We start from the raw sequence: 57,671 nt of genomic DNA on the forward strand, positions 1-57,671 counted from the left end.
GGACAACGGGTTGATATTCCCGTACCCGTGTGAACGCGCCCATGGTGAATCAGTGATACTAACCATCCTGAAGCCACGAGAAGACCTTCGGGTCTCGAGTTGGTGGATGCATGGGACCTGATCTGGTAGTAGCCAAGCGATGGGGTGACGCAGGAAGGTAGCTGAGCCAGTCAGTGGTAATACTGGTGTAAGCGTGTAGGGCGTGACCTAGGCAAATCCGGGTCGCACATAGCCTGAGACGTGATGCGTAGCCGATTGAGGCGAATTCAGTGATCCTATGCTGCCGAGAAAAGCCTCTAGCGAGCTTTCACACGGCCCGTACCCCAAACCGACACAGGTGGTCAGGTAGAGAATACTAAGGCGATCGAGATAACTATGGTTAAGGAACTCGGCAAAATGCCCCCGTAACTTCGGGAGAAGGGGGGCCCTGTCTGGTGACGACATTTACTGTCTGAGCTGGGTGGGGCCGCAGAGACCAGTGAGAAGCGACTGTTTACTAAAAACACAGGTCCGTGCGAAGTCGTAAGACGATGTATACGGACTGACGCCTGCCCGGTGCTGGAAGGTTAAGAGGACCGGTTAGTTCTTCGGAGCGAAGCTGAGAATTTAAGCCCCAGTAAACGGCGGTGGTAACTATAACCATCCTAAGGTAGCGAAATTCCTTGTCGGGTAAGTTCCGACCTGCACGAATGGCGTAACGACTTCTCAGCTGTCTCAACCGTAGACTCGGCGAAATTGCATTACGAGTAAAGATGCTCGTTACGCGCGGCAGGACGAAAAGACCCCGGGACCTTCACTACAGCTTGGTATTGGTGTTCGGTTCGGTTTGTGTAGGATAGGTGGGAGACTGTGAAACGGTGACGCCAGTTATCGTGGAGTCGTTGTTGAAATACCACTCTGATCGAATTGGACCTCTAACCTCGGACCATGATCTGGTTCAGGGACAGTGCCTGGTGGGTAGTTTAACTGGGGCGGTTGCCTCCCAAAATGTAACGGAGGCGCCCAAAGGTTCCCTCAGCCTGGTTGGCAATCAGGTGTCGAGTGCAAGTGCACAAGGGAGCTTGACTGTGAGACTGACAGGTCGAGCAGGGACGAAAGTCGGGACTAGTGATCCGGCACCGGCAAGTGGAAGCGGTGTCGCTCAACGGATAAAAGGTACCCCGGGGATAACAGGCTGATCTTCCCCAAGAGTCCATATCGACGGGATGGTTTGGCACCTCGATGTCGGCTCGTCGCATCCTGGGGCTGGAGTAGGTCCCAAGGGTTGGGCTGTTCGCCCATTAAAGCGGCACGCGAGCTGGGTTTAGAACGTCGTGAGACAGTTCGGTCTCTATCCGCCGCGCGCGTTAGAAACTTGAGGAAGGCTGTCCCTAGTACGAGAGGACCGGGACGGACGAACCTCTGGTGTGCCAGTTGTTCCGCCAGGAGCACCGCTGGTTAGCTACGTTCGGAAGGGATAACCGCTGAAAGCATCTAAGCGGGAAGCCTGTTCCAAGATGAGGTTTCTCACCCCCTCGAGGGGGTAAGGCCCCCGGCAGACCACCGGGTTGATAGGCCAGAACTGGAAGTGCAGTAATGCATGCAGGTGACTGGTACTAATAGGCCGAGGACTTACCACAAAGAAGCTACGCGTCCACTGTGCGGTATCTGAAACAACACACAGATACTGATGAGAAACCCTGTTTTCTCCATCCCCCAACACCAGAAACTGGTGTTGACGGGTGGTGAAACCAGGTGATCAGAAGAAGGTTACTGTGACAGTTTCATAGAGTTACGGCGGTCATAGCGAAGGGGAAACGCCCGGTCCCATTCCGAACCCGGAAGCTAAGCCCTTCAGCGCCGATGGTACTGCACTCGACAGGGTGTGGGAGAGTAGGACACCGCCGAACACACATTAGAGAAGCCCCCCAACCAGTACTGGTTGGGGGGCTTTCTCGTACCCAAAACACCCCCGACTTCGAGCGAACGGTACGTTCGTCGCCTCAGATCGACCGAACGTACCGTTCGCACCATCAGGGGCGGGAGCACAGCCGACTCACCACCCCGTCCGGGATCGAGTGAACGACACGCTCACCCTCTTAGGCGAGGGGAACGGTACGTTCACTCCATCAGGGCAGGGCAGGGCAGGGCAGGGCAGGTGAGCGGATGGGCAGATCCGACAGGCGTTATCGCAGAGCTGCCTGTAGCACCTCGCAGAGCACGTCCAGCGTCCTCGAGTACTGCGACTGCGTCGGCGTGCTGTAGCCGACGACGATGCCGTCACCGCCGACTGACGACACGTCGGGATGTCGGAAGACCGAAAGCCCTTCGAGCCCGAGATCGCGCGCCCGGGCCGCTGCAAGAACAGATTGTTCGGTGCCGGAGGGCAGACGGATCACAGCGTGAAGTCCCGCGGAGATCCCCTCGACCCTGACCTGGGGTACTTGCTGCGCAAGTGTCGCAACCAGTTGATCGCGTCGTCGTCGGTACGAGGTGCGCATCTTTCGAATATGGCTGTCGAATCTTCCGGATTCGATGAAGTCCGCCAAGGTCAATTGATCCGTTGAACTTACCCAGCGTTCGTAGGGTCCCTTTGTTGCGAGGACAGGTTCGATCAGCCTGTCCGGCAACACCATCCATCCGATGCGAATTGCCGGCGACAGTGTCTTGCTGACAGTGCCCAGGTACGCAACGTGCTGCGGTGCGATTCCTTGGAGTGCACCGACAGGTTTTCTGTCGTAACGGAATTCGCCGTCGTAGTCGTCCTCGATGATGACGCCGCCCGTAGTCGTGGCCCATTCGAGAGCGGTCGCGCGCCTCGCCGGTGTGAGGGGACCGCCGAGAGGGAACTGATGGGTCGGCGTCAGCAGAACACTTTCAGCAGATGTAGAGGCCAATTCGTCTGTGCAAGTGCCTGATTCGTCAACCGATATGGGAACTGTCAGCAGCCCTTCGTCGGCGAGCAACTGCCGGTGCAGGTGAAGGCAGAAAGCGTCGACCGCAATCGTTCCTCCGAGTGCGCGGGCAAGGAGGGAGATCCCGTGACCCGAGCTGGCACTGATCACAATGCAGTTCGGATCGACGCGAACGCCTCTGGTGCGGCTCAGGTATGTGGTGAGGGCGTTTCGGAGTTCGACTCGGCCTCTGGGATCAGTAGTCGCGAACGCGTCGGTCGGCGCGGTGGTCAAAGCACGTCTGGCGGACGAAATCCATGCAGCGCGGGGAAACGCCGACGCGTCGGGCGATCCAGGGAGAAGGCTGTAGGTCCAGCGTCGTCGAGTCGGTGATGGCTCGACCTCGCGGGTGTGTGTGCTGGCGAGCGTGGCGACCAGGGTCCCGGAACCAGGCCGTGTGACAAGCCACCCAGCTGCGGCGAGTTCGGCATAGCAGTCCGCAACGGTGTTTCGGGCAACTCCGAGGTCGAGCGCGAGGGTGCGGGAAGGTGGGAGTCTGGTGCCGGGCTTCAGCAGTCCACTGTCGATCGCGTCGCGAAGGGTCTGAAGCAGTGCAGCGCGAACCCCGATTCCCTGTGGCAGCTCGATATGTAGATCGAACCCAAGATTGGCCCACGAATTCACCACCGGATTGAACCATGTTTCCGGGTCTTTCCGGGATTACCGTTTGAGTTATGACTACAGCAACAGGACAAAGACTGGATATCGCAAAGCTGGCGCCCGAGGTCTACAAGGCGATGATTGCGTTGGATGCCGCTGCACGCAAGGGGCTGGAGCCGACGCTCGTCGAGCTGGTCCTCACGCGTGCGTCGCAGCTGAATCATTGCGCATGGTGCCTGGACATGCACACTCGCGACGCCCGAAAGGTCGGCGTCACGGAGCAGAAGCTCTACCTACTGAACGCGTGGGAAGAAGCGCGAGGGATGTACTCCGATCGTGAACGAGCCGCGCTCGCCTTGACCGAGGCCGTGACAGTCCTCACCGACGGTTTCGTTCCGGACGAGGTGTACAGCGAGGCTGCCGGCGAATTCTCGGACGTGGAACTGGCTCAGCTCATCAGCGTCATTTTGACGATCAATGCGTGGAATCGCATTGCGGTTACCACGAGGAAGGCGCCTCCGGTCCGAGACTGATCCGAGGCTCGTGCTCCGCTCTCCGGCAGGGCAGGGCAGGGTTCCGCCGTCGGAGATCTGGATAATCGACGCAAAGAGGACCAAAAGATTGGTTCAAGGTGTGAACAAAACCAACAGATTCTTTGAATGTGAGGCAAATCACATAATGTGAGTGGAGATTGTTCTGGGGCATCTACAAGTTGCCCGAATCCCGACAAAGCAGTCTCGGTCGGAAGTTTCCGGCGAAGGGGTCCGCATAGCGGGCCCCTTCTTTTGCGCGCGAGCTGAAAACGCCCCTTCCTGTGAGTTTCCCCAGAATGTCCAAGTTACCGACTGGCTAGCGTTGGCGAAATGTCGGGAACGTCGCGGTTGGATGAGCAGATTTGGGGGGGATCGCGATTGTTGTGCGGTTGGACAAAGGTTCAGTCATCTTCATGGCTAACTCGTCATCCGAATGTCCAAGCTGCGCCCTGGGTGCTCGACGATTGGGTGATCTTTCTTGAAACATGCACTACATTGCCATTCAGTAACTGGCTGATTGCCAAAAGTGATCGGCTGATCCTCTCGGAAGTGAGCGCTGGGTGGCGTGGTATTGGGAATCCAGGCAACCGTCCCGCTACCGAAATGTCTTGAAAGGGAAGCTTTGATGACTGTGTCTGGTTCACGGCGTAGGCCGCTTGTTCTCCGGCTCTCGCTAACTGCAGCTATTGCCGTAACGGTCGCCGGTAGTAGCGTTGCTTTTGCTTCGCCAGCTGTGTCCGCGCCGATGCCGGTGCGAACCGCGGCCGCTCCGGCGTTCACCGCCGGGTTGTGTGAGGGCACCGAGTACACGCCCTCGGAGCAGATGCTCGACATCTCCGGCATTCGGCTGGATCACTACAACGACGGCAACATCGTGCCGATGTACGGCACCACCGATCGGGGTACCTCGGCCGCGGTGGATGCTCCGGTCTGCGGTGTCCGCGACGTCGACGGAATTGCGAAGTCGGAATGGATGTACTGCACGGACTTCGATCTCGATCCGTGTGCCGGTGTCGACGAGAACGGTTTGCCGGTTGACAAGCACAACGACGAGATGGGTGCGACGGTGCCGTCTTCGGGCAATCCCGATCTGTCAGCCGACGATCTCGCTGTCATCAGTTGGTTGCTGCAGAATCCCGCCAAACTCGACGGTGTCGTTTCGGGAAATGGCAGCGAGGATGCACGTTCGGCGCGGCAGACGCTTGTGTGGTGTGTCTCGGACTACGACAATCCGCTGATGGCCGATTTCAAAAGCCTGTGCGACAGGAACATCGGAGACGACGAGCGAGCTCGCATCGTCGAGATCATGAACGTCACGCAGACGCTCGACCTCGTTCGCAAGACACCCGCGACGGGGACTCTGAAGGCCGGCGAGACTGCCGTTTTCACCCTGAATACGAATATGTACCGGAAGCCGATCACTGTTCAGTCCTCGGCGGGCACCGAACTGACCGTCTGTGGTGACAACGCCAAGGCGACGTTGACTGCAAACCAACTGACGGTCGACGGCCGCGGCGACGCACCGACTGCTGTTGATCTTTGCCTCACCGCTGCGGCCGGCGGGGACTACTCGGTGACTGCAAGCGTCATTCCGGATTCGGTCGAGAACCTGCACTGGAACACGGCAGGCGCACAGTGCCAGATCTTCGCGTCGTTCGACACCGTTCGGCCGGCTTCGATGAATGCATCTGCCAGCGTCGGATATGCAGCAGCACCCACGACGACACCGGCAACGAGCACGCCGGCAACAACGACACCGGCAACGACCACACCGGCCACCACGACGCCTGCAACCCCGGTCGTTCCGATCGTGCCGATTGTTCCGATCGTGCCCATCGTGCCCATCGTGCCGATTGTGCCTGTAGTTCCGGGTGCACCTGTTCCGTCGCAGCCGGTTGCAACTCCCGCAACTCCGGCGCCGTCGGCTCCGAAGCCGGCCACTGGCCCCCGCCCGGTTGCCATCGACGGTGGTGCTGCTGAACAGAATTCAGGCCGCAACGTCGCCGTCGCAGTGACGGGCCTCGGGCTTGTCGGAATGGCTGCTGCCGGAGCAGTTGCTCTCCGCCGCAAGCGATCCTGACACCAGGCACGTGTAGTAGACGTCGGCACCGATCACGCTTCGTGTGATCGGTGCCGACATTGATCAGACGCAGGGGGCGTCAATTCGCACGAGGTGCCGGGGGCGCCTCATCCCGCAGGAGACAGTTCGATGACCATGTACGAGTCGGATCCCAATCCATCCAATCCATACGACGATCCCAACCACGTTCAGCCCGCGAGTCCAGGCAAAGGGCGTCGTGTCGCGTTCATTCTGGCTCTCATCGCGGTGTTGGCCGCCGGTGCTTCCATGGCCTTCGTCGGCCTGCGATCCTCCGATGGCGATGCTGCGATCCCGCCGAGTCCGGGAGTTGTCATGTCGCACTCCGCGAATCCGGCAACGCCTACGGATGCGTTGATGACTCCCAACACCCTTTCGCTCGACCCGGTCGGTGTTCAGGCGCCGATCGTGGACGCCACCGTGCCGGAAGGAGTTCTCACTCCGCCGGAGAACGTCAAGAACGTCGGAATCTGGCTCGACGGTGCATCTCTCGATTCCGCCACCGGCACGACCTTAATTGCCGGACACGTCAATCTGACCGGCCAGGGTAACGGCGCGCTGTTCGACCTGGGCACGATCGAGCCGGGTGAAGTGATCCGTACATCCGACGCGACGGGTAAGAGCACGTCGTGGAAGGTGACTGCGGTGACGACGCGCCCGAAGGCCGATGGTGTGGAGGAAAGCGTGCTGGCCGGCCCGGAAGGCCCTCGTAAGTTGGCAGTCGTAACCTGCGGCGGCGAACTGCAATTCGAGGACGGTGTGGGCAACTACGCCGACAACGTCTACCTGTACGCGGATCTGATGGTCTGAGACACAGGAATGATTCCGACGGTCCCCGATCCCTCTTCGTAGAGATCGGGGACCGCCTGTTGGATAGTGTCGCAGGTATGGATCTTCACTTGTCTGGAAAGCGTGCGATCGTTGCCGGTGGTAGCAAGGGGATCGGTCTGGCAATCGCCAGAGGTCTGGCCGCTGAAGGGGTCGACATCGCGATACTCGCGCGCACTGAGCGAACCGTCGTAAGCGTTGCACGAGATTTGGTTTCGGAGTTCGGAATTCGTGCGATCGGAGTCGTGACGGATACGCGAGACGACGACGCGGTTCAGGCGTCGGTGCGGCAAGTGGTAATGGAGTTCGGCGGTGTCGACATTCTGGTCAATTCGGCAGCGACGCCGTTCAGCGCCGGAAAGCCGACGGATTTCGAGGCGACCACCGACGACGTCGTGCGAGACGAAGTCGAAGTGAAAGTGCTGGGGTACCTGCGAACTGCGCGCGCTGTGGCGCCGTATCTGATTGATCAGGGTTGGGGTCGGATCATCAACATCAGCGGTTTGGGTGCCAGACAGGCCACTTCGATCGCCCACACGATCCGCAACGTCAGTGTGTCTGCACTGACCAAGAATCTTGCGGACGAGCTGGGCTCCAAGGGAATCAACGTCACCGTCGTCCATCCGGGCGTGACGAGGACCGAGAGGTTGACCGCACGGATTACGCGCGAGTCGGAAGAATCCGGCCGCTCGCAGGCAGAGGTGGAGCGTGGTATCGCGACGAACTCGATACATCGGATCATCGATGCCGAAGAAGTAGCCGACGTCGTGACCTTCCTGGCATCGCCGCGAAGCATCGCGATCACCGGTGACGCAGTGGCAGCGGGTGGAGGAGTGCCAGGGCCGGTCTACTACTGAAATTGTGCGTACTGCTACCTGCCGGCGGTGGTGACGATCGTGTGAACGCGTCCGCCGCCGAGTCTCTTGCTTTCGTACATCGCCGAATCGGCGACTTTCTGCATGTCCGTGAACGCTGCTGCGCGGTCTTCTCCGGCGACGAATTTGTGGGTACGCACGGCGATTCCGATGCTCGAAGTCGACGGTATCTCGTCGGAATTCGAGTGCATTGCCGGTCCGATCGAGTTGAGCATCGGTCCGATGGCTGGCACGGAAAGTCTTTGAACGAGGATGAATTCGTCGCCGCCGACCCGCGCGACGACAGCATCAGCGTGTGCCCAGGCGGATAACCGCTGCGATACCCGGAGAATGATGCGATCGCCGACGTCGTGGCCGTGCACGTCGTTGATCGTCTTGAACCGGTCGATGTCGATCGCGATCACGAGTAGTGCCGCAGATTCTTGACGCTGGAACCCCTCGAGTACCTTCTCGACGTGGCGGTCGAGGCCACGACGGTTCAAGAGGCCGGTGAGAGGATCGAGGTCGGAACTGGAAGCATCCATGCTGAGCATCGTCAGCACGATCTGCGAGATGAATGCGCAGACCACCAACGCGGTGATGACGACCAGTACTTTCGAAACACCAAGGGCTGGATCGCGATCCGGCCCGAACAGAATTGGCTGCGCAGCCACCGCGATCACAAGAAGCGAGAAAGCTATGTGCGCGATCTGCAACTTCGGGTTGTGGAAGTAGGCGATGTAGATGCCGACCAGAGCAAAAATGACACAGGTGAGCAATCGTGCGAGCTGGGAGGAATCTCCAACGACGGAGATCGTGACCGCGATGTCGCAGAAGACCACGAAACCGAACGAGCGACGCTTTGTGGGGCCGAAGACCCACCATGAGACTCCGACTACGAAGCACGAGATCACGACAGCAGTATTGAAGAACAGCGCAATCGTGCTTGTCGGACCGGCAGGGCTGAATCTGTTCAGTAGTGCGCACACTCCCAGTCCGATGACAATGATGCCAAGTAATAGCCGGGTGGCGGTCGTGAGGCCGTTGTCGCGGAGATAGCGAGTGAAGCGGTCGTATTGATCGGGAAGAATCAACCACTCGCGGGTCAGCGTCCTCATCGACTTCATCTGCGATGTCATGAGTGCATCAGTCCTCGAAGGCTGGAGCGTGCGCCATTCATCGCGAACTGATTCCTCTTCTGTCTGGCACCTTGCAATGCTAACTGGATCGATGCCGCATCGGACCGAGATGTTCGGATCGGCGACCCGGATGTCTGCGTTGCGCCAGCGTGGAGTATAAATACATCTTGTGTCTATGTTGTATTCCGCTTCCGAAACCGTCTTCCGCGAAGTCAAGGAGCTGATCCTTTCCGGCGAGCTCGCCGGCGGGGAGCTGATCAGTGAGGGTGACATCGCTGCACGGACCAATGTGAGCCGAACGCCGGTGCGTGAGGCGTTTCTGCGTCTCGAGTCGGAAGGTTGGATGCGCCTCTATCCGAAGAAGGGGGCGCTGATCGTCCCGGTCGCGGATGGGGAAGCGGAACACGTAGTCAGTGCCAGACAGCTCGTCGAGACTCAGAGCGTTCGAGTGGTGTCGGTCCGACCGCACGCACGGGAAGCGCTTGTCGCAGCGTTGCGCGCGAATCTGATCGAGCAACGTGAGATTGCTGATCGCGGGGACGTGGCCGCGTTCAGCGCAATCGATGCCGACTTCCACAAGATGATCGTTGCCGCCGGTGGGAACCCTTTGCTCGACTCGTTCTACGCGAGTCTGCGCGACAGGCAACGACGGATGACAGCCCGGTCGATCTCACGCGACCCCGGCCAACTCTCGCGCATCCTTGCCGATCACACCGCGCTTACCGACCTCGTCGACACAGGCGATGCCGACGGATACAACACTGCCGTCCTCACACACATGCGCCAGGTCCACGGCCTCGGCTTCGAAGGAACTCTGTGATGAGCACCCAAACGATCGGCGCTGGGACCGCGGCCGAAACTCGTCTCGAGGGTGAACGCATCTCCGGCGGAAAGTGGCTGTGGCTGACCGTTGCCGCCAGTATGTTCGCCGCTGCCTGGGGCGGAAACGAATTCACCCCACTGCTGGTGATGTACCGACTCGACCACGGCTATTCGCCGGTGATGGTCGATTTCTTCCTCTTCGCCTACGTCGTCGGAATTGTGCCGGCCCTGCTGCTCGGCGGCCCGCTGTCCGATCGATTGGGTCGACGCCCGATCATGCTCCCCTCGCCGATCATCGCGATCGCCGGTTCGACGCTGCTCGCTTTCGGGGCGGACTCCGCCGCTGCTCTCATCCTGGGAAGAATCCTCTGTGGCATCGCCTTGGGGATCGGTATGGCCGTCGGCGGCTCCTGGGTCAAGGAGTTGTCCACGCAACCTTGGGATCCGACGGCGTCGGAAGGCGCAGGTGCTCGGCGAGCAGCGATGAGTCTGACCGCGGGCTTCGCCTTGGGAGCGGGTGCTGCGGGAATCTTGGCGCAGTGGGCGCCCATGCCGAGTGTGTTGGCGTACGTGCTGCACATCGCGATCACCGTCCTCGCCGCCATGGCGCTGTGGCGTGCGCCCGAAACACGACCGGCACAGGCGAAATCCGACCGTCGCAGGTTGATCGACGACCTCAAGATCCCCTCGGCAGGTCACCGCAGATTCCTCTACGTCGTTGTTCCGTTGGCGCCGTGGGTGTTCGGTGCCGCCAGTGTCGCGTATGCAGTTATTCCGGCGCTCATGACCGGGCACAGTGGCGATGCGCCCGTGGCCTTTTCGGCTCTGCTGTGCATGGTCGCGCTGACATGCGGATTCGCGATTCAGTCGTTGGGGCGCAAAATCGACACCGACCGCAGTGCTCGTGGCGCCGTTGTGGCTCTGGTGTTTCTGGTGGTCGGTATGGCCGGTGCTGCTCTGGTTGCGTCGACGCTGACCGTGGCGATCGCGATCGTGGCTGCAGCGATCCTCGGTTGCGGGTACGGCATGGCACTGGTGTCCGGGTTGCTGGAGATCCAGCGAATCGCGGGGCCGGACGATCTGGCAGGATTGACCGCGGTGTTCTACTCGATCACCTACATCGGGTTCGCGGTGCCTGCGTTGCTGGCGATGCTGTCGGAAAGCATTCCGGCACTGAGCTACACGGTGACTCTGCTGTTCGGATCAGCCGCCGCCGCTGCCTGCTTGATTCTGATTCTCTTCAAGTCGCGTTCACACCTGCCGAGCGCGTGAAGCCGGTCCGCCGACCCCTGCGAGAGTCGGCGGACCGGGGCGAAATCACGCGTCTACAGTTGCGGAACCGTTTTCCGAACTGTGGACCGAATTGTGTACCGAACCGGCCGGAACCGATGCGGTCTTGTTCAGGCCGTTGAGCAAACCGGTGATATCGACGCCTGAGCTTTCGAGAGTTTCGATGACACCGGCAATCACCTGGGGACTGATGCCCAGGATCGAGCCGATCGAACCCTGCGCCCCGTCGCTGCCGCCGACGATGGAGATCCGATCGATGTCGCCGACCGGCTTCGCTGCTGCTGCGGTGGCGTCGACCAGTGCTGCCAGAACGTCAGGCAGAGTGAGCAACTGCGCGGCCTGCGGGGTGTAGGAATTGAGCGCCTCGGCGATCTGACGCTTACCGGCAGCCTCGGCTTCGAGCTTGGCGCGCAAACCATCCGCTTCGGCCTGCTGTTCGGCGCGAACGGCGTCGGCCGCTACCTTGCGGCCGTCAGCTTCGGCTTCCAGACGTGCTCGAAGGCCGTCGGCATCAGCCTGCTGCTCGGAGCGAACAGCGTCGGCGACGAGCTTTCGTGCATCGGCCTGAGCCCCGCCGGCCTGCCTTGCTGACTCGGCCTGTGCCTGGGCGCGGAGGATCGCGGCCTGTCGCTCACCCTCTGCGCGTGCGATGGAGGCTTGGCGTTCGGCCTCGGCCGGTGCAATGACATCTGCCTGCAATGCCGCTTCCGATTGCTGGGCGCGACGACGCTCGACCTCGGTGCGAGCTTCGACGCGGGCCGCCTCGGCCTGCTCACGTGCGATGCCGACGGCCTTCTCGGCCGTTGCCTGCGCGAGTGGTCCGGCCTGGTCGGCTTCGGCGTTCTCGGCTTCGGTCTGTGCTCGAAGGCGAGCGAGTTCGACGTCGCGCTTCTGATTTGCACTCGCGATCGCAGTGTCGGCCTCGGCCTGTGCGACGGAGCCTGCCTGTCGCGCCTTTGCCGACTGGATCTGCGAATCACGCTCTGCTTCAGCAGTTCCGATCGCGGCATCACGTTTGACCTCGGCGATGCGGCGCTGACCGAGCGATTCGAGGTAGCCGTTGAAGTCGGAGATTCCCGCGATCTTGATGACATCGACTTCCATGCCGATGCGTGCGAGGTCGCCGCCTGCCTCCTCGACCACGCTGCGTGCGAGCGAATCGCGGTTGGAGTTCAGATCCTCGACCGTCATGGTTGCGGTGATTCCGCGCAGGCTGCCGGCGAGGATTTCGTTGATCTGCTGCTGGAGTTCGTCCAGGTCGGAGGTCAGGAATCGTTGCACCGCTGTCTGAACCGCTTCGTCGGCGGAACCGATTCGTACCAGGCCGACTGCCTCGACGTTGACCGGAACACCGTCGTTGGAGAGCGCATTCTTGAGATTGATGCTGACGTTGAACGGCTCGAGCGACATGATGTCGACGCGTTCGATTCCCGGAATCTTGAACCGGGCTCCGCCGCGGACGACTTTCGGCTTGCCTCGTCCGGTGAAGACCGCCACTTCGTTCGGCGGGACCTTGACGTAGTTCTTCACGTAGATCGCGGGGAGAACGATGAAGATGATTACTGCGACTACAACCGCAATGATGATGATTGGCAGCATGTATCGAGTCCTTAGATCGCGTCGTCAACCGTGACGACGTGAAGGTATTGATCGTCTACATCGGCGATGTAGACGGTGGTGCCGGTGGTGAGCGCCATCGGCTGTGCACTGACGGCCTTGGCCTGCACGCGATTGCCTTCGGCGTCGACGAACGAGACTTCTCCCCAACCTTCGGCTGCAATGGTGAGGGTGACCGTGCCCAACAGCCCGGAGTACGAAGCTCGTCCGATGTGCGAATTATCTTGTTGCTTAATGAGATAGGGGAGAAGTAGGCCGCGCGTGACGACAACGAGAACGGCGGCGAGTGCGAGTGCTGCAATCGCCGCTACCAATGTCGGAGCGTCCGCGAGAGTGGCAGCTACGCCGCCGGCGCCGAAGCCGAAAAGTGCTGTGGCCAAGGTTGTCAGGCTCAGAAATGGCAGCCCGTCTGCGTGGCCGCCGCCCAGATCTGCAACCTCGCCGACGGCAAAGGCTCCGATCAGGGCGACGACCCCGATTACGAAACATATTGTGAATACAACGAACATCGATCCCCCGATCTACCTGTCGAGGAAGCGTGCCCTGAGAATTGTGTTGTCGGGGTCGTCCCTCGGCCCACCTCTATAGTAAAGGTAAGACAAAGCTAATCGGCGCATTCGGAATGTTTCGGCGTGGTGATATCGCGGTGAGAGAGCGTCAGAGACGAGGCAGAGAGCGCTGATTCAGCCATGCATCCCACAGTGGGCGCAATGGAGTGTCGGTGAAACGTGAAGCGAGATCGGTGAATTGCTCGGTACTGACCGTGCTGTGCCGATGCTTCGTGGTCCACTGACGGATCAGTTCGAAGAACTTCTCGTCTCCGAGAACGCCGCGCAGGGCGTGCAGAGTCAATGCGCCCCGCTTGTAGATTCGATCGTCGAACATCAGGGCAGGACCGGGATTGGCGACGATCAAGTCCTGAGATTTACGCCCGAGCCCTTGATAGGCGTTTGTCGCGAGTTGGTTCGAGGACGGACCACCGGAATTCTCGGACCAGATCCACTCCGCGTAACAGGCAAAGCCTTCGTGCAGCCAGATGTCGCACCACTGCCCGAGAGTGAGGCTGTTGCCGAACCATTGATGGGCAAGCTCGTGTGCGACAAGACGTTCGGAACCGCGCCTGCCTGTGCAATGGTTGGCTCCGAAGATCGAGAGTCCCTGCGCTTCGATGGGGATTTCGAGTTCGTCGTCGGTGACCACAGCGGTGTAGTCGGCAAAGGGATACGGGCCGAACAGCTTTCCGAAGACCTCCAGCATCTGGGGTTGGCGCCCGAAGTCGACGTCGAACGCTGCGCGCAGCCGAGGTGGGTGAACGGCGAAGACCGGTACCGGCCCGGCGCTCACTTGTCGGTGCTCGTACTGACCGATCTGAATGGTTGCCAGGTAGGTTGCCATCGGTTCGGTCTGCTCGTAGACCCACGTCGTCTGACTCGCACGGGTCTGCTTGCGGATCAGCTTGCCGTTGGCGAGGGCATAGAACGGGGAATCGGTGGTGATCGAGATTCGGTACGACGCTTTGGAAATCGGATGGTCGTCGCACGGGAACCAGGACGCCGCGCCGTTGGGCTGACTTGCGACCAAAGTTCCTTCGTCGAGTTCCTCCCAGCCGACTTCGCCCCACAGGCTCTTGATCGGCTCGGGGTTGCCGCTGTACGCGATGGTGACCGACAGGGCACCGCCCGCGGGGATCTTGGTAGACGGCGTGAGGATCAGCTTGTTGTTCAAGTGCGCGTACTTGGTGCCGCGGGCACCGTTGACGGACACCTTGGACACCTGCAGGTTCTGTGCGAGGTCGAAGCTGAACTTGGATCGGCTCTCGGTGGTGACAGCGGTGATGACAGCTTTGCCGGCGAGACGGTTGCTGAAGACCTTGTACGTCAGTTCCAGTTCGTACCGGGACACGCGGTACCCGCGGTTGCCGTTGAGCGGCAGGTACGGATCGATCGGCTCCTCGAGCATTCGGTTCGGCTTCACGACGCCACCCACGGTGCAATCGGGTTGCCCTGCCAGCGGGTGGAGGGCGGAACGGTGTCACCTCGCATCACCAGAGATGCAGGCCCTACCGTCGCTCCCGCGCCGATGCCGGCTGCGGGTAGCGCGACACAGTGCGGTCCCAGCGTTGCTCCTGCTCCCAAAGTGACGGTGTCCATGGACATGATCCGATCATGGAAGAGATGAGTTTGCACGACGCACCCCCGTTCCACTGTCGCTCCGTCGCCCAAAGTCACAAGATCTGCCTCGGGTAGCCAGTACGACTCACACCAAACGCCCTTACCGATCTTGGCCCCGAGTCCACGCAAGAAGATGTTCAGTACGGCCGTACCAGTCGCCGCGCGAGCGAACCACGGCGCCGCGACGGTCTCGACGAAGGCGTCGGCTACCTCGTTTCGCCAGACGAACGAACTCCACAGCGGATGCTCGACCTTGGCGATGCGTCCGACGACGATCCACTTGGCGGCGATGGTGATCGCGCCCGCCACTGCTCCGGCGACGAGCAGAATTACGCCGCTCAGCAGAGCCGCGAACCAGAATCCGACTGCGCCGACCAGTGCTTCGAGTGCAAACAGAACACCGAGACCAATGCCGAACGTGACCATGACGGGGATCAGTCGGCAGGTTTCGACCACTCCGCGGGCGATCTTGAGGCGCATGGGCGGATTGAACGTGCGGGCGGCGTCGGTGTCTCCGGCAGCCCTTCTCAGACGTACCGGTGGACTACCCAGCCACGATGATCCGGACTTGGCCTTGGACGGGGTAGCCGACAGAACCGCCACCAGACCGTTCTTGGGGACGCGTCGACCGGGGGCGGTCATACCGGAGTTGCCGAGGAACGCGCGCTTGCCGATCTTCGCCTGTTCGATGTGCATCCAGCCGCCGCCGAGGCCGTAGCTCGCAACCATGGTGTCGTCAGCGAGGAATGCGCCGTCGGCGACCGTCGTGAACTTGGGAAGGAGGAGCACGGTGGAGGCTTCGACGTTCTTGCCGATCTTGGCGCCGAGAAGGCGGAGCCATCCCGGTGTCAGCAGGCTCGCGTAGAGCGGGAAGAGGAAGGTTCTGGCCGAGTCGAGCAGGCGTTCGGTCGCCCACACCTGCCAGCCGATGCGGCTGCGGACAGGGTGGTAACCGGGGGTCAGCCCGATCGAGAGAAGACGAACGGCCACAAGGGTGACGACTGCGAAGACGAGCAAACTCAGGATGGTCGCGACGGGAAGCATGATCAGCGATTGGAGCACTGCACTCGCGAGCGTGTCGGTGTCGCGAATCCACCAACCGATCAATGCGATCCCGGCCATCAGCGCGAAGATCGGCATACCGGCCAGGAAGACCGAGGTGACACCGTATACCGGCACCCAGCCGGGTGCACGCTTCGGATGTTCGGCAGGCCAAGGATGATTCGCTTTCCCGACCTTGGTGGCGGGGGAGCCGGCCCACTGCTGGTTTGCCTTCACTCGGCCGAACACCGCAGATCCGGGTTCGACGACGGCGTCGCGACCGATACGCGCGCCGGGCAGAAGCGTCGAGCGTGAACCGACGGAGGCGCCGTCACCGATCTTGATCTCGCCGATGTGAATGACGTCGCCGTCGATCCAGTGGCCGGAGAGGTCGACTTCGGGTTCGACGGAGCAGCCGTCACCGAGTTCGAGCATGCCGGTGATGGGAGGAAGGGTGTGGAGATCGACGCCGCTGCCGATGTCGGCGCCGAGGGCGCGGGCGTAGTAGAGCATCCACGGTGCGCCCGAAAGGTTGGCTGCGCCACTGGCTTCGGTGAGTCGCAGCGCTATCCACAGACGCAGGTGTTCACTACCGCCTCGCGGATACGTGCCCGGTTCCAGCTTGCGTAGGAGCAGGCGCGCCCCGACGACGGCGATGGTCATACGGCCGATCGGCGTGATGAACACGATGAACGCCAACAGGATCCACCACCACGAGACCGTGGGCGCCCAGCTGACGTCGACGAACCAGCCGAGGACGTTGTTCGCGATCGCCAGCCACGTCACCCACTGCAGTCCGGTGAGCGTCGTGAGCGGAACGGTGACGGCGATCTGCGCGAGCTGAGTCTTCAAGGGTGTCGGAGCGACGATGCGCGGCTCCACAGTTTCGGTGGGTGCCAATTCGTCGAGATATTCGGCGAGCGATCCCAACCGTGGGTGGTCGTAGAGCTGTGCGACGGTCACTTCGGGGAACCGCTCGCGCAGGGCGGTTACCAGCTGAGCCGCAGAGAGGGATCCGCCGCCCACTTCGAAGAAGTCGTCGTCGAGTCCGGTGATCTGCGCGCCCAGGATCGAACCCCACAGACCGGCAACCCAGGCAGCGGTGCCGTCGAGGCCCAACGCGGCCCCCGCATCTTCACCGGCGCCGGGCAACGGCCACGGCAGCGCATTGCGGTCGACCTTGCCTGACGTACGCGTCGGAAGTTCGTCCATCAACGCCAGACGCGGCACGAGGGCCGCTGGTAGTTGCTCGCTGAGCAGCGCATGAGCGGCCTTGAGATCGAAGTTGGGATCCGTGCTGGCGATGTATCCGACGAGGAGCTGGTTGCCGGCTGCCGTCTTCTTCACGGCGGCCGCAGCGCCGCTCACGCCCGGCAGGTTCTGCAAGGCGTTGTCGACCTCACCGAGTTCGATGCGCCTGCCGCCGAGCTTGACCTGATCGTCCGCGCGGCCCTGGAACATCAGGCCGGTGGTCTCGAGCCGGACCAGGTCGCCGCTTCGGTAGGCGCGTTCCCACCCGAGAGAGGGCATCGACGCGTACTTCTCGGCGTCCTTCGCGGGATCGAGGTAACGGGCGAGGCCGACGCCGCCGATCACCAGCTCGCCTACCTCACCGACCGCGACGGGATTGCTCTGGGCGTCGACGACGGCAAGGTCCCAGCCGTCGAGGGGGAGGCCGATGCTGACGGGGCTCTTGCCGTCCATCAGTGCGCCGCAGGCGACGACGGTTGCCTCGGTGGGGCCGTAAGTGTTCCAGACCTCGCGGCCCTCGACGGCCAGGCGCTCTGCCAGTTCGGGTGGGCAGGCTTCGCCGCCGAAGATCAGGAGTCGAACGGCTTCGAGGGCCTCGGCCGGCCACAGAGACGCAAGCGTCGGCACAGTGGAGACGATGCTGACGTCACGCGAGACCAGCCACGGGCCGAGGTCCATGCCGCTGCGAACCAGCGAACGAGGAGCCGGGACGAGGCAGGCGCCGTGGCGCCACGCGAGCCACATCTCCTCGCAGGACGCGTCGAATGCCACGGAGAGTCCCGCGAGGACGCGGTCACCAGGCCCGATGGGCTCGTCCTGGAGGAACATGCGCGCCTCGGCGTCGACGAAGGCTGCGGCATTGAGGTGAGTGACCGCGACGCCCTTGGGGGTGCCCGTGGATCCTGAGGTGAAGATGATCCAGGCGTCGTCCTCGGGTTCGGGTTCGCGAACCGGTGGATGTTCGAGCCGCTTCGGCGCCGTCCCCGGCTGGATTCCGTCGCCGGTGATGATTGCCGCTACCTGCGCCTCGCCGAACACCAACTCGGCGCGCTCTTCCGGATCGTCGGCGTCGACGGGAACGTAGGCGGCGCCCGCCGCGAGGATCGACAGGATCGCCACGTACAGCGAACGCGAACCTGACGGCATCCTGATTCCGACGCGGTCACCTGCGCCGACGCCGGCATCACCGAGCCAGCGCGCACCGAGCGCGATCTCGTCGAGCAACTCCGAGTACGACAGTGTGGTGTCGCCGTCGTCGATGGCAGGTGCTTCCGGGTTGGCCTCGGCTGAGGCCCGCACGATGTCGATGAGCGTGCGCGGCGCAGGTGCATGCGCCGACCGTAGGAATACGGACGGAATCCCGAAAGATTGTTCCGTCTCCGACTGCGACTGGAGTGGCAAACCCGTTGGTCCTGTTCTACTCACGAAACTTAGAGTCCTGCGAACTGTCGAGTTGAAAGTCTCATGACAAGTTTGCGAGTTGGTGAACAGATATGCCTAATGCAACATGCCGAACGTGCCGGTCAGTCCGTACTGGCAGCTTGCGCGTGGCCTTCTGCCGAGTCGGCGAACTCGGGTGTGTCGAACACCTCTCCGCCCAGTGGATCGACGACCTTCGATTCCTCGGAGAAGTCGACGGCGCCGGTATCCGGGTCGATGTTGACCGCATGCGCGGGGACTTCGTGGACCGCGACGAGCATGTGGGCGTCGGAGGGATCCGTCATGATTCCGCTTTGTGACGGGGTCAGCCCGGCGAAGGTCGACGAGATCTTCAGATCGCGGAGCCGCTTTTCGGTGGGTTGCGGAACGTCGGTCGATGCCGAGGCATTTGTAGAAACCCGCAGGTAGCGTGGTGCCGACGCGACCTCGTATCGGAACGCCTTCAGCATCGACAGACATGCCAGCACCATGATGACCGAGAACGGTACCGCCGTGGCGATGGCAACGGTTTGCAGCGCCGTGAGCGATCCACTGCCACCCACGATGAGGAGAACTGCGGCCGCGGCACCGGAGAGGAACGTCCAGTAGACACGCGTGATCTTGGAGGTCTCCAAGCTGCCACCGGTCGCGAGGATGTCGATGACGATCGAGCCGGAGTCCGCGGACGTGACGAAGAAGAACACGATCACGACGATCGCGAGAACACTCGAAATCGTTCCGAGCGGAAGTCCGTCGAGAAGCGTGAACAACGACGTGTTGGTGTCCACTGCGCCGGATGCGTCGAGCATCGTGCCCTCGTTGCGCTGACGCAGAATGCCGGAGTTACCGAAGATCGTGAACCACAACGAACCAACCAGCGTCGGGGCCAGCAGCACACCGAAGACGAATTCGCGGATGGTGCGGCCGCGTGAGATGCGCGCGATGAACATGCCGACGAACGGTGCCCAACTCATCCACCAACCCCAGTAGAAGATGGTCCATGCACCCTGCCAGCCGTCTTCGGCGAACGGGGACGTGCGCAGCATCAGCTCGGGCAAGGCCTGGACGTATCCGCCGAGGTTCTGCACCCACGACTGCATCAGGAACAATGTCGGTCCCAGAATCAGGACGAACAGGGCCAGCGCGGCAGCAAGCATCATGTTGATGTTGGAGAGCCACTTGAGGCCCTTGGTGACGCCGGAGACGACCGAGAAGGTGGCCATGCCCGTCACGATGACGATGATGGTGATGACCAACCAGTTGTCGGTCTCCACCCAGCCGAGGTAGTCGAGGCCGGCCGAGATCTGCTGGACACCGAAGCCCAGCGACGTCGCGACACCGAACAGCGTGCCGACGATGGCGACGACGTCGATGGCGTGGCCGATCTTTCCTTCGATGCGAGCCCGTCCGAGGAGCGGCTCGAGCAACCAACGGATCGAGAGCGGACGACCCTTGCGGTAGGTCATGTACGCCAGACCAAGGCCGACGACGACGTAGATCGCCCATGCATGCAAGCCCCAGTGGAACAGCGTCAGTTCCATGGCTTGATTGGCTGCGGCGTCCGTGGATCCGGCGATCTGCCCGGCGACGGGTGGGGTCACGTAGTGCGAAAGTGGTTCGGCTACTCCGTAGAACACGAGCCCGATGCCCATGCCGGCGCTGAAGAGCATCGCGAACCACGAGAGCATCCCGAACTCGGGCTGCTCGTCGTCACGTCCCAATCGAATGTTGCCGATGCGGCTGATTCCGCAGTACAGCGCAAAAATGACGAAACCGGTGGCCGAGAGGATGTACCACCAGCCGACGCCGTCGCTGATCACGTTGTTGAGTGTTTCGAAAGCGTCCGCGGCTGTTCCCGCGTAGATCACGGCAAAGGCGATCAGGGCAAAGATCACTATCGACGCGGGGATGAACACGGGTTTCCGTAGTTCACGCCACGCAGTTTTGACCGCAGTCATTCCACTCCTCGAACGTTCAGGCATTCACAGCGCCCCGCAGGGCGGCCACATGTCACGCGTAGGTGGGCGTTTCGCTCACACCATCGCAGGTCAAGGCCGGGCTATTGCTTTGAAATTCAACGTAACGTCAAGTTTCGGTCAACTCAACTGGACGAAAGATGCTGCACTGTCGCGAAAGTTCTCACCGGATGCCGTAGCTCCGGTTGTAAATCGTTGGGTAATAGTGGCATTGGGTCATGAGTGGAATGTTGAACGGCGAATTCGATTGGTACGGTGAGTTGAATCGGTCGAGTCGACGCTCACCGATTGACCACATTTGTCAAACTAGGCGAAACAGCCTGTCTGTCAGGTGGTTAACTCTTGGCGTGCTCGCTCGATCGTGGCGGTCAGGTGTCGATACCTAACTGTGATTGTGATGGTCGCAACTATCAGTGTTGCGGGCCCTGTTCGCCCCGCTGAGCGTCGATCAGATCCATCGCATCCTTCAGGCCCAAGCCCGGATGTAGTTCGCGTAGTGCCTTGATTGCCGGAATGCGGTCGTCTGTCGACGCGAGTGCGCTACGGACGTCGTCGGCGGGTACTTCGGTGGGGGCAGTTGTCCCTTCCCACCACACCGACTGAGGTTTGTTCCTGTTTCGCCAGGCCTGGCCTGCGTAGTAAGCAGACCCGACCGTCGCGAAAAGCCAGATTGCGAGGAATGTCCAATTCCAAGCTGTGGGTTCTGTGATGACCTTGTCGATGGTGGTTGGGCCGAAGAAAATGAGAAGCCAGGCCAGCACGATCGTCTGCCACCATCGCTCGACGCGCCTGCTCGGATTCCACCACTCGGCCATCGATCGATACTCGCACAGGGTTGCTGTTTCGGTGCGACGATGGAGATCATGGAGATTCGTGATGCGGTGGAGCGATTTCGAGGGGAATCAGGGGCCTCGACGATCTTCGGAGAACCGCACCAGACCAGCGACGGATCGACGATCATCACGGTTTCGCGTCTACACCGGCGGTGGCGCCGCGACCCGATACCGGTGCCAGTGGGAGTGTTCTCGATCCACGAGGGTGAGCCGTCGTGGTCACCGGCCGTCGATCACACCAGGGCGGCTTTGATGGGGGAGTTCATCGGGCTGGCGGCCGCGGTGATCGCAACCCTGGCAGTTCTACGTCGACCGCCCTGGCCTGATGTGACGATTCAGAAGGGGTGACCCAGAATTACGCCGATCAGTTGGAACGGCATCGCGAGGAACATCGATCCGACGTAGAGCGGATAGCGAATCGGATCGCCGGCGAGGTAACCCTCGGCGAGCCAGGCCATGACGTCTGCTGATCCCATAGTCGTTACTTCCCTTCGCTGTTGTGGTTCACCGACATTTTCGGTCGTGGGAGTTGTTTTGTTACAAGCGAACTCGAAGGAGGAGTACATGTGAAGGCAGTTTCGACGCAGCAAACGTCGTCAAGCGAGATCCCCGGGGGCGGTGTCCTCTAACAGCTAAGTCTCGATACTTGGCACTGTGCCGTAGTGAAATCTGTGCATTCTGCACATGTCGGGACAATTCGGTGAGCCCTACAGTCGCTGCATGACAACGACACCTTCTCCTCTCTCAGGCAAGACCGTCGTACTGATCGGCGGCGGAACAGGCATCGGGCTGCGAGTGGCGCAGCTTGCCGTCGACGCCGGCGCGCAGGTAGTTCTCGGTGGCCGAACCGCATCCAAGCTCGAAGCAGCGGCCGCGCAGCTGGGTGAGGCTGCGCACTGGTTCACCGTCGACACCTCCGACGACGACTCGGTGAAAGCGTTCTTCACCAACATCCCCAGCGTCGACGCTCTCTTCACGACGGCTGCCGATTACCAGGTCGGCTCGTTCCGTGAACAGAGCGTCGATGAAGCGGCGTCGCCGTTCACCTCCAAGTTCTGGGGGCAGTACCGCGTCGTGCACGCTGCGCTCGACAAGCTGGCACCCACCGCATCGGTGGTCCTCATGTCCGGCGCTGCCAGTGTGCGGCCACCCGCAGCTGCCGCGGCATACGTTGCAGCCAACGCGGCAATCGAGGGGCTCGGGCGGGGGCTGGCGGTCGAACTGTCGCCGATCCGCGTCAACACTGTCGCTCCCGGAACCATCGACGGGCATCTGTGGGCTCAGCGCCCGGCGGAGGTTCGGGAGGCCGCGTTCACCTGGAGTGCCGAGAACAACGTGCTCGGCCGCGTCGGGAACGAAGACGAGATTGCACAAGCGGTGTTCTATCTCTTCACCAACACGTACACAACGGGTTCCACGCTGTACCCCGACGGCGGGTACGCGTTGCGTTAGACCCGTGCCATTTGGCGACTGTGTGAAATGACGACTGTGCGAAATGCATTGTCGTAACACGAAGAAACGCCAATTCGCCCATAGGCGTGACCCCTGCCACATTCGTACCGTCTTCTCCGAGAACACTTCCCAACTATTCGAGGAGTCCGTCATGAAAAACACGTCAGCGACCGCCGCCGGCGGTGAAGTGTCCGACGGTGACGACTACGCGCTCACCCGCGTTCCCGACGAAGCACGATATTCGTGGTTCTCGGTGGCAGTACAGCGATTCGGTCAGGTATCGGCACTCCCACAGTTCTTGCTCGGTGCGACGCTCGGCTACGGTATGACGTTCTGGAATGCCTTCTGGGCATTGACAGTCGGGGCGGTGATTCTCGAGGTCGTCTGTATTTTCATCGGCATCATCGGGGTTCGTGAAGGGCTCAACACATCGGTGGTCGCACGCTGGTGTGGATTCGGGCACGCAGGTTCCGCGGTGATCGGTTTGGTGATCGGGGTCAGCCTGATCGGTTGGTTCGGCATTCAATCTGCTGTCTCTGCATCAGGTTTGCACGGAATCATGCCGTTTCTGCCGCAGTGGGCGTGGGCTTTGGCCTTCGGTCTCCTGATCACCGCGATAGTCCTTCGCGGGTTCGGATCCATGCAACTGATCGCCAACATCACCGTTCCGCTGTTCCTGATCCTGGTCGGTTGGGCCGTCATCGCCGAACTGCGTAATCACTCGCTGTCAGATCTGATGGCATCTGCTCCAGCCGGGCCGGAGCTCAGCTTCCTCGCCGGAACTACCATCGTCGCAGGCGGTTTCATTGCCGGAGCAGTGATCACACCTGACATGACGCGCTTCAACCGCACGGCAGGCGATGTCGTGAAGCAGACGCTCGTCGGGATAACGTTGGGCGAATACGTGATCGGGCTGACCGGTGTTCTCCTTGCCCATGCCGTTCGCAGTTCCGACATTGCCACGATCATTCTCTCGTCGGTCGGTTGGGTCGGCGTTCTGATCATCGTTCTCGGCACCTTCAAGATCAACGACTGGAACCTGTACAGCTCGGGGCTCGGCGTCGTGAACTTCATCGACGTCGTGTTCGGTCGACGGATCAATCGCGCAGTTGTCACAGCAGTTGTCGGCATCACCGGTTCGGTCCTCGCGGCTGCCGGAATCCTGAACTCGTTCACCGACTTCCTGATCCTGTTGGGCGTCGGATTCCCGCCGATCGCCGGGATCATGGTGGCGGAATACTTCATCGTCAAGACATGGCGCAAGGATCTGGAGGAGAGTCGAGCTGCGGGTACCCTCCCGAACTCGGCACCCACTTGGGTACCGGCCACGCTGGTGATCTGGATCGTCTCGGCGCTGATCGGTCATTACAGCACCTTCGGCCTGCCGTCGATCAACGCGGTGGCCTCGGCCTTCGTTCTCTACGTCGTCGCGGGTCGACTCGGCCTGATTCGCGGAGTCGGACGCACCGCCACCGAAGCGCCGCAAGAGACTTCGGGGAAATCTGCGCTCACGCACTAGCACGGCACACACTATAGAAGGGAGTTCGCGATGCGAATCGGAATCGACGTCGGTGGTACGAACACCGACGCGGTCCTGATGGACGGGACCACCGTCATCGGGCATGTCAAACACTCGACCAGCAAGGACATCACCGGCGGAATCGGCGGAGCTCTGACGGCGCTGCAGCAGCAGTACTCGTTCTCTCCCAGCGCTGTTCAAGCAGTGATGATCGGCACGACGCACTTTCTCAACGCTCTCATCGAGCAACGCGGACTTGCACCGACAGCGGCTCTGCGATTGGGGCTTCCGGCGACCGCGGCGCTTCCTCCGATGGTGGGGTGGCCGCGAGACCTTGTCTCCGCTGTGCAAGGAAGGTACTACCTCGCTCACGGTGGGCACGAGTTCGACGGTCGTCGTATTTCGCCGCTGGACCCCGACGAGATTCGCCGCCATGCCGCCGATATGGCTCGCAGCGGTACTCGTTCGGTCGCAATATCTTCGGTGTTCTCTCCGGTCAATCTCGAATGCGAAGCGGCCGCCGCGGAGATCGTGCGTGAGGAACTCGGCCCGGACGTCGCAATTTCGCTCTCGCACGAGATCGGTCGAGTGGGTCTACTCCAGCGGGAGAACGCGACCATCATCAATGCTGCGCTGCGCGAGCTCGCCGATCACATCGTCGACGGTCTTGCCCGATCTTTGGTCGAGCACGGCATTGTCGCGCCGCTGTACCTGAGCCAGAACGACGGAACCTTGATGGACATCGAGTACGCGAGGCGTTATCCGGTGGCGACTTTCGCATCGGGACCGACCAACTCCATGCGAGGCGCCGCTGTGCTGTCCGGTCTGGCCAGCTGTGCGGTGATCGACATCGGAGGTACCACTACCGACGTGGGCGTATTGACCAACGGTTTCCCGCGAGAAGCCACCACGGAGGTGACGGTCGCCGGGGTACGGACCAATTTCCGTATGCCGGACGTCTTCTCGATCGGTATCGGTGGTGGTTCGCTGGTGGATGCAGACGGACTCACAGTCGGACCCGAATCTGTGGGATACGAATTGGGTTCACAGGCACTCGTATTCGGCGGTGACACGTTGACGGCCACCGACATAGCCGTCGCGGCAGGCTTGGCCGACGTCGGAGATCGCAGTGCGGTGGCGCACCTCGACAGCGGCCTGGTGTCGACGGCACTCGACCGGATCTCGCGCCGAGTCGCCGACGCCGTGGAACAGATGCGGACCACGTCGGATCCACTTCCCGTTGTGGCGGTTGGCGGGGGGTCGGTACTGCTGGAGCGTGAACTCCCGGGCCTGGGAACGGTGATTCGTCCTGAGCGCTTCGATGTTGCCAATGCGATCGGCGCTGCGATCGCGCAGGTCAGTGGTGAGGTAGATCGAGTCGAAGCGGTGCGGGACGGGCACCGGCAGGTTTTTGCCGACGATGCTCGCCAGGAGGCGATCGATCGGGCAGTCGCCGCAGGCGCACGGCCCGAGTCGGTGCAGATCGTGGAGTTCGACGAGGTCCCGATTCCGTATCTGCCGGGCAACGCAACACGTATTCGAGTGAAGGCAGTCGGTGACTTGGCACTGCACAGTGGTTTGGTCTCCACCGGTCAGGAGGGCTCACGATGAGTTGGACACTACGAACGGCGGATCTCGACGACCTCGCCAGGGGCGCGGCCTTGTTGGGCACCGGCGGCGGGGGAGATCCGTTCGTCGGCAAGATGTTGGTCACGCAGGCGCTCGGTGAGGCCGGTGAAATCACAATTCTCGATCCGGAGGAGCTTGACGACGACGCGTGGGTGATTCCCGTCGCGCAGATGGGTGCCCCGACCGTCGTGGTCGAAAAGATGCCGCGCGGAACCGAACCCGAGCTGGCGCTGATCACGTTGGAGAAGCACACGGGTCGAACTGCAGATGCCACGATGCCGATGGAGTGCGGCGGAATCAATTCGATGATTCCGTTGCTGGTGGCCGCACGGCGCGGCCTGCCGGTTGTCGACGCCGACGGGATGGGGCGAGCCTTTCCTCAGCTCGAGATGGAAACCTTCTCGGTGTACGGGATTTCGGCGAGTCCGCTCGCCATGGCGAACGAGCACGACGAGGTGGCGATCTTCGACACCGGAAGTGACAACAGCAGATTGGAGGGCCTCGCCCGCGGGGTGACGTCGAGGTTCGGTGGGATGGCGCACATCGCGCAGTACTCGATGACGGGTGCAGATGTGAAGCGGACGGCGATCCCACGGACTCTGTCGTTGGCCATGACCATCGGCCGGTCCATCAGACTTTCACGTGAGCAGCGGGTGGACCCGGTGCGGGCGCTTGTCGACAGTCTCGCCGACACGCTCTACGGATACGGGCGAGTTCTCTTTCACGGCAAGGTGATCGATGTCGACAGGCGAACCGATGAGGGGTTCGCTCGCGGTTCGGTGCGGATCGCCGGCGTCGGAGACGAAGAGCTGGAAGTTCAGTTCCAGAACGAAAATCTGATCGCCGTCCAATCCGGAGTGATGGTGGCGATCGTGCCAGACCTGATCTGCATCGTCGAGGCCGATACCGCCGAACCCATCACCACCGAGGGCTTGCGGTACGGGCAGCGCGTTGCGGTCATCGGGATCGCGACCCCACCCATCATGAGAACCCCGGAGGCACTGGCGGTCTTCGGCCCGGCTAGCTTCGGGCTCGATCGCCCGTTCCTGCCGGTGGAGACACTCGAGCAACCTGTACTGGCAGAATAGCGAGCCGTGAGCAGGCTGCACGCGGTCCGGGAGGCCGACCTCGACGCGATCGCAGCGGGGGCGGTGGTCCTGGGCTGCGGCGGGGGCGGCGATCCACGCTTGTTCGTGGAATTGCTGCGTCCACTGATGACGTCTACTTCGGTGGAGGTCATCGCGCCGGACCAGTTGCCGGAGGAGGCATTGGTGATGCCGGTGGGAATCGTCGGATCGGCCCTGGCCTTGGAGGAGCAATTGCCCTCCGGGCGTGAGTTTGCAGATACTGCAGCAGCTTTGACGCGCTGGACCGGGAAGCGTCCGACCGCGGTGATGACTTTCGAAGGCGGTGGACTCAACGCTCTCTCCGGCATCGCGGCGGCGTTGGCGTTGGGAATTCCCGTGGTCGACGCGGACCTGCTGGGTCGAGCGATGCCGCGGCTCGATCACTTCTCTCTCGCCGCAGCCGGGTTGGAATTGTGCCCGGTCACACTCGCCCAGCCCGGCGGCCTCATTACCGTCGTCGACGGAGTGGATGTGCTCGGCGCCGAGGTAGCAGTGCGGTCGTTGATCGGGAGAACCAGCGGTTGGGGCGCTCTGGCGATCGCGTCGATCGATGCGCGGACGGTGCAGGAGGCGTGCATTCCGGGAACTCTCTCCCGAGCACACGAACTGGGTCAGCACATCGGGGCCCTGGGCAGTTGGCAGGAGATCGCGGAGAGCTCCGGGGCCCTGGTAATGGGGACTGGCCGGGTGCGTGCGGTCCGTCGTAGTCGTCCGGACACCGGCGATCGTCGGGGCAGCGTGATTCTCGAACACGATTCTGCGGTGATACGAGTCGAATTCGAGAGTGAGTTCCTGACCGTCGCGTTGGACGGCGAGATGATTGCAACGTGCCCGGACATCGTGACGTTGCTCGACGTGCGGACCGGCGCCTTCGTCTCGTGTGAATCCGTGCACCAGGGGCACGATGTGGTCGTGTTGGTTCTTCCCGGTCCACAGTGGTGGGCGGACGAAGTGGGCAGATTGAAAGTTGTCGGCCCGCGGGCATTCGGGATCGACCACGACGCAGTGCTGATGGAGGCGCGATGAGCGCGAGTGTTTCGGCGTTGCTGAACAACCCGGCCTTTGTCGGGCTGTATCGACTTGCCGGGGAGGGTGATCCCGTCGTGACGACAGTGGGAGCACTCACCGGGGAATCGGCACAGTCGGCCGAGGCCGTGTCGGGTGCGGCGAGTTCAGGATCAGTTCTGGTGATTCTCGATCGAATCGACATCGGGGAGTGGAGATTCGACGCTCTCCTTCGGCGCACAGCGGCGACCGGCTGCCAGGTGGTCGCTGTGCACAGCGCTGCGGCGGAGGATGCGAATCTCTGGTTGCTTGCCGATCGGCTCGGACTGGTGGTGCTCGGAGTATCCGACCCGTGGCAGTTCAGCGTGGATCTTCGTGATCTTCTCTCGAATTCGCGGGCGGTGATGGCCGACGCAGTACTGCGGGCGACACACGCGGGCCAACGAGCCGGAGGAAGCGTCGAGAATCTTCTGTCGGTGCTACTGAACACCTTTCAGCGTTCATTCTTTCTCCTGGACACGTCCGGACGTCCGATGACCGGCGCCGACCTGTTGTCAGACGCTGATCGAGCAGCTGCCGGTATGTTGTCGGGTCGCGGGGCGCCCACCACGGTCGAATTGGACTCCGGCGGGGTCCTGATTGCGTGCCCGGTGATGTCCGGCGCAGCCCGAGAGCCCTGGCTGGCGGTGCTGCTCCCGGTGCGTCAAAGCGTCGAAGAGGCTTCTCTCTCAGTGGTTCTCGACGTGGCCTCGTTGGCTGCCGGGCACCGACTGGCCGTTGCGCGCATGGTCGACGAGCGTGAAGCGCGCCGGCGTAGCGCGTTGCTCGGTGAACTGATCGACACGTCAGCAGACGCCACACCCGGACTGCTCCGGCGCGCACTCGACGCGGGTTGGATGCTGGACGGATGGCACATCGGCATCAAAGTCCTGGCGGTCGGTGAGGTCGACCTGGTGGCAAGACGCAGCGAGGTTGCAGATGCTCTCGCCGCCGAGGGAATCGACGCCAATGTCGTGGAACAGGCTGACGGCTGGGCGGCGTGGACGACTCTGCCAGGCGAGCCGCGACCGGAGGCGATCACCAGGATCGCCGAGTGCATCCGTGCAGCTCAGGCCAGGTTGGAACCCACGATGGAGACCTGGGTAGGTGTGGGACGCGCACACGACGGTCCGGCTGGAATCGGTTCGTCCCTGTCGGAGGCCGGGGATGCCGCTCGGCTCGCCGGTTCCCGATCTCAAACAGGTCGATTCCTGCACGTGGACCGCCTCGGGCTGGCGCAGTTGCTGCTGGCGTGGACGCGAACCGACACCTTCCAGCCTGCGGCCGCGGCATTGCTCGCACCGCTACGCGATTCCAATGGAGAGTTGCTCGAGACTCTGTCGACGTACCTCGACGAAGAATCGTCTCTGGCTCACACCGCAACCCGAATGGGCTTGCACCGCAACACCGTATCGAGTCGGATCGATAGAATTCAGCGCCTTCTCTCGGTCGATCTGGCCGATCGGGAAACCAGGCTTGCGCTCCACCTCGCCTGCCGGACGATCGCGCCGTGACGACGGTCTTCGCAGCTTCGTCTTGACAAGCGCGGGAGGTTCCTGCCATCCTCGTTGCCAGGTCACGAGTACCAGTGTTCAGCCCCGGCTTGCTGGTCGGCAACCCTCCTCCGCGGTGGGGTGCTCCGGGTGACGACCCGGCTGCGTTCGAAAACGAATGCGGCAAGCGCGGACTCTTCCGGGGCCATCTCCCGACGAACGAGTCCTTGAACGTGAGGATTGTCTTCGATGACTGCTGTATTGAGTGCCGACACCTGCTGCACCACCGCGATTGCCAAGGTTTCGGGTGCCGACCTGCAGGTTCCATTGGTTCAGGGCGGCGAATGCTCCTACGCCAACTTCGACTACGCGGCCAGCGCGCCGGCATTGGCCCAGGTCACCGACCGTATCGCCGAATTGTTGCCCACGTACGCCAGCGTCCACCGCGGTGCCGGCTACGCGTCCCGGATCTCCACGCTCACCTACGAGAACGCTCGTGAATCCGTTGCTCGTTTCGTGAACTGTGCCGACGATCAGGTTGTCGTCTTCACCCGGAACACCACCGATTCGCTGAACCTGCTTGCGCAGTGCGTCCCCGGCAGCACCGTCGTCCTCGACGTCGAGCATCACGCAAACCTGTTGCCGTGGAACGACGCTCGTATCGTCACCGCCGCAGACACCATCGAAGAAACGATCGAGCGTCTGATCGGTGAACTGTGCACCAAGCCTGCCGCGCTGCTCGCAATCACCGGGGCCTCCAACGTGACCGGTGAGATCCTGCCGATTGCACGTTTGGCTGACATCGCTCACCGTTGCGGCGCACGTATCCTCGTCGACGCTGCTCAGTTGGCTCCCCACCGTCGCATCGACCTGCAGGAATGCGGCGTCGACTACGTAGCGTTCTCGGGCCACAAGCTGTACGCGCCCTTCGGCGCCGGCGTTCTCGTCGGCCGCCGTGACTGGCTCGACGAAGCTCAGCCGTACCTCGCCGGCGGCGGCGCCGTGCGTGAGGTGACCATCGAATCCACCGAGTGGGCTTGCGCGCCCGCACGCCACGAGGCGGGTTCCCCCAACGTGCTCGGTGCGGCAGCCATCGCGACCGCCTGCGAAACCCTGCACGCCCTGGACTTCGACGTGATCGCCGAGCATGAGAAGGCGCTCACCGCCCAGCTCACTGACGGCTTGTCCGCCATCGAGGGCGTCTCACTCGTGCGACTGTGGAACGACGCTCCCGACGCCGTCGGAATCGTCACCTTCACCGTCGACGGATTCGAAGCGGGCGAGATCGCCGCATTCCTCTCCGCCGAGCACGGCATCGGAGTTCGCGACGGTCGCTTCTGCGCACATCCGGTTCTCGCGCGCCTCGGCCTCTCCGGCGGTGCAGTTCGCGCCAGCCTCGGCCTCGGTAGCAGCTCGGACGACGTGACGCGGTTGGTCGACGCCGTGAACATCCTGGTTTCGAATCAGCGTGATTGGAAGTACGCGAAGACGGCAGGTGCGTGGAACCCTGTGCCCGAGACCCGCCCCTTCCTCGGAGCCGCAGACGACAATGCCGGCGCAGCCGAGTGCGTCTGAGCTGAGCTCGGTCCCCGAAAACTCGAACGGACAACTAGCATGGCAGCCATGGCACCAGCGGATTTTCCCGCCACCCCTTCGAGAGTGAGCATCACTCTCGGTCAGTGGTGCCGTCGCCATGTCGATCTGTGCCGCACCTCTTCAGGAATGTGTTCGAGCTGACGATTCGTCTCGCTCATCCCATACTTTTCTGATTTTCGGAGGTCTCACATGTCTTCACTCGCTTCGCATTCTCTGCACGTAGCGGTCGAGTTGACCGGATCCGGTCACCATCCGGCCGCTGAGGGCGCACCCGGCAACCTGCCCATCATCGGCGGCGACTACTGGGTGGACCTCACCGAGGGTGAAAAGGCTCTCGATTTGGCTTCATTCCCTACCAATGTGGTTCGGATTCGCGCTGCGGATCTGCGTGAGGCACAGCTCGAACGCGCACGGATACGCGCTGCCGTCGCCGAAGAAGGACGCGATCCCGACAGCGTCGCAGTGCTGGTCGATCTCGAGATTCTGATCGCGCCGGAGGCTCGCTCCGCTCGTAAGGAGCTTGCGCAGTTGGACAGCGCGTTGACCTCGCCGCGGGTTCCCGTTTCGCTTCATTACGTCGGAACGCCTTCCGGTCTCGGCAGTTTGATCGCCGATATCCGAGCTGCGGAGGTCGCCGACGGCGTTACGTTGCTGCCTCTCGCATTGCCTCGCACGCTCGAGCATCTGGTGGACAGCACCATTCCGTGGCTTCAGGATCGCGGACTTGTCACACCGTCCACCGCAGTCGACGAGGTTCTCGGGCGTTTCGGACTGCCGCCCCGTCAGCGCACGCTTGCGTCCTGATCGTCACCGATTGCATCTGCGTACAGGTGGAACAGCGACGGTAATTCGTCGGCACCGTCCACCTGTGCCAGAAGCGTCCAGCACTGCGCAGTGATCGACCGAGCCCTCGTGCCGATCCAGTTGGTGGGCAGTAGTTCCGGCGGCAACAGCGGATCCGGTTCCATGGCTCGCGTGAATTCCGCCGCGAGTTCGATGGTCATCGTGACAGCATCGGTACCCGGACTGTTCTGCAGTTTGTGCAGGCGTGCGGTCGCTACGTCGAGTAGCCGTTCGTATCCGTCAGCGATCTGGTCCAGTGGCCACAACTGCGCGGCAATCTTCACGGGGTCTTCGAGAGTGCCCACTTTCAGATCTCGAGTGGTGAGAGAAGACAGGTGCTGTTCGACGTCGAGTTCGGCGGCCGCATCGCGAATATACGGTTCCCAGGCGTGCGGCGAGACGTACAGACCGCCCTGGACGAGCGCGCCGCCGAGGTAAACGACCCTGGTGCGCAGCGCATCTCGCCCTTTCCGTGACGACTCCGGAATTGCGAATCCGGCCAGGTGCCAGTACCCGTCCCACGGCGTCACAGTGTCGCGGTCTTGTCGATAGGCCAGCCGAACGAATTCGACGTCGGGTTCCATCTCGCGCAGGGCTTTCGGCGTTGCTCGTAGCGTGGCCTGTCGCCCGCGACCTTCCTGAGTGAACTTCCCCTCGGTGACCAACCGCTTGATGCACAGCCGAACCTGTTGATCAGTTTTGCCGAGGGCGTCGGCGGTGGCATAGAGGGTGTGCCCGTCGACAGTTCCGTCCGTGCGCAGTAGTCCCTCGATCAAGATCCTCGTGGGTACATCGACGTCCCTGTCGGTCATCGCCATGTCCTTTCCTCGCTTCTCGACATCTTCGCCCACAACTGTACTATCGAATGCAATACGATCGTTTCAAATTCGTACGTTAGGGCGGGAAGATGGCAGCGGAATCGATGAGCGAGGGCAAGAGTAAGCCTCGTTTACGCAGGTGGATGGTTACTTCCCTGGCGGTGGTCGTTGTTCTGATCGCGACTCTGGTGGGCTGGACGCTGTACCAGAACACCTATGACATCCGTGAGGAAAAAGTGACGATCACCGGGGGATCGGTGCCGCTCCAGGGAGTCCTTGCACTGCCCGAACACGGTGACGGTCCCTTCGGGCTCGTGGTTTTCGTCCACGGAGACGGCCCGGTCGATGCAACACATGAGACGTTCTATCGACCGGTGTGGGAGGCGTTCGCAAAGGCGGGGTACGCGTCACTCTCCTGGGACAAGCCGGGGGTGAATGGGGCACCGGGCAATTGGCTCGACCAGAGCATGGACGATCGCGCGGCAGAAACGGAAGCGGCAATCGAGTGGGCGCGGGGACGTTCGGATATCGATCCGTCTCGGATCGGTCTGTGGGGTGCAAGCCAGGCAGGGTGGGTGATGCCCAAGGTGGTGAACCTCGACCCGGACGTAGCGTTCGTCATTGCCGTGGGTCCCGCGATCAACTGGCTCCAACAAGGCGAATTCAATACCCTAGCCGAACTTTCCGAGAGAAATGCGTCGGCCGACGAGTTCGAGAAAGCGCGGGTCGATCGTGCGAAGAACTTGGATCAGTTGGCCCGTGATGCATCGTTCGACGATCTCGTGGCCTCCGGCGAGGCCGACGGTCTCACCGAAGACCGGTGGAACTTCATCCGAAAGAACTACCTCTCGGATGCGCGAGCCGATCTCGAAACCGTGAAGGTTCCGGTGCTCTTGATCATCGGCGGACAAGACGTCAACGTCGACGTGGCTGATACCGAAAGGGCGTACCGCGAATTACTCGACTCGCCAGGGCAACTGGTGGTCAAGAAGTACCCCGACGCCACTCACTCGATTGTGGAGAAGGACCTCGAAGACTCGGAATTGATGTCGGCTCTGGTGGCCGTTCTTGCTCCCCGTTCGATCTTCGCTCCCGGCTATCTAGCGGATCAGACTGCATTTTTGGAGGGAATTCATGGCTGACGGAATCACGGTTGTCGCACTGGGTGGTGCCGGTGCCATGGGCTCGGCAGCAGTTCGTCTGGCCGCAACATTGCCGGGAATCGGCAAGGTAGTAGTCGCGGATCGCGATATCGATGCTGCGAAGCGTCTTTCAGTTGAACTGGCGCAGGCGTCAGCGGAAGTCGAGGCGCGCAGCATCGACGTCACGGACGGTCGCACGCTACGTGAATTGCTTGACGGCGCAGACGTGGTCGTCAATACGGTCGGACCGTTCTTCCGTTTCGGCGTCGGCATTCTCCAGGCAGCGATCGAGACCGGGACTCACTATCTCGACATCTGCGACGACTGGGAGCCGGCCGTCGACATGCTGGAATTGGACTGTGCCGCGAGGGGAGCCGGAATCTGTGCGGTAGTCGGCATGGGCGCAAGTCCCGGGATGAGTAACCTCCTGGCCGCGATGGCAGTCTCGCGATTGGACGTGGTCGACGATCTGTATACAGCCTGGCCGGTTGATGTCGAGGGCGAGGACGAGTCGGTGGACACATTGAGTGCAGCCGCCGTTCACTGGATGCAACAGATCAGCGGCCAGGTTCCGGTGGTTCGTGCGGGGCGAATCGTCAACGAAGAACCGTTGCGTTCCATCGCACTCGAACTGCCCGGCGGACGTCGGGGGAACGCTTACGTGGTCGGGCATCCGGAGCCGGTGATGTTTCATCGGACCATCAATCCTGCGGGGCATTCGGCAAATCTGATGGTCATCACACCGGAAACCGTGGCGTTTCTCGACGTTCTCCGCGCCGACATCGACAAGGGGAGAATCGATCTCGACTCGGCCGCCGAAGAATTGGGCAAGCCTTCGCTCGGACGGATGATCCGTGCTGCGCCTCGAATGCTCACGCGCGCCGGCCACGGATCCCTGCCGTTGTTCTTCGCCTCGGCGACAGGAATGTTCGACGGAAGAGCGATGCGCGTCGTGGCCCGGATTGCAGACGATTCACCGGTGTCGGAGTTGCTGTCGGACATGGCCGGTGCAACCGGAATCCCCTTGGCGCTCGGCCTTGCTCAGGTGGTGTCCCGGCTCGCCGACGGAACGATTTCGGATCGGATCGGTGTGCACTCACCCGAGAGCGTCGTCGACCCGGAAGTTCTGTTCACTGCGCTGGCGCGGTTGTTCGATCGAACCGACTGGAGTGAGATCGTCACCGTCGAATCCGAGTTCCGCTAGTCAGTTCGCGGCGTGTGATCCGATGCGACTGCGGATTTCGGTCTCGACGCGATCGGCGTCCTTAGGGCTGAACGAAGGCGATCCGTGGCCGGCGAGAGTGAGTACCACCGCGGTCTCCTTCCACGGGCGTGAAAGATCCAGGCTGTACCACGAGCTGAAATCTGTTGTTCCCCAGATTCGTAGGCGTCCGCTCAGCCATGACATGACTCCGAGGTCGACGGATTCGATCTGCGAGTACGGGACGAACTTGCTGACAAACGGGAAGTAGTAGTGGCGGATCGTGACGCCCTGATCGTCGATCCGGACGGTTCGGTCCTCGTAGATTGTCGATGTTCCTGCACTCACAGTGATAACCCGGTTCCTGCTGGTCGATGCTCTCGATGGCTGCCTGAAAACCAACCATACAGTCTCTATTGGGACAGGCTGCGAGCGCGGGCGTCAAGCGCTGGTGGGCCTTGAGACGACGAGATCGCTCACCGCGATCTGGGCATTGCCGATTGCCGTCTGAACTGGTTCACAACTGCTCGATGCTCGGGCGAGCGCAAGAACTGCGGTGAGCAGGGCAGCGTCGGGTTGTCCTTCGAACGGTCCGCTCTCGACATCGAACTTTCCAGCTCGCAACTGCTTTCGGGCGTTGATTCCCAGTTGTGAAATGACCTCGTCCATCGCGGTCAGGCATTGGGCGAGCGCTCCGATCGACCAGTAGAGATCGGCTGCAACGACGGGTGTTCCCGACGCCACGGTGCCGGCGCGGCGTAATCGGTTGTGGGTGTCGAGGAGTATCTCGGGCAGTCCGTGGTCTGCGCAGTGTTCCATCCCGCCGCCTCCGTAAGGTGTAAAGTTAGGTTATTCAATTACGGTAAAGCAGGGAGGTAAGGGATGCAAGTAGTTTTAGACGATTACGTATCCGGTGCGTCGTTTGCGACGGACCTGGTCAACACCTCACCCCGAGTGTGGGTGGAGGCTGGTGACGCGTTGCCAGACTCCCAGACGCTTCACGATCTACTGGACGAACATGGACTCTCGCCGGATGCGCTCACCAACGGACGCGGGCCGACCAGCGGTGAACTTGCGGACGTTCAGGGGCTCAGAGAGGAAATTCGTTCGGTTCTCGATGCTCCGACTGCCGGCGAACTAGTCGATCGCACTCATCAACTTCTCCAGGCCGTCCCGCATCACGTTCGACTTACGCCAGATTCCCAGAACGGCTATCGGTGGAATGCAGTACCGGACAACACAATCGATCTCGCGGGTGAACTCACGTTGTTGATCGGATACTCGTTGCTGGGGACTCTGCGCACATTGGGGTACGAACGATTCCGTCCATGCGCATCGCCGACGTGCAACGGGGTGTTTGTCGATACGAGCAGGGGAGGGCGACGCCGATACTGCATGCCGGCGTTGTGCGGCAACCGAATCAACGTCGCGAATCACCGTCAACGGCAGCGTCGTACTTAGCGTCTGCGCTTGCCCGGTCGATAGTGACAATCGAACAGAGTACGGCCGACTGTATGGGGAACTTCAACGAGATACAGACCACGTCAATCCCGCACGATTGTCGCCATGGCAACTCCTAGTAGATGGCGGCTCGTATGAAAGCCCGTTCTGTCTCCGCGACAGCAGTTATCAGCGTTGGCGTTTTCACCCTGGCCGGGTGTGGCGGCGCATCCAGTCCCGAAGGTTCAGTCGGTGAGTATGCAAAGGACGGCAGTTTCACGACTGTCATCAACGCCGATCCCGGAAATCTGCACCCTCTGATCACCAACCTTACGTCGACTCAGATCGTGAACGCGTACTCGTACGATTCGTTGATCGACATCGACGCGCAAACACGCACTGTGCGTCCCTATCTGGCGGAGAGCTGGAGTGAAGAAGGGAACACGCTGAAGTTCGTGCTCAAGAAGGGCATCACTTGTGCCGACGGCACTTCCTTCACCGCACAGACCGCGGCCGATGACATCAACTGGGTCATGGATCCTGAAAACGCTTCACCGCTACGCGGATCCACTGTGCCGATGTCGACTTCGGCCTCAGCGGACGGTGACGAACTGACGGTGACTACCGCCGAGCCAGCGCCCTTCCTGCTCTCTCGGATCGGCGCGTTGCGGCTTCCGTGCGCTGCGACGCTCGAAGACCCGGCCAGTATCCGTTCCAGTAGTAACGGAACGGGTCTGTTCAAGGTCACCGAAGTTGTTCCCAACGATCACATCACGATGGAACGCCGCGACGGTTACACCTGGAGTCCGAACGGCGAGACCACTTCAGACACTCTCGGAGTGCCGAAGACAGTGACGATCAAGATTGTCACCGATCCCAGTACGACGGCGAATCTTGTTCTCACCGGCGGAGTGAATGCCGCAGCGGTCACCGGTTCGGACGAAGAACGAGTCTTGGCCGCGGGTCTGGATTCGAAGACCTACACCACGTTGTCCGGCGAGTTCATCTTCAATCATTTCGCGGCCCTACCCACGGCAGACCGTGCTGTACGGCAGGCCCTCGTGCAGGCAGTAGACCTGGACGACTACACCGAGATCACCACCGGCGGTAAAGGAACCCGCGCACGCGCCCTCGCGGTTTCGGAACCCCTTGCCTGCGACTACAACAGTGTCGAAGGGACGATCCCCGATTTCGACGTCGATGCAGCAAAGAAAACGCTGTCCGACGCAGGTTGGAAGGCGGGTCCCGACGGCATCCTGACGAAGGACGGTCGACCGCTTGCCCTCAACGTGATTTTCAACAACTCACGCGATACGAACTCTGCCGCCGCGGAATACGTGGCAACACAGTGGGAAGGACTGGGCGCGAGAGTGAAACTGACCGGCGGCGACTACAGTTTTGTCATCGCCAACACATTCAGCACCACCGACCTGTCGTCGTGGGACGTTTCCATCGGTTTGACGCTGGGGAGTGATACGCCGAGTATCTTTGCGAAGTACTTCACCGGCCCACCGAAGCCTGAAGGAGTGAACTTCGCTTCCCTCGACAACAAGAAGTACATCGAATTGTCCACTGAGGCTTCGCTTCTTCCCGGTGACGAGTCCTGCAAGGTCTGGGAGGAAAGTGAGCGGGCATTGTTCAAGGACGTCGACCTGCTGCCGGTATCCACGACTCCCGCTCACATGTTCTTCAACGGGGCAACGTCGATCTATCCGCCATCGAGCGGAATCCTTCCGGGCTCGGCGATCCGTGTCCTGAAGTAGGACCCTCGGCAGCGCTCACTTTCGGGTATTGATCATCCGAAGAGCAAACCGAAATACCACTGCAGCACCCGCACCTGCAGCCAGGCCGGCGACGACATCGGCAAGAAGGACACCGACGCCTATGCCCAGGACGGCAGCGGCGGCGACAGCAAGGGCTACGTCAGCACGAGGAGCGGCGATCGCGGCATCCTTTCCCCGAGTATCGAACGAGCACCCATCTCAACGGAGCATGTCACGAAACTGTCGTCCGCAGGTGTATCAACAGCAAAATGTGTGAAACGCGTCGGCCCCGACGGAGTTGGACTCCGCCGGGGCCGGGCTGTGTGTACAGCGCAGTGTGTATTGCGCGCTGGCTCAGTGTGTCGGAACGGATTCCTTCGAGGAGGTCGGGGACGTATCGGTGTGCTGGCTACCAATCTCCTTGCGGGAGTTGGAGCTGTTGAACCGAGGGAGGAAACCGGCCAGGACGAGTGCGACGACGGCGGATCCGGCAGCGAGGGCCATGACGACGCGGAAAGCGTTCTCCGACGGCAGCGTTGCCCCACCGATGGACATGGTCATCTGGGCGATGACGACACCCGCGATGGCGCTGGCGAATGATGTACCGAGGGAGCGCATCAGGGTGTTGAAGCTGTTGGCTGCACCGGTCTCGGACGGAGGAACAGCCCCCATGATGAGAGCGGGCATCGCGCCGTAAGCCATACCGGTACCGGCGCCGATGATCACGGCGATCACGATCAGTTCCCAAATCGAGTGCATGGCGAAAATGCCGATGCCGTAACCGATTGCGACGACAACGGCGCCGAGCATGAGCGTCACCTTGGGGCCGTGCGAATTGGTGATACGTGAGGACAGCGGAGAGATCAGCATCATGATGATGCCGGAGGGAGCCATGACCAGACCCGCGGTGAGCATCGAACCGCCTAGGCCGTAACCAGTGACTTCAGGCAATTGGACTACCTGGGGAAAGACCATGCTGGCGGCGAACATCGCGAACCCGAACACGATCGATGCGAGGTTGGTGAAGAGCACCTGGCGGCGGATGGATACGCGTAGATCCACCAGCGGCTTGGGGGTGCGTAGTTCCCACCAAGCCCAGAATCCGAATATCAGGATCGCGGCGCCGAACAGGGAAAGCGTGAGCGTGCTCGTCCAACCCCAGTCGCCACCCTTGGAAATGGCCAGTAGTAGAGCGATGAGGGCGGCTGAGAGCGAGATTGCCCCGCCGAAGTCGAACGTGCCACCTGTGCGAACCGTCGATTCGGGGACCAGGACGACAACAAGAACGGCCGCAAGAGCGCCGAGCACGGCTGACGCCCAGAACAGGACGTGCCAGTCGGCGTACTCGGCGATCAAAGCCGCGATCGGAAGACCTAGAGCGCCACCGACTCCCAGTGAAGCGCTCATCATCGCAACAGCGCCGGCGAGCTTCTTGGGCGGAAGCACGTCGCGCATCACACTGATGCCCAGCGGAATGACGCCGGCAGCAAGGCCCTGCAGGATTCGGCCGGCAACGAGGGGGATAACGCTCGAACTGAGTGCTCCGACCACCGAACCGGTTACCAACAGCGCCATGCTGATCAGGAGTAGACGCCGTTTGCCGAACATGTCGCCCAAGCGGCCCATGGTCGGGACGGCGACGGCAGCTGCGAGCAGCGTGGCGGTCACAGCCCACGCGGTATCGGACGCCGGCGCGTTCAGGTACTCGGGCAGATGCGGGATGATCGGGATCACCAGCGTCTGCATGAGCGAGACGACGATGCCGGAAAACGCCAGAACAGCCACCACTGCGGTGGTGGCTGGCGACTTCGTTGTCTGTGGCGGCGTTGTCGGTGGTGGAGAAGTGGTTGACGACATTGCGGTAACTCCATCGGAGGAAGAACGAATAATGGTTTAAGTCAGTTGATTGAACTAAAGTTAAATCAAGTGACTGACTTAACGGAAGGGTGCGCCTCCGATCGTGACGAATATCTCCGGTGCCGAGCAGCTTCGGATGGTCGAGGATGATGGTGTCCATGACTACGAGGACTGAGGACGCGTCGGCCGACGTCGGCGGCGCCGCAAATTCCGCGCGCTCTGCTGCAACCCGAGACCGCATTCTCGCCGTCGCCGAGCAGTTGTTCGCCGAGCACGGTGTCTTCGCGGTTTCGAACCGCCAGGTGAGTGAAGCGGCGGGTCAGGGCAACAATGCAGCCGTCGGATACCACTTCGGGACCAAGACCGATCTGGTCCGCGCGATCGTGAACAAGCATTCCCAGCAGGTCGAGAAGAAGCGTGGCGAACTGCTGTGTGAGATCGAAGGGTCCACAAACGTTCGTGACTGGATTTCGTGTCTGGTTCGGGCGTCGACCGATCACTACGCCGAAATGGGTGGCCCGACTTGGTACGCGCGGTTCAGTGCACAGATTCTCACCGACCCGGTCCTGCGGAAAATCGTCTACGACGAGGTACTGGCCTCGCCCACCCTGCAGGAGACGCTTCGGGGACTCTCTGACTGTCTGGCCGACATGCCGATGAGTGTTCGACGCGCCCGCGCGGACATCGGACGCAATGCGATCGTGCACATGTTCGCCGAACGTGAGCGCACGCTTGCCGAAGAGGGGCCGGACGCGGTCACGTCATGGGAGGACTTCACGACCGACCTCGTCGACGCGCTGGTCGGACTTTGGACGGCTCCGATCAGCCGCTGACCGGCCGTTTGTCCGCGCTAGCCGCCCGGTCCGGGGCAACCCTGCGCAATGGATCTCGCGTCGGCGGAAGATCCAGGAGCAAGCCGACTCCGGCAAGAATGATGACAAGACCGCCAACGAGCGCGAAGGTAACAGGCTCGTTCAACCACAGCACTCCGATGGCTGATGCCGAAATCGGAACGAGAAGAGTGACGGCCGATGCCGCGACTGGACCCGCCTGACGAATTATCCAGAAGTAGACCAGGTAGCCACCGGCGGTAGCCCCCAGCCCCAGGGCTACCACGGCGATGAGTGGGCCGACGGTTATGGGCCCCGGAGGGGGAGCGACGGCGGACACCGGCACCAAGAGGGCGACCGCGGCAAGTTGTTGGCCGAGGGCCAGCGTCAGGGGTGGAGTGTCCTGGAACGACTTTCGTGCGTAGACACCTCCGACTGCGTACAGCAGCGCCGCGGTCAAAGATGCGCCAATGGCCAGCATTGCGCGACTGTCGATCGCTGACGGAATTCCGCCGACAAGCACCGAGACGCCGACGATGCCGATCGCGACCCCCGAGAGTTTTCGCCAGGTGATCTTTTGTCGAAGCCAGAAAGCGGCGACGAATACTGTGAACATCGGAGTCGTGGCATTCAGGATCGACGCCGTCGACGAGTTGAGGCCGACGATCGCAGTTGCGACAAGTGTCAGGGGCCCAGCGACATTGAGGGCAGCCAGCAGTAGGAATGCAGGAAACCGATGACGGACCGCGCGCCAGGTCGATCTGCTGGAAGCAGTTATCAGCGCGAGAACCAACGCTGCAACAATGAAGCGGCCGTGCGTCGTGCCGACGGCGCCGAGAGTTGGTGCTGCCACAGCAACCAGGGGGAACGAGCTTCCCCAGAGCATGCCGACCAACAGCAAAGCTCCAACTACGGCGAATCGGCTGCTGCCGATTGCTTTCCAGTTCTTCATTGCTCCTCTTCGTCGACGACCACGCGGACATGGATGGTCGATGCCAGACCTACCATATACCCCCGGTAGGTATAAGTTTGACTGTGTCATGATGCTGCAGGCGAGCGGGGATCCCGCGACGGTATATTCCCTCTCCCGCAATGGTTTATACGGCGAGGTGTCAACTGAATGCACCCTAAGGCTCAGTAAAATATACCTATAGGGGGTATATTGGCGGTTGTATCGGGCTCGCTTTGCGGGCCACATCCGTCCCGCAAAAGAACAGGAATCCCAATGAGCAGTTGTGGCTGTGGCAACACCCCGAAGTCTGACGCCAAAGGCGATGTCGGCGCTGTCGGTTCGGCGATGCCGACCGGTGGGAAAGACCTACTCAACGCTGGCAGTAGTGAACTCGTCGAATGTCGGGTCATGCCCGGCAGTGTGATCGAAAAGGCGCGTGCCGAAGCGGAAGGCCTGTTCCGTGACTACGAAGGTAATCGGTACTGGTTTTGCTGCAAGGGTTGCGGTCCTCGATTCGACGCAAATCCGCGGAAGTACGCTGACGTGAGCTGAGCGAAAAGTGGTGGTGCAGGCGATGGCTCCACCACCACTTTCGTTGAGGCCCAATCGGGGTTCGGGCAGACCGTCGACATCAGACGGTGCGAGCGCACGCGCACTGGGTAGCCGCCAAGGTGCATTCGCCTCGCGTGGTTTCGTACGTCGCTTGGACGGGCAATTCAGCAACCGTCTCCCGAGGCCAAAGTGCAAATCCTGCAACGGTTCCCACTGCGGCAAGCGCTGCAAGGATGCTCCAGGTGACCGCAAATCCCGCGCTCGAACCAACCCATCCGGCGATCGGATAGGTGACAAGCCAGGCAAGGTGCGACAGGGAGAACTGGGCTGCGAACACCTCCGGTATCCCTGCGGGTTCGACGGAGCGTCGAAGTACTTTTCCGGTCGGAGTGACGATCATGGCCATCCCGGCGCCGACGAGCGCCCACACTGCGGCAGTGAGCATCCACGTGAATACACCGGCCACGGCGAGGGCTGCTGCCGCGCCGGCGCTGACGACCAGGACAACGGAACCTGCTGTCATCACAGTACGTTCAGCGGTTCTGTCGAGAACGCGTGGAAGAAGAAGCGCGGTCACCAACGTGCCGGTGCCTGACGCGGCAAGCATCCACGCCACGTCGGATTGGGTTCCACCGAGCTCGTCGCGGACGTAGTTGACGGTGTTGACCACCACGATCGATCCGGCTGCTGCCACCACGAGATTGAGTGCCATGATGCCGCGCAGTCGAGGCGTGGTCACGAAGATCCGCACCCCCGACGCGATCCGATCCCACGCCTTGCGGTGAGTACTTCGGCGAGCGTTGGGGATTCGGGTGGCCAGCACGAGCAGTGCCGAGACTGCAAAGCCCACGGAGGTGGCGACGAACAACAGGTTGAATGTCATGAAGGACAGTGCGACTGCGGCAAGAACAGGGCTGAGCAGGCTTTCCATCGTGTAGGCGACCTGCGATGCCGACAGTGCGCGGGTGAAATCGGCCTCGTCGGTCACGATGTCAGGGATGACCGCTTGGAACGTGGGAGTGAACGCTGCCGACGCAGCTTGGAGAACGCCCACCAGCACGTAGATGTGCCAAATCTCGCTGACGAAGGGCAATGCGATCACGACCGCTGCGCGAATGGCATCGAGGGCAACGAGGAAAGCCCGTCTCGGCAACCGGTCTACGTACGCCGCCGCGAGTGGAGCGATCACGACGTACAGGGACATCTTGATCGTCAGCGCGGTGGCCAGCACGGCTCCGGCGCTCGGTCCGGCGAGTTCGTAGGCGAGTAGACCCAGGGCAACCGTCGCCAACCCGGTGCCGAACAGCGCGATGATCTGGGCGCTGAAGAGCAGGCGATAGTCGCGAATCAAGAACAGACGCAGGCTGTTCCGTTCCGGTGCGGACTTAGCGATCCGGTTCATCTGGTTTCACTCCCGCGACAAGATTGAAAGCTCCGGTCAGGACATTGAGGGCGACGATTCCGACTACGTCGGCGATCTCGCGATCACCGTAGCCGTGCGCTCGAAGGCCCGTGATGTGTTCGTCTGAAATCGAGGCAGGCTCCCGATAGACGCGAAGTCCGAGGTCGATCATTGCCGCGATGGCGGGATCGGCCGAGGTGCCCGCGCGGGCACGCTCGATCTCGTCCGCCTCGACGCCGTTGGCGTGCGCGGCGGCGACGTGGGCTTCGAGGCAAACAGCGCAACCTTGCTGGACCTGCACAGCGATAGAGATTCGCTCGGTGATCTTGCGGCTGAGTTTCGCTCGCTTCATTGCCCGACTGAGTTGCAGATAGCCACCCAGTACGGCGGGCGAATGAGCCATCGCCGCGACCATGTCACCGACCTGTCCGTGACGGTTCACGAGTTCGGCGAGAAGGTCTTTAGATGCACCGACAGCGGTGGTGGGCGTGAGAGATGCAAGGCGCGACATAACGAGTCCTAAGTGGTTCCGCCGGTGGTGGGTTCGGCTGGTGACAGCCGGCCGAACCCACCACCGGAGTTGGTCAAGAATTGACGGTGGATTGAACGGGTCGAGGATCGTCGACCTTGGTCGACCGCATCACGATCGCGGTGATTGCTGCGCCAACCACTGCGATGGCGGCTGCTCCGAGGAACACGGCGGAGAAACCGTTCGTCAACTCCGTCAGGTCACCGAGTTGATCAGCGCCGAACACTGCTGCGATCGCGGTCATCACCGCGAGGCCGACAGCCGAGCCGACCTGGTAGCTGACGTTGACGATGCCGGAAGCCAATCCGCCCTCTTCCGGGCGTGCAGCCGAAATCGCCGTACCGAGTGAGGGAATGAACGCCAGCGTCATACCTGCCGCAGCCACGAGCGACGCCGGCAGTACGTCGACCCAGAAGTTGCCGGTGGGCCGGATCAACGACATCCAACCCAAACCGATTCCCAGTACCAGCAATCCGGCTACGATCATTGCTTTTGCGCCGAAGCGCGCCATGGCCCGTGGTGCCACGACGACCATGCCGAGCATGACGAAGATCGTCATCGGCAGCAGCGCAGCACCGGCCGGGAAGGCGCTGTATCCGAGCACTTGCTGCAGGTACAGGTTCAGGAAGAACCACATCGGTATCCAGGCGGCGCCGAGCACGAGCTGAGCGATGTTCGCGGCACCGAGGTTGGGCGCCTTGAAGATTCCCAGACGCACCAGAGGTTCCCGACGCTTCGACTGGATCAATACGAATGCACCCAACAGAGCGGCCGAAACGGCGAGCGCCAGCCATGTCTGCCCGGATCCCCATCCGACATCAGGTGCTCTGACGATGCCGAAGACTCCGACAGCAAGACCTGCGGTGACAGTGAGTGCGCCGAGGAAGTCGATCGACCCGGTACGTGCCGGTGCGTTCGGCATCAGGAGGGGAGTAGCGATCAGCGCGATGACAGCGATGGGAATGTTGAGATAGAACACCCAAGGCCAGCTGGTGTATTCGGTGATGACGCCGCCGAGGAACACGCCGGCCGTACCGCCGGCCGGAGCGGCAGCGCCGTAGATGGACAGCGCCTTGGTCATTTCCTTTTGTGTGCTGCCGAACAGCATCATCAGCAAGGTGAGCGCGGAGGGCGCGATGAGTGCGGCGCCTGCGCCCTGGACTGCACGGCCCGCAAGTTCGACGGCGACGTTACCGGCGGCACCGGCGACAACGGAACCGATCAGCAGGATCAGCCAACCAGCGGAGAACACTCTGCGGGCGCCGAACAGGTCGGACAGGCGGCCGCCGAGGAGGAGTAGCCCGCCGAACGCGATGACGTACGCATTGAAGACCCAGGTCAGGCCTTCTTGGGAAAAGCCGAGATCGCTCTGCATCTGGGGGAGAGCGACGCCGATGATGGAGGTGTCCATGATGACCATGAACTGAGCGGCGGCGATCAACGCCAACGCCCACCACTTACGGGTGGATTTCGGTTGTGTGGACATTCTGAGTTCCTTACCTGTACGGGGTATAGGTGATGCTTGTGTGGTCAGGGGGTGTCGTAAGCGGGCCTGGGTGACATCGGCGCAGCGCTTCGTTGGGGTGCACGGGGAAATGCTGCTCTTGGAACTCATTCGGCCGGCGCTCTGCGTAGATGCGCATCGGATCTCCTTCGAGTGAATTCAGGGTGTTCGAGTAGTTCGTTGCATACCCTAGGGGGGTATGGTACAAATTGCAACAGGTTCGATGTCAAGGAGTGCAGAACCTGACGCAGACGGCAACGAAAGTGCTGCCGACCCAAACTTTGGAGGGCAAGATGTTCAGCGACAACGGCTACACACTGGAATTGGCAACGTCGGAGGCGGCCGTCGGCAGCCATGTCCCCTTGCAGTTCCGGATCCTGGATTCGGTTGGAGCTCCGTTGACCCGGTACGCCGACACCCACGACAAGCAGTTGCATCTGATCGTGGTCGGTCTGGACCTGACCGGATTCCAGCACGTGCATCCCGAATTGGACGAGAACGGAAACTGGCGTGTGTCAGTCGATTTCGATCACGCGGGAGACTACCGAGTCTTCGCTGACTTCACCCCGGACGGCGGTGACGGAATCACGCTCAGTGCGGATGTACGAGTCGCCGGGTCCTATGATCCTCGGCCGTTGCCCGCCGCTGCTGCCGTCACGACGGTCGACGGCTATACCGTCTCTCTCGAAGGCGCGGCCCACGCAGGGCAGACATCGAAGCTCACACTCTCGGTCAGTCGTGACGGAATCCCGGTCACAGACTTGCAGCCCTACCTTGCCGCATACGGGCATCTGGTCGCGTTGCGTGCCTCCGACCTCGCATATCTCCATGTCCATCCGGACGGTCATCCCGGTGACGGTGTCACGCCGGCCGGACCGGCAATCACCTTCTACGCCAACATGCCGAGCGCCGAGGGTTACCGGTTGTTTTTGGACTTCAAGCACGGCGGAGTGGTGCGTACGGCGGAATTCACGCTGACGGCCGACAATGCGACCCCACCTGCGTCCGAACATGCGAACCACGCGCACCACGGGCACTGAGACCGAATGCGTTTCGCAGCAGCGGGAAAACGGGCATCGCTAATCGCCATGCACCCATCTGTTCGCGCAGTAGCGAAATGCGTGGCGATGTGCACAGTGATTGCTCTGCAAGACAACGGAAGTCGAAGAGTATCCGCACATCGCACCGGTAACGAGAATTGTTGCGAAGTCACGCGTTGACGAACAGGAGGACATCGAATGTCGGAAGCGACAGAAGTTGGCAGTGCGCCAAGCAGCGCTCCAAACAGTGTCCAAAGCAGTGATGCGACCGGCGATGTGTGCTGCACGGGAGATTCGCACGGCTACATCACCGCCAAGGGCGACTACCTGGCGCGTCTGCGTCGCATTGAAGGTCAAGCTCGCGGCCTGCAGCGCATGGTCGACGAGGACAAGTACTGTATCGACATCCTGACGCAGGTGTCGGCGATGACCAAGGGCCTCCAGGCGGTCGCCATGGGCCTGCTCGAGGACCACATCGGCCACTGCGTCGTCAAAGCCGCTGTTGCCGGTGGGCCCGAGGCGGACGCGAAGATCAAAGAAGCGAACGACGCGATTGCGCGATTGGTCCGCTCATAGAATTGTGATGAACATTGATACCTTGGTGCGCATGTTCAGTATCGAGATCCGTCGTACATTCGCTGTGAGGCAGGGGCTTCCGGCACCGGTGCGGGACGCGAAGAACTTGCCGCCGCTGATGCCTGCCGACGGATTTCGCGTGACGATGCGAGTGGCGTTCTTGTTCGAGGACGACCAACTCGGAGAACGTGGATGGTTTGTCGACACGGACGCTCTGGACGAGTCCGTCGATCGATGTGCCGAGCAATTGGCGAGCGGTGCCTGGCCGGAGATTTTCGATTTCCGTCCGTCATTCGAGAATGTCGCGAAGTGGGCTTTCAGTGAACTTGCGTCCAGCATTCCTCAGCTGACCTACGTCGAACTCGACAACGAGACGATCGGTGTGGCAACAAGATACGTCAGATCACAATGATCTGACGTATCTCGTTGACGCACCGCGTTCGGTCGACCGGCCTACTGGTAGAGGCGCAACGCAGAACCGATGAAGGTCTTACCGAATGCGAGTCCGGCCTTGTTGAAGTAGAAGCTCAAGACCGTATCTGCAAACGGGACTGCGGACACCGTTTTGGTGATCTGTGACTCGGCGTCTGCCCACTCCGCGCATGCTGCGTCGCCGGTCAAACCGGAGGCCTTGGCAACGGCTGCTTCGTAGGCGGGGTTGTTGATCGAAGAGAAGTTCTTACCTGCTGCCGGAGCAGGACCGGAGAAGAACGGGACGAACCCGCTGGGAACCGAATTGTTGATCTGGATCCACGCGATGTCCCACTGGTTGTTGTCCTTGCCACTGAGCATGACGTCGACAACCTTGGTCTGGTCGGCTCCTGTCACCTCGACGGTCGCACCGAGGTCGGACCATGCCGACTGGGTGAGCTCGGCTGCCGCGCTGCGCGCATCTTCGCCGGCAGCGTAGAAGAGGCGGAGGGTCAGCGGCTTTCCGTCCTTGCTTCGTTTGCCGTCGGAGCCGGCGGTCCAACCTGCAGCGTCCAGTGTTGCCTTTGCTGCGCTGAGGTCGAAGTCCGGAATGTTGCCTGCGACAGAGTCGTACACACAGGCTCGGGGCTCGACGGAGACAAGACTTGTTGCACGGGTGCCCTGGCCGCCGGTGATGACCTCAGCGAGATCGTCGAGATTGACAGCCTGGACGAGAGCTTTTCGAACGGCGGGATCACTGGTCGGATTGTCCGCAATCTGATTGAAGTACATCTGACCGGCGGGAAGTGGGCGCTGGACCGAGTCGAAATTGGCGGCATCGATGCGATCCTTGTCCGGACCGGCGATCGGAGATGCGCTCAGTTCGCCTGAGAGAAGCTGGTTTGCTGCGGTGCTGACATTGGGTGCCATGACAGCAATGACTGTCTTGGGGACACCCGGTGTGTCGGAGGTGGTGTCGTCGGGCCCCCAGCTGTAACCGTCACGACGCTCGAACGTGTAGTGGTCATTGGCCGAGACTTCGGTGACTTCGAACATGCCGGAGCCCAGCGACTTGTTGTTCGAGGCGGTCGGATCTTCGAGTCCGGCATCGCACATGATCGGGAGGCGACTGATGGTGAGGAGGAGGAACGGGGTCGGCGCCGGAGTGGTTACCGTGATGGTGCGGGTGGCGAGATCGGCAGTGGCCGAAGCGCCGATGGGAACTGTGGTGCCGCGTTGTTGTGAACCCTTGGCTGGATCGGCTACGAAGTTGATGTTGTTCGCGACGGTCTGTGCAGTCAGCGTCGACCCGTCGGTACAGGTCACGCCTTCACGAATGGTGAAGGACGCGGAGGTCGGCGTTTCTTCCCACTTCTCGGCCAACCATGGTTTGAATTCACTGGTTTCAGGATCCTGGTAGACCAGGGAGTCGTACGCCAGCTTCGAAATTTCCGCGGTTGCCGCAGAGCCGGACATGATCGGGTTGAGTGCACCCGGATCGCCTTGCAACGCGTACCGGAAGGTTCCGTCAGTCAGAGGCTCACCGCCGCCGGAGCCCGAGGACGTGCCTCCCGAGCTGCAAGCCGACAATACGAGCGCGAGCCCCGCGGTCGCGGCAAGCGTCGAATAGGAGCGGTGTTTCATTGTGCCTCCGTGAAGGAGCCGGGGCCCGGGAGTGAATCGTGAGGGCGCAGTCGAGTGTGACCGCTAAATCTTGGCGTAGGACGTGACGGGCATCTCGGTCGATCCTCACGAAAATCGGGCGGATTTTTGTTCGATTTCACGAAGGTTGGAGTTCTGGTTCAGTTCACGGGGAGTCGAGGTCACTTCGTCGTGGCCACCCGGTCTCCGTGAGCACGGTTGCTGGAACTGACCTCAACGGGGAGGTGGGGCCGAGACCGTGGAGGTCTGCGTCGTCGTCGATTTCGGACCAGAATTCGTCCGCCGAAACATCAAGGCCGAGAACGATCCACGGCGGTCCGGCTTCTTGGAACGCGTACGAGACGGTTCCGGTACGCGGAACTGTCGTATCGAACAGTCGGTCTCCGACGGGATAGCCCTGCTGCTCGCCGACCAAAGTCAAGGTAGTCGGTTCGAAGGATGCATCGCGCAGAATCTTCTCGACTGCGTGGTCGAAGCTCTGCTGGACGCTGAACTCTTCGTCCGAGTTCGAACCGGTGAACTCGGGGAAATGCGCACAACACAAAACGTATGGGCCTGCTGAGTTGCAGTAGAGACGAAACACGGGAAATCCACCGGCCACGACGTGACGTTAGCAGGGCGTCGAAATGGAGAAGTTGCTGTTTCAGCAAAGATGGTTGCGTGAGTTGTGGAAGGTCGTTCATCCTGGGTGCATGAGCCACGAACACCACAATCACCACGAAAACTCCGATACCACCGAGAATCCGTACGCCAAGGCGGACGCACAGTTCTGGAACTCGCTGTACGAGGAACGCCCCGCGCGCTGGAGCGGAAATCCCAACCCACAGTTGATTGCCGAAGCCTCCGACCTGGAACCGGGCACGGCACTCGACGTCGGTTGCGGCGAAGGTGCCGACGCTTTGTGGTTGGCGCGTCGCGGGTGGAAGGTCACCGGCACCGACATCTCGTCGGTTGCGCTCGGCCGCGCCCAGGCTCACGTCGAGGGCGAGGGCGTCGACATCGAATGGCTGGAAGCCGACCTGACGAAGTGGGATCCGCAGGGGCGCTCGTTCGATCTGGTGTCCGCGCAGTTCTTCCACATGCTCGAACCCGCGCGCGGGGAATTGTTCCGTGCTCTCGGAGATCTGGTCGCGCCCGGCGGGCATTTGCTGATCGTGGGCCACTCACCTCACGAGTCGCCGACCGAGCACCATCGGGCCATGCTCCATACACCCGAATACGTGGAGTCGCTGTTCACCGATGGTTGGAAGGTGTTGGTCTCGGAGTCGCGGGAACGTGATCTTCCCGCGAACCCCGAGATGCATCACACGACGGATACCGTTGTGCTGCTTCAGCGATTGAGTGCGAGTACCGACAGCAACTCGTAAGCGACGTGAGCCGCTGCGATACCGGTGATCTCGGCGTGGTCGTACGCCGGCGCTACCTCGACGATGTCGGCGCCGACCACGTTGAGTCCTACCAACCCACGCAGTGTGTTCAACAATTCGCGAGAGGTCATGCCGCCCGCTTCGGGTGTTCCGGTGCCCGGAGCGTGGGCGGGATCGAGTACGTCGATGTCGACGGAGACGTACACCGGGCCACCGTCGAGGCGCTTACGCATGCGCTCGACGATGCTGGCGACGCCGTCGACCTCGTAGTCGTCACTGCGGATCACCTGGAAACCGAGGACGCGGTCGTCTTCGAGGTCTTTCTCGCTGTAGAGCGGTCCACGGATGCCGATGTGCTGCGAGCGCTCCATGTCGATCAGGCCCTCTTCGCTGGCGCGGCGGAAGGGGGTGCCGTGGGTGAAAGGCTGACCGAAGTAGGTGTCCCAGGTGTCGAGATGAGCGTCGAAGTGCAGGACGGCGATCGGGCCGTGATCGCGGGCCAGTGAACGCAGGATCGGCAGTGCGATGGTGTGATCGCCGCCGAGCGTGAGCACGGAGGAACCGTCGGCGCGCAGGTCGGTAACGGCGGACTGAACCGTCGTGAGAGCTTCCTGGATGTCGAAGGGGTTGACGCCGATGTCGCCGAAATCGGCTACCTGCTGGTTGGCGAAGGGCGAGACCTTCAGCGCTGGGTTGTACGGACGCAGCAGCTTCGACGCAGCGCGGATGTGCCCCGGACCGAACCGGGCACCGGGGCGGTAGCTGACACCCGAATCGAAGGGGATGCCGAGGATCGTCACGTCGGCGCGCGAGACCTCGTCCAGGCGCGGGAGACGCGCAAAGGTGGTCGGCTCGGCGTAGCGGGGGACGCGCGTGGCGTCGACGGGTCCGATGAACGATCCGGGGTTGTTGGTAGCCATGTGCAGAGGTCCCTGCTCTCGATTCGGCGCACACCGGGCGCCCTTCAGTGATGTAGCTCTCTGAGCAAGTATGGTTTCTTCAAGAGGCTCGGTTGTCAACCCCTGTTTCCTGAAAGGGACACGGCGGTCGTGAAGGAGTGGGTTCAGTGGCCAAGGCGAAGGAAGCGGTCGAGCCGGTCGGACCGCGCATCGGGGCGAGGCTCAAGGCGGCGCGTCAATCGAAGCGGTTGACCCTCGACGACCTGGCCGAGGCCTGTGGTGTGACCAAGGGGTATCTCTCGAAACTCGAGCGCGATCACGTCAACGCGTCGGTGGCGACCCTGATCAAGGTGTGCGCGGTGCTCGAGATCCCTGTCGGATCCCTGTTCGAGAATGCGTCCGCCGGTGAAGTGGTCCGCGCCGACGCCATGCCGCAAATCAGCTTCGGTGGCGAAAAGATGACGGAGTACCTGCTCACGCCTACCAACGAGCGTCGAATTCAGGTGCTGCTGGGCGAGCTGGAACCAGGCGGCGGAAGTGGTCGGGAGTTCTACAGTCTGCCGATCGACGTGAACTTCGTGCACGTGCTCGAGGGCGGCTTGCGGGTCTCGTTCGAGGGCGGTCGGACGGATCCGAACGGTGAGGCCGTCGATGCCGAAGACGTCGTACTTGCGGCGGGCGATTCCTTCACATTCACGCCGACGCACAACCATAGTTTTCAGGCCGAAGGCTCGGTTCTGGCGAAGGTTCTGTGGGTCTTGAATCCGGCATTGCCGGAAGGGCCCCGCGCGTCGTCTTCGTGAGACTCGAATCCGTGAATGTTGATTCTCAGGAAACAAGAGTTGACATGATTGGCGGCACCCGTCACCCTGGTAGTTGTCCCCGTCACACACACCGTCGAAAATTGGCGTCACGGAACTCCTGAAGGAGCGCACCATGCATGTCGATTCAGTTCGAGTTGGCCTGTTCCAAGGTCCGCTCACCACCCCGGACACCTTTGCGTCGGTGGAGTTCAATCTCGCTGCAATCGACACTGCTGCCCGCGAGGCTGCGGCATCCGGTGCGAAGATCCTGCTGACGCCGGAGATGTCCGCAACCGGCTACGACATCGGTGAACTGGTGTCGCTACGCGCGGAGCCGGCCGACGGCCCGATCTTCGATTCCGTCGCCGAGATTGCTCGAAGTGCAGGCATCGCAGTCGTCTACGGCTACCCCGAACTCGACGGGGGAGACGTCTACAACAGCGTGCAGGTGGTGGACCGCGATGGCACTTCGCTTGCGCACTACCGCAAGACGCATCTGTTCGGCACGCTCGACCGTGAGCACTTTCGGCCAGGTGAGACCCTGGTGGTCGGGTTCGATTTCGAGGGCATCCGCTGCGGATTGTTGATCTGCTACGACGTGGAATTTCCGGAAGCGGTTCGGGCCCATGCCGACTCCGGTACCGAATGGCTCATCGTGCCGACAGGGTTGATGACTCCGTACGAACACATTGCGCAGCAAGTGGTTCCGGCCCGCGCATACGAGAGTCAGATGTTTGTCACCTACGTCAATCGCTGCGGCGCCGAAACCGAGCTGACCTACTGCGGTCTCTCGTGCGCCATCGCGCCCGACGGTGCCGAGTTGGCGAGGGCCGGCGGCGACCAGGAATTGCTCTTCGCGGACATCGCCGCCGCCACCGTCTCGCAATCGCGCACCCTCAACACGCATCTCGACGATCGACGCCTCGATCTGTATCCAGATCTTTCTGTCACGACTGTCTCCAAGGAGAACCGTAGATGACCATCCCAGTAGCTCCGGACAGTTCCTCGGAACCCGGCAAGCAGCCGCCCCTCACGATGTTCGGGCCGGATTTTCCGTTCCCGTACGACGACTACGTTTCCAGTCCGGCGGGACTCGGCTCGGTGCCCGACCTGGCACTGGGTACCGAGGTTGCCGTGATCGGTGGCGGACTCTCCGGCATGATCGCGGCCTACGAGTTGCTCAAGATCGGTCTCAAACCGATTGTCTACGAAGCCGATCAGATCGGCGGCCGGATGCGGTCGGTCGAGTTCGACGGGCACCCCGGGGTTGTCGCCGAGATGGGCGCAATGCGTTTCCCACCGTCGTCGACGACGTTGTTCCATTACCTGAACGAACTGGGTCTGCAGACCGAAGAGTTCCCCAATCCCCTTGCCGAGGTCACACCGAGCACGGTCATCGATCTCAAGGGTGAGAGCCACTACGCGCACACTCTCGAGGATCTGCCGCCGATCTACACCGAGGTGGCGCAGGCCTGGCAGCGCACTCTCGAAGAGCATGCCGATCTGATTCCGTTGCAGCAGGCCATTCGTGACCGCGACACCGCAGAAATCAAGCGGATCTGGAACGACCTCGTGGTGCGCTACGACGACCAGACGTTCTACGGATTCCTCGCCGCGTCGAAGCACTTCAAGTCCTTCCACATGCGGGAAGTGTTCGGACAGGTCGGATTCGGTACGGGCGGTTGGGATACCGACTACCCCAATTCGATCCTCGAAATCCTTCGTGTGGTCATCACGGCCGCCGACGACGACCACCGCGGCATCGTCGGTGGATCGCAGCAGCTGCCGATGCGGTTGTGGAACCGCGCCCCGGCGCACATGGCGCATTGGCCTGCCGGTACTACGGTCGCTTCGCTCAACGACGGTGAGACGCGTCCCCGCGTCACCGAACTCCGGCGTACCGAGCCCGGCAACATCACGGTCACCGACTCCGAGGGTTTCATTCGCACGTATGCGAGTGCCGTTGTGACAGTGCAGAGTTGGATGCTGCTGAACAATATCAGGTGTGACGACGATCTGTTCCCGATCGACCACTGGACTGCGATCGAGCGAACTCACTACATGGGTTCGACCAAGGTGTTCGTTCTCGTCGACCGCCCGTTCTGGAAGGACAAGGACCCCGTGACCGGCCGTGATTCGGTGTCGATGACACTGACCGACCGTATGAGTCGCGGCACCTACCTGCTGGATCAAGGCGAGGGCAAGCCAGGCCTGATCTGCTTGTCGTACACCTGGTCGGACGATTCGCTGAAGCTGCTGGCGCTCGACGCCACCGAGCGCATGAACATCATGCTGCGCTCTCTCGAAGAGATCTATCCCGGCGTTGACTTCCGCAGCCACATCATCTCGAGCCCGGTGACGCTGTCGTGGGAAACCGAGCGCGACTTCATGGGCGCATTCAAGGCGAACCTTCCGGGGCACTACCGCTACCAGGAGCGCCTGTTCTCCCACTTCGTGCAGAATGATCTCGAACCGCGTCATCGGGGAATCTTCCTCGCCGGTGACGACGTGTCGTGGACCGCCGGCTGGGCTGAGGGCGCGATCCAGACCGCGATCAACGCGGTATGGGGCGTCGTCAACCATCTCGGCGGCGCTGCGCCTGCCGAGAATCCCGGACCCGGCGACGTGTTCGAGGAGCTTGCTCCGATCAGGTTGGGCGACTGAGCTCACCGCAACTGCCGAAATGTCGTGCCCGATGGGGGTTGGTACTCCTATCGGGCACGACCTCTTTCCGGTGATCCACGCAACACTGGAAAGTGTTCGGATCCAATAATTTCCAGGAGGGTGTTCAATGGCGAGCACATCATCGGCGACCAAGACCGCAGCTGCAGAATCGAGACCGGCAGGCGGTGATCGATCCGGTGACCCGGCGCTCGAACTGGTCGCCGAATTGGCAGCAGCGGGCCAGCGACTCGTCTTCCGTCAGGGTGACAACCTGAACAGTGACGATCTGACCTGCGTGGTGCTGTGGCCGTCCGGAGAGCCCTCCCTCTCCGATCTGTGCGAGAACTTCGAGTCTCTCGGACTCCGAGTTTCGACGCACCGCCCGCTTCCGACCGTTCTGGGTTCGGCGCATTACTTCACCTTCGAGCCGAGCACCTTCGACGGCAGTGCGCTGGAGAAGATGGCGGACGCCTTCGAAGCCGTCATCGCCGGACAGACCCGGATGGATGCGTTCTCCAGTCTGATCGGACGAGCAGACATCACCTGGCGCGATGCAGAGTTGCTGCGCGCTGCGTGCCGTTTCCTCGCTCAGGCTCGTATCGGTTTGTCCGAGAGCTACATCGTCGGAGTGTTGGCAGCGAAGCCACTCTTCGTACGGCAGGCGATCGAACTTTTCACCGCGCGTTTCGACCCCGCCGTGGCGGGTGTGCGTGAGACAGCTGTGGCTACCGCAACGGCAGCTATCGACGAATCAGTCGACGGTGCAGACACTCTCGACGAGGATCGCGTCTTGCGCGGCGTGCGTTCGTTCCTGCAGGCGACTCTGCGCACCAACTGGTACCTGCGCGGTGAGAGCGGCGAACCGCTACCGTACGCGTCGTTCAAGATCGACTCGCAGTTGCTCTCCACTCCGCAGAAGACCGTTCCCTTCCGCGAGATCTACGTCAGCGCACCCAATGTCGAAGGCGTTCACCTGCGTAGTTCCTCCGTCGCCCGTGGCGGCCTGCGTTGGTCGGATCGATACGAGGACTACCGCACCGAGGCCCTGAGCCTCATGAAGACCCAGAGCGTGAAGAATTCCCCGATCGTTCCTTCGGGTGCCAAGGGCGCGTTCGTGGTTCGGGGCACGTCGTCACCGACTCCGGCGCAGGTGCAGGAGTCGTACAGCACCTTCATTCGCGGCTTGCTGGACGTGGTGGACAACATCGTCGACGGCGCTGCGGTACACCCGGCAGAAGTAATCGAGTACGACGGTGAAGACTCCTATCTCGTCGTGGCAGCAGACAAGGGGACAGCGCGGTTCTCGGACGTCGCGAACGGCATCGCCGTCGAGCGTGGTTTCTGGCTCGGCGACGCTTTTGCTTCTGGCGGTTCGGCCGGATACGACCACAAGGCGATGGGCATCACCGCTCGCGGAGCCTGGGTGGCGGTACGACGGCACTTCGCCGAGCGCGACCTCGATGTCGACACCGATCCGTTCACCGTCGCGGGTATCGGGGACATGTCCGGCGACGTGTTCGGCAACGGAATGTTGCTCTCGCACAAGATCCGTCTGGTCGCGGCATTCGATCACCGCCACATCTTCATCGACCCGAACCCTGACACCGAGACGAGCTTTGCCGAACGCGCTCGCCTCTTCACCGTGCCGCGCTCGTCCTGGGACGACTTCGATCGCACCGTGATGTCGCCGGGCGGTGGCGTCTGGCCGCGGAGCGCGAAGTCGATCCGCCTTCCGCTCGAGGCGCGTGCGGCCCTCGGAATCACCGAGGAGAACTTGACCCCGCAGGAACTGATCCGAGCGGTCCTGTGTGCTCCGGTGGACCTGTTGTGGAACGGCGGCGTCGGTACCTACGTGAAAGCGTCGACCGAAAGCAACGTCGACGCGGCCGATCCGTCCAACGACGCAGTTCGCGTCAGCGCTGACGAGTTGCGTGCAACCGTGGTGGGTGAGGGCGGCAACCTGGGTTTCACCCAACGTGCCCGCATCGAATATGCCGCTGGCGGAGGACGAATCAACGCCGACTTCATCGACAACGCGGCAGGCGTGGCTACCTCGGACCGTGAGGTCAACATCAAGATCGCACTCGCAGCGTTGGACTCGACCTCGCGCAATGAACTACTCGCGGCGGCCCAGGACGAGGTGGCCGCATC

The 57,671-nt window shown here is 61.8% G+C and carries 49 protein-coding genes, 2 rRNA genes and 1 riboswitch (2 of these 52 only partly in view); of the genes, 31 read left to right on the forward strand and 20 right to left on the reverse strand.

Annotated elements, in window-relative coordinates; translation table 11 throughout:
- Both RHP72_RS02965 and rrf read left to right on the forward strand, forming a co-directional pair.
- A 23S ribosomal RNA gene (locus RHP72_RS02965) occupies nt 1–1,619 on the forward strand (it extends 1,514 nt beyond the left edge of the window).
- Nucleotides 1,620–1,772: 153 nt separating this feature from the next.
- Nucleotides 1,773–1,889 (forward strand): 5S ribosomal RNA (rrf, locus tag RHP72_RS02970).
- Nucleotides 1,890–2,165: 276 nt separating this feature from the next.
- Here rrf and RHP72_RS02975 read toward each other — a convergent pair.
- Nucleotides 2,166–3,560, reverse strand: coding sequence for a PLP-dependent aminotransferase family protein (locus tag RHP72_RS02975; protein ID WP_007727183.1), 1,395 nt, complete (start codon nt 3,558–3,560; stop codon nt 2,166–2,168).
- A gap of 47 nt (nt 3,561–3,607) precedes the next feature.
- Here RHP72_RS02975 and RHP72_RS02980 point away from each other — a divergent pair, with 47 nt between their 5' ends.
- From RHP72_RS02980 to RHP72_RS02995, 4 genes are all read left to right on the forward strand, one after another.
- Nucleotides 3,608–4,066 (forward strand): carboxymuconolactone decarboxylase family protein, encoded by a 459-nt coding sequence (locus tag RHP72_RS02980; protein WP_007727180.1) that lies wholly within the window; start codon nt 3,608–3,610, stop codon nt 4,064–4,066.
- Between the two features lie 625 nt (nt 4,067–4,691).
- The gene (locus RHP72_RS02985) at nt 4,692–6,146 is read left to right on the forward strand and encodes a hypothetical protein (RefSeq protein WP_244993223.1); all 1,455 of its coding nucleotides are present in this window, start codon (nt 4,692–4,694) and stop codon (nt 6,144–6,146) included.
- A gap of 129 nt (nt 6,147–6,275) precedes the next feature.
- Nucleotides 6,276–6,974 (forward strand): class F sortase, encoded by a 699-nt coding sequence (locus tag RHP72_RS02990; protein WP_311094293.1) that lies wholly within the window; start codon nt 6,276–6,278, stop codon nt 6,972–6,974.
- A 77-nt stretch (nt 6,975–7,051) separates the two neighbouring features.
- Nucleotides 7,052–7,849, forward strand: a complete 798-nt coding sequence (locus RHP72_RS02995; RefSeq protein ID WP_311094294.1) for an SDR family oxidoreductase — start codon at nt 7,052–7,054, stop codon at nt 7,847–7,849.
- A 14-nt stretch (nt 7,850–7,863) separates the two neighbouring features.
- Here RHP72_RS02995 and RHP72_RS03000 read toward each other — a convergent pair whose 3' ends face one another.
- Entirely contained in the window at nt 7,864–8,985 is a 1,122-nt protein-coding gene (locus RHP72_RS03000) for a GGDEF domain-containing protein (RefSeq protein WP_125050252.1), read from the reverse strand.
- A gap of 175 nt (nt 8,986–9,160) precedes the next feature.
- On the opposite strand from RHP72_RS03000, the gene RHP72_RS03005 reads away from it, so the two are divergent.
- Complete coding sequence (locus tag RHP72_RS03005) at nt 9,161–9,805, forward strand: GntR family transcriptional regulator (protein WP_007727164.1); 645 nt, start codon at nt 9,161–9,163, stop codon at nt 9,803–9,805.
- Nucleotides 9,805–11,079, forward strand: coding sequence for an MFS transporter (locus RHP72_RS03010; protein WP_070161580.1), 1,275 nt, complete (start codon nt 9,805–9,807; stop codon nt 11,077–11,079). Before RHP72_RS03005 ends, RHP72_RS03010 begins: the two co-directional genes overlap by 1 nt.
- 45 nt (nt 11,080–11,124) lie before the next feature.
- Here RHP72_RS03010 and RHP72_RS03015 read toward each other — a convergent pair whose 3' ends face one another.
- From RHP72_RS03015 to RHP72_RS03040, 6 genes are all read right to left on the reverse strand, one after another.
- The gene (locus RHP72_RS03015) at nt 11,125–12,696 is read right to left on the reverse strand and encodes a flotillin family protein (RefSeq protein WP_003941083.1); all 1,572 of its coding nucleotides are present in this window, start codon (nt 12,694–12,696) and stop codon (nt 11,125–11,127) included.
- Between the two features lie 11 nt (nt 12,697–12,707).
- Nucleotides 12,708–13,223: a DUF1449 family protein gene (locus tag RHP72_RS03020; RefSeq protein ID WP_064443044.1), complete on the reverse strand. Its 516-nt coding sequence runs from the start codon at nt 13,221–13,223 to the stop codon at nt 12,708–12,710.
- 148 nt (nt 13,224–13,371) lie between these two features.
- Nucleotides 13,372–14,673 (reverse strand): M1 family metallopeptidase, encoded by a 1,302-nt coding sequence (locus RHP72_RS03025; RefSeq protein ID WP_050655931.1) that lies wholly within the window; start codon nt 14,671–14,673, stop codon nt 13,372–13,374.
- An 11-nt stretch (nt 14,674–14,684) separates the two neighbouring features.
- The gene (locus RHP72_RS03030; protein ID WP_118605532.1) at nt 14,685–18,578 is read right to left on the reverse strand and encodes a Pls/PosA family non-ribosomal peptide synthetase; all 3,894 of its coding nucleotides are present in this window, start codon (nt 18,576–18,578) and stop codon (nt 14,685–14,687) included.
- 122 nt (nt 18,579–18,700) lie between these two features.
- Nucleotides 18,701–20,554, reverse strand: coding sequence for a BCCT family transporter (locus RHP72_RS03035; protein WP_007727149.1), 1,854 nt, complete (start codon nt 20,552–20,554; stop codon nt 18,701–18,703).
- Nucleotides 20,555–20,982: 428 nt separating this feature from the next.
- On the reverse strand, nt 20,983–21,387 hold the full coding sequence (locus RHP72_RS03040; protein ID WP_047269703.1) for a hypothetical protein: 405 nt from the start codon (nt 21,385–21,387) through the stop codon (nt 20,983–20,985).
- Nucleotides 21,388–21,426: 39 nt separating this feature from the next.
- Between RHP72_RS03040 and RHP72_RS03045 the strand changes: the two genes are divergently transcribed.
- Entirely contained in the window at nt 21,427–21,753 is a 327-nt protein-coding gene (locus tag RHP72_RS03045) for a hypothetical protein (RefSeq protein ID WP_003941185.1), read from the forward strand.
- Here RHP72_RS03045 and RHP72_RS03050 read toward each other — a convergent pair.
- Nucleotides 21,741–21,881 (reverse strand): hypothetical protein, encoded by a 141-nt coding sequence (locus RHP72_RS03050; RefSeq protein ID WP_003941170.1) that lies wholly within the window; start codon nt 21,879–21,881, stop codon nt 21,741–21,743. The two genes, RHP72_RS03045 and RHP72_RS03050, sit on opposite strands and share 13 nt — an antisense overlap.
- Nucleotides 21,882–22,125: 244 nt before the next feature.
- Between RHP72_RS03050 and RHP72_RS03055 the strand changes: the two genes are divergently transcribed.
- The 8 genes from RHP72_RS03055 (at nt 22,126) to RHP72_RS03090 (ending at nt 32,069) form a co-directional block, all read left to right on the forward strand.
- Complete coding sequence (locus tag RHP72_RS03055) at nt 22,126–22,857, forward strand: SDR family oxidoreductase (RefSeq protein WP_007727145.1); 732 nt, start codon at nt 22,126–22,128, stop codon at nt 22,855–22,857.
- A gap of 151 nt (nt 22,858–23,008) precedes the next feature.
- Nucleotides 23,009–24,376 (forward strand): cytosine permease, encoded by a 1,368-nt coding sequence (locus RHP72_RS03060; protein WP_311094296.1) that lies wholly within the window; start codon nt 23,009–23,011, stop codon nt 24,374–24,376.
- A 30-nt stretch (nt 24,377–24,406) separates the two neighbouring features.
- Nucleotides 24,407–25,987 (forward strand): hydantoinase/oxoprolinase family protein, encoded by a 1,581-nt coding sequence (locus tag RHP72_RS03065; RefSeq protein WP_311094297.1) that lies wholly within the window; start codon nt 24,407–24,409, stop codon nt 25,985–25,987.
- Nucleotides 25,984–27,093, forward strand: a complete 1,110-nt coding sequence (locus RHP72_RS03070) for a DUF917 domain-containing protein (RefSeq protein ID WP_007727138.1) — start codon at nt 25,984–25,986, stop codon at nt 27,091–27,093. The genes RHP72_RS03065 and RHP72_RS03070 overlap by 4 nt, the downstream gene beginning before the upstream one ends.
- Before the next feature lie 6 nt (nt 27,094–27,099).
- Nucleotides 27,100–28,158: a DUF917 domain-containing protein gene (locus tag RHP72_RS03075; RefSeq protein WP_311094298.1), complete on the forward strand. Its 1,059-nt coding sequence runs from the start codon at nt 27,100–27,102 to the stop codon at nt 28,156–28,158.
- Nucleotides 28,155–29,690: a helix-turn-helix domain-containing protein gene (locus RHP72_RS03080; RefSeq protein ID WP_311094299.1), complete on the forward strand. Its 1,536-nt coding sequence runs from the start codon at nt 28,155–28,157 to the stop codon at nt 29,688–29,690. The genes RHP72_RS03075 and RHP72_RS03080 overlap by 4 nt, the downstream gene beginning before the upstream one ends.
- A 60-nt stretch (nt 29,691–29,750) precedes the next feature.
- Nucleotides 29,751–29,865: riboswitch (SAM riboswitch) on the forward strand.
- A 53-nt stretch (nt 29,866–29,918) separates the two neighbouring features.
- Nucleotides 29,919–31,244, forward strand: coding sequence for an aminotransferase class V-fold PLP-dependent enzyme (locus RHP72_RS03085; protein WP_003941108.1), 1,326 nt, complete (start codon nt 29,919–29,921; stop codon nt 31,242–31,244).
- A gap of 210 nt (nt 31,245–31,454) precedes the next feature.
- Nucleotides 31,455–32,069, forward strand: a complete 615-nt coding sequence (locus RHP72_RS03090; protein WP_003941149.1) for a hypothetical protein — start codon at nt 31,455–31,457, stop codon at nt 32,067–32,069.
- Here the strand turns inward: RHP72_RS03090 and RHP72_RS03095 are convergent.
- Nucleotides 32,048–32,926 carry a DNA-binding transcriptional regulator gene (locus RHP72_RS03095; RefSeq protein WP_054187927.1) on the reverse strand — a complete coding sequence of 293 codons (879 nt, stop codon included), beginning with the start codon at nt 32,924–32,926 and terminating at the stop codon, nt 32,048–32,050. The genes RHP72_RS03090 and RHP72_RS03095 overlap by 22 nt on opposite strands.
- A 143-nt stretch (nt 32,927–33,069) precedes the next feature.
- On the opposite strand from RHP72_RS03095, the gene RHP72_RS03100 reads away from it, so the two are divergent.
- Both RHP72_RS03100 and RHP72_RS03105 read left to right on the forward strand, forming a co-directional pair.
- Nucleotides 33,070–34,068, forward strand: coding sequence for a S9 family peptidase (locus RHP72_RS03100; RefSeq protein WP_211921355.1), 999 nt, complete (start codon nt 33,070–33,072; stop codon nt 34,066–34,068).
- Nucleotides 34,061–35,272, forward strand: a complete 1,212-nt coding sequence (locus RHP72_RS03105) for a saccharopine dehydrogenase family protein (protein ID WP_054187867.1) — start codon at nt 34,061–34,063, stop codon at nt 35,270–35,272. The genes RHP72_RS03100 and RHP72_RS03105 overlap by 8 nt, the downstream gene beginning before the upstream one ends.
- Here the strand turns inward: RHP72_RS03105 and RHP72_RS03110 are convergent, their stop codons facing one another.
- Complete coding sequence (locus tag RHP72_RS03110; protein WP_042922749.1) at nt 35,273–35,617, reverse strand: hypothetical protein; 345 nt, start codon at nt 35,615–35,617, stop codon at nt 35,273–35,275.
- Nucleotides 35,618–35,710: 93 nt separating this feature from the next.
- Nucleotides 35,711–36,088: a hypothetical protein gene (locus RHP72_RS03115; protein WP_050655926.1), complete on the reverse strand. Its 378-nt coding sequence runs from the start codon at nt 36,086–36,088 to the stop codon at nt 35,711–35,713.
- A gap of 63 nt (nt 36,089–36,151) precedes the next feature.
- Here RHP72_RS03115 and RHP72_RS03120 point away from each other — a divergent pair, with 63 nt between their 5' ends.
- Complete coding sequence (locus tag RHP72_RS03120) at nt 36,152–36,730, forward strand: CGNR zinc finger domain-containing protein (RefSeq protein WP_050655927.1); 579 nt, start codon at nt 36,152–36,154, stop codon at nt 36,728–36,730.
- A gap of 134 nt (nt 36,731–36,864) precedes the next feature.
- Nucleotides 36,865–38,472: an ABC transporter substrate-binding protein gene (locus RHP72_RS03125; protein WP_042450529.1), complete on the forward strand. Its 1,608-nt coding sequence runs from the start codon at nt 36,865–36,867 to the stop codon at nt 38,470–38,472.
- Between the two features lie 354 nt (nt 38,473–38,826).
- Here RHP72_RS03125 and RHP72_RS03130 read toward each other — a convergent pair whose 3' ends face one another.
- Complete coding sequence (locus RHP72_RS03130; protein WP_058227979.1) at nt 38,827–40,329, reverse strand: MFS transporter; 1,503 nt, start codon at nt 40,327–40,329, stop codon at nt 38,827–38,829.
- Between the two features lie 158 nt (nt 40,330–40,487).
- Between RHP72_RS03130 and RHP72_RS03135 the strand changes: the two genes are divergently transcribed.
- A complete protein-coding gene (locus RHP72_RS03135) occupies nt 40,488–41,162 on the forward strand; it encodes a TetR/AcrR family transcriptional regulator (RefSeq protein WP_007727120.1) in 675 nt (224 codons plus the stop codon).
- Here RHP72_RS03135 and RHP72_RS03140 read toward each other — a convergent pair.
- On the reverse strand, nt 41,152–42,111 hold the full coding sequence (locus RHP72_RS03140; RefSeq protein ID WP_208689917.1) for a DMT family transporter: 960 nt from the start codon (nt 42,109–42,111) through the stop codon (nt 41,152–41,154). The two genes, RHP72_RS03135 and RHP72_RS03140, sit on opposite strands and share 11 nt — an antisense overlap.
- Nucleotides 42,112–42,384: 273 nt before the next feature.
- On the opposite strand from RHP72_RS03140, the gene RHP72_RS03145 reads away from it, so the two are divergent.
- Nucleotides 42,385–42,663 carry a YHS domain-containing protein gene (locus RHP72_RS03145; protein ID WP_064688668.1) on the forward strand — a complete coding sequence of 93 codons (279 nt, stop codon included), beginning with the start codon at nt 42,385–42,387 and terminating at the stop codon, nt 42,661–42,663.
- Between the two features lie 79 nt (nt 42,664–42,742).
- Here the strand turns inward: RHP72_RS03145 and RHP72_RS03150 are convergent, their stop codons facing one another.
- The 3 genes from RHP72_RS03150 to RHP72_RS03160 form a co-directional block, all read right to left on the reverse strand.
- A complete protein-coding gene (locus tag RHP72_RS03150; RefSeq protein WP_311094300.1) occupies nt 42,743–44,065 on the reverse strand; it encodes an MFS transporter in 1,323 nt (440 codons plus the stop codon).
- Nucleotides 44,049–44,576, reverse strand: coding sequence for a carboxymuconolactone decarboxylase family protein (locus tag RHP72_RS03155; protein WP_058227976.1), 528 nt, complete (start codon nt 44,574–44,576; stop codon nt 44,049–44,051). Before RHP72_RS03155 ends, RHP72_RS03150 begins: the two co-directional genes overlap by 17 nt.
- 73 nt (nt 44,577–44,649) lie before the next feature.
- Complete coding sequence (locus tag RHP72_RS03160) at nt 44,650–46,080, reverse strand: MFS transporter (RefSeq protein ID WP_311094301.1); 1,431 nt, start codon at nt 46,078–46,080, stop codon at nt 44,650–44,652.
- A 251-nt stretch (nt 46,081–46,331) separates the two neighbouring features.
- On the opposite strand from RHP72_RS03160, the gene RHP72_RS03165 reads away from it, so the two are divergent.
- The 3 genes from RHP72_RS03165 (at nt 46,332) to RHP72_RS03175 (ending at nt 48,126) form a co-directional block, all read left to right on the forward strand.
- A complete protein-coding gene (locus tag RHP72_RS03165) occupies nt 46,332–47,138 on the forward strand; it encodes a hypothetical protein (RefSeq protein ID WP_311094302.1) in 807 nt (268 codons plus the stop codon).
- 198 nt (nt 47,139–47,336) lie between these two features.
- Nucleotides 47,337–47,714 (forward strand): metal-sensitive transcriptional regulator, encoded by a 378-nt coding sequence (locus tag RHP72_RS03170; protein ID WP_064111441.1) that lies wholly within the window; start codon nt 47,337–47,339, stop codon nt 47,712–47,714.
- Nucleotides 47,715–47,721: 7 nt separating this feature from the next.
- Nucleotides 47,722–48,126, forward strand: a complete 405-nt coding sequence (locus RHP72_RS03175) for a 6-carboxytetrahydropterin synthase (RefSeq protein WP_311094303.1) — start codon at nt 47,722–47,724, stop codon at nt 48,124–48,126.
- Between the two features lie 41 nt (nt 48,127–48,167).
- Here RHP72_RS03175 and RHP72_RS03180 read toward each other — a convergent pair whose 3' ends face one another.
- Both RHP72_RS03180 and RHP72_RS03185 read right to left on the reverse strand, forming a co-directional pair.
- Entirely contained in the window at nt 48,168–49,769 is a 1,602-nt protein-coding gene (locus RHP72_RS03180) for an ABC transporter substrate-binding protein (protein WP_050655997.1), read from the reverse strand.
- Nucleotides 49,770–49,932: 163 nt separating this feature from the next.
- Entirely contained in the window at nt 49,933–50,388 is a 456-nt protein-coding gene (locus RHP72_RS03185; protein WP_311094304.1) for a hypothetical protein, read from the reverse strand.
- Between the two features lie 91 nt (nt 50,389–50,479).
- On the opposite strand from RHP72_RS03185, the gene RHP72_RS03190 reads away from it, so the two are divergent.
- The gene (locus RHP72_RS03190) at nt 50,480–51,154 is read left to right on the forward strand and encodes a bifunctional 2-polyprenyl-6-hydroxyphenol methylase/3-demethylubiquinol 3-O-methyltransferase UbiG (RefSeq protein WP_007727092.1); all 675 of its coding nucleotides are present in this window, start codon (nt 50,480–50,482) and stop codon (nt 51,152–51,154) included.
- On the opposite strand, the gene speB is transcribed toward RHP72_RS03190, so the two are convergent.
- Nucleotides 51,118–52,074: an agmatinase gene (speB, locus tag RHP72_RS03195; protein ID WP_003941134.1), complete on the reverse strand. Its 957-nt coding sequence runs from the start codon at nt 52,072–52,074 to the stop codon at nt 51,118–51,120. The two genes, RHP72_RS03190 and speB, sit on opposite strands and share 37 nt — an antisense overlap.
- A gap of 146 nt (nt 52,075–52,220) precedes the next feature.
- Between speB and RHP72_RS03200 the strand changes: the two genes are divergently transcribed.
- The 4 genes from RHP72_RS03200 to RHP72_RS03215 all read left to right on the forward strand — a co-directional run.
- Nucleotides 52,221–52,856 carry a helix-turn-helix domain-containing protein gene (locus RHP72_RS03200; RefSeq protein ID WP_007727089.1) on the forward strand — a complete coding sequence of 212 codons (636 nt, stop codon included), beginning with the start codon at nt 52,221–52,223 and terminating at the stop codon, nt 52,854–52,856.
- A gap of 133 nt (nt 52,857–52,989) precedes the next feature.
- Nucleotides 52,990–53,835, forward strand: coding sequence for a carbon-nitrogen hydrolase family protein (locus RHP72_RS03205; protein ID WP_311094305.1), 846 nt, complete (start codon nt 52,990–52,992; stop codon nt 53,833–53,835).
- Complete coding sequence (locus RHP72_RS03210) at nt 53,832–55,520, forward strand: NAD(P)/FAD-dependent oxidoreductase (protein ID WP_007727084.1); 1,689 nt, start codon at nt 53,832–53,834, stop codon at nt 55,518–55,520. Before RHP72_RS03205 ends, RHP72_RS03210 begins: the two co-directional genes overlap by 4 nt.
- Before the next feature lie 127 nt (nt 55,521–55,647).
- On the forward strand, nt 55,648–57,671 hold the 5' portion of the coding sequence (locus RHP72_RS03215) for an NAD-glutamate dehydrogenase domain-containing protein (protein ID WP_311094306.1). Its footprint extends 1,168 nt past the window's final position; the window shows 2,024 of its 3,192 coding nt (coding positions 1–2,024); it begins with the start codon at nt 55,648–55,650; its stop codon lies beyond the right edge, outside the window.

Origin of the sequence: Rhodococcus sp. SG20037 (assembly GCF_031763325.1) — a bacterium.
GTDB classification, from domain to species: domain Bacteria; phylum Actinomycetota; class Actinomycetes; order Mycobacteriales; family Mycobacteriaceae; genus Rhodococcus_F; species Rhodococcus_F qingshengii.

What these genes read in the sequence shown, in the direction of transcription:
- RHP72_RS03105 (WP_054187867.1), top strand. Translation starts at nt 34,061, where the DNA reads ATGGCTGACGGAATCACGGTTGTCGCACTGGGTGGTGCCGGTGCCATG.
- RHP72_RS03025 (WP_050655931.1), bottom strand. Translation starts at nt 14,673, where the DNA reads ATGCTCGAGGAGCCGATCGATCCGTACCTGCCGCTCAACGGCAACCGC.
- RHP72_RS03055 (WP_007727145.1), top strand. Translation starts at nt 22,126, where the DNA reads ATGACAACGACACCTTCTCCTCTCTCAGGCAAGACCGTCGTACTGATC.
- RHP72_RS03120 (WP_050655927.1), top strand. Translation starts at nt 36,152, where the DNA reads ATGCAAGTAGTTTTAGACGATTACGTATCCGGTGCGTCGTTTGCGACG.
- RHP72_RS03065 (WP_311094297.1), top strand. Translation starts at nt 24,407, where the DNA reads ATGCGAATCGGAATCGACGTCGGTGGTACGAACACCGACGCGGTCCTG.
- RHP72_RS02985 (WP_244993223.1), top strand. Translation starts at nt 4,692, where the DNA reads ATGACTGTGTCTGGTTCACGGCGTAGGCCGCTTGTTCTCCGGCTCTCG.
- RHP72_RS03050 (WP_003941170.1), bottom strand. Translation starts at nt 21,881, where the DNA reads ATGGGATCAGCAGACGTCATGGCCTGGCTCGCCGAGGGTTACCTCGCC.
- RHP72_RS03190 (WP_007727092.1), top strand. Translation starts at nt 50,480, where the DNA reads ATGAGCCACGAACACCACAATCACCACGAAAACTCCGATACCACCGAG.
- RHP72_RS03010 (WP_070161580.1), top strand. Translation starts at nt 9,805, where the DNA reads ATGAGCACCCAAACGATCGGCGCTGGGACCGCGGCCGAAACTCGTCTC.
- RHP72_RS03115 (WP_050655926.1), bottom strand. Translation starts at nt 36,088, where the DNA reads ATGGAACACTGCGCAGACCACGGACTGCCCGAGATACTCCTCGACACC.
- RHP72_RS03125 (WP_042450529.1), top strand. Translation starts at nt 36,865, where the DNA reads ATGAAAGCCCGTTCTGTCTCCGCGACAGCAGTTATCAGCGTTGGCGTT.
- speB (WP_003941134.1), bottom strand. Translation starts at nt 52,074, where the DNA reads ATGGCTACCAACAACCCCGGATCGTTCATCGGACCCGTCGACGCCACG.
- RHP72_RS02995 (WP_311094294.1), top strand. Translation starts at nt 7,052, where the DNA reads ATGGATCTTCACTTGTCTGGAAAGCGTGCGATCGTTGCCGGTGGTAGC.
- RHP72_RS03130 (WP_058227979.1), bottom strand. Translation starts at nt 40,329, where the DNA reads ATGTCGTCAACCACTTCTCCACCACCGACAACGCCGCCACAGACAACG.
- RHP72_RS03205 (WP_311094305.1), top strand. Translation starts at nt 52,990, where the DNA reads ATGCATGTCGATTCAGTTCGAGTTGGCCTGTTCCAAGGTCCGCTCACC.
- RHP72_RS03045 (WP_003941185.1), top strand. Translation starts at nt 21,427, where the DNA reads ATGGAGATCATGGAGATTCGTGATGCGGTGGAGCGATTTCGAGGGGAA.
- RHP72_RS03210 (WP_007727084.1), top strand. Translation starts at nt 53,832, where the DNA reads ATGACCATCCCAGTAGCTCCGGACAGTTCCTCGGAACCCGGCAAGCAG.
- RHP72_RS03040 (WP_047269703.1), bottom strand. Translation starts at nt 21,387, where the DNA reads ATGGCCGAGTGGTGGAATCCGAGCAGGCGCGTCGAGCGATGGTGGCAG.
- RHP72_RS03175 (WP_311094303.1), top strand. Translation starts at nt 47,722, where the DNA reads ATGAACATTGATACCTTGGTGCGCATGTTCAGTATCGAGATCCGTCGT.
- RHP72_RS03145 (WP_064688668.1), top strand. Translation starts at nt 42,385, where the DNA reads ATGAGCAGTTGTGGCTGTGGCAACACCCCGAAGTCTGACGCCAAAGGC.
- RHP72_RS03160 (WP_311094301.1), bottom strand. Translation starts at nt 46,080, where the DNA reads ATGTCCACACAACCGAAATCCACCCGTAAGTGGTGGGCGTTGGCGTTG.
- RHP72_RS03015 (WP_003941083.1), bottom strand. Translation starts at nt 12,696, where the DNA reads ATGCTGCCAATCATCATCATTGCGGTTGTAGTCGCAGTAATCATCTTC.
- RHP72_RS03140 (WP_208689917.1), bottom strand. Translation starts at nt 42,111, where the DNA reads ATGAAGAACTGGAAAGCAATCGGCAGCAGCCGATTCGCCGTAGTTGGA.
- RHP72_RS03155 (WP_058227976.1), bottom strand. Translation starts at nt 44,576, where the DNA reads ATGTCGCGCCTTGCATCTCTCACGCCCACCACCGCTGTCGGTGCATCT.
- RHP72_RS02980 (WP_007727180.1), top strand. Translation starts at nt 3,608, where the DNA reads ATGACTACAGCAACAGGACAAAGACTGGATATCGCAAAGCTGGCGCCC.
- RHP72_RS03100 (WP_211921355.1), top strand. Translation starts at nt 33,070, where the DNA reads ATGGTTACTTCCCTGGCGGTGGTCGTTGTTCTGATCGCGACTCTGGTG.
- RHP72_RS03150 (WP_311094300.1), bottom strand. Translation starts at nt 44,065, where the DNA reads ATGAACCGGATCGCTAAGTCCGCACCGGAACGGAACAGCCTGCGTCTG.
- RHP72_RS03060 (WP_311094296.1), top strand. Translation starts at nt 23,009, where the DNA reads ATGAAAAACACGTCAGCGACCGCCGCCGGCGGTGAAGTGTCCGACGGT.
- RHP72_RS03095 (WP_054187927.1), bottom strand. Translation starts at nt 32,926, where the DNA reads ATGGCGATGACCGACAGGGACGTCGATGTACCCACGAGGATCTTGATC.
- RHP72_RS03000 (WP_125050252.1), bottom strand. Translation starts at nt 8,985, where the DNA reads ATGACATCGCAGATGAAGTCGATGAGGACGCTGACCCGCGAGTGGTTG.
- RHP72_RS03180 (WP_050655997.1), bottom strand. Translation starts at nt 49,769, where the DNA reads ATGAAACACCGCTCCTATTCGACGCTTGCCGCGACCGCGGGGCTCGCG.
- RHP72_RS03070 (WP_007727138.1), top strand. Translation starts at nt 25,984, where the DNA reads ATGAGTTGGACACTACGAACGGCGGATCTCGACGACCTCGCCAGGGGC.
- RHP72_RS03035 (WP_007727149.1), bottom strand. Translation starts at nt 20,554, where the DNA reads ATGACTGCGGTCAAAACTGCGTGGCGTGAACTACGGAAACCCGTGTTC.
- RHP72_RS03085 (WP_003941108.1), top strand. Translation starts at nt 29,919, where the DNA reads ATGACTGCTGTATTGAGTGCCGACACCTGCTGCACCACCGCGATTGCC.
- RHP72_RS03080 (WP_311094299.1), top strand. Translation starts at nt 28,155, where the DNA reads ATGAGCGCGAGTGTTTCGGCGTTGCTGAACAACCCGGCCTTTGTCGGG.
- RHP72_RS03135 (WP_007727120.1), top strand. Translation starts at nt 40,488, where the DNA reads ATGACTACGAGGACTGAGGACGCGTCGGCCGACGTCGGCGGCGCCGCA.
- RHP72_RS02990 (WP_311094293.1), top strand. Translation starts at nt 6,276, where the DNA reads ATGACCATGTACGAGTCGGATCCCAATCCATCCAATCCATACGACGAT.
- RHP72_RS03020 (WP_064443044.1), bottom strand. Translation starts at nt 13,223, where the DNA reads ATGTTCGTTGTATTCACAATATGTTTCGTAATCGGGGTCGTCGCCCTG.
- RHP72_RS03005 (WP_007727164.1), top strand. Translation starts at nt 9,161, where the DNA reads ATGTTGTATTCCGCTTCCGAAACCGTCTTCCGCGAAGTCAAGGAGCTG.
- RHP72_RS03090 (WP_003941149.1), top strand. Translation starts at nt 31,455, where the DNA reads ATGTCTTCACTCGCTTCGCATTCTCTGCACGTAGCGGTCGAGTTGACC.
- RHP72_RS03170 (WP_064111441.1), top strand. Translation starts at nt 47,337, where the DNA reads ATGTCGGAAGCGACAGAAGTTGGCAGTGCGCCAAGCAGCGCTCCAAAC.